Source organism: Mesotoga sp. UBA5847 (assembly GCF_002432735.1).
In the GTDB taxonomy this organism is placed as follows: domain Bacteria; phylum Thermotogota; class Thermotogae; order Petrotogales; family Kosmotogaceae; genus Mesotoga.
The window spans coordinates 34340-78339 of sequence record NZ_DJGL01000012.1 but is presented as its reverse complement, the minus strand read 5'-3'; the positions used below and the strand labels follow the sequence as shown (position 1 = coordinate 78339).

40 protein-coding genes and 2 tRNA genes are annotated in these 44000 nt (G+C 47.4%); 22 read left to right on the top strand and 20 right to left on the bottom strand.

Translation table 11 applies throughout. The features are described 5' to 3' along the window. Positions 1–323: 323 nt before the first annotated feature. The 4 genes from B3K91_RS01245 to B3K91_RS01230 all read right to left on the bottom strand — a co-directional run bounded on the left by B3K91_RS01245 (position 324) and on the right by B3K91_RS01230 (position 4825). Positions 324–1154, bottom strand: a complete 831-nt coding sequence (locus B3K91_RS01245; RefSeq protein ID WP_099829380.1) for a carbohydrate ABC transporter permease — start codon at positions 1152–1154, stop codon at positions 324–326. A 16-nt stretch (positions 1155–1170) separates the two neighbouring features. Then, positions 1171–2052 carry a carbohydrate ABC transporter permease gene (locus B3K91_RS01240; protein ID WP_099829379.1) on the bottom strand — a complete coding sequence of 294 codons (882 nt, stop codon included), beginning with the start codon at positions 2050–2052 and terminating at the stop codon, positions 1171–1173. A gap of 65 nt (positions 2053–2117) precedes the next feature. Continuing rightward, positions 2118–3413, bottom strand: coding sequence for an ABC transporter substrate-binding protein (locus tag B3K91_RS01235; protein ID WP_292593863.1), 1296 nt, complete (start codon positions 3411–3413; stop codon positions 2118–2120). A 281-nt stretch (positions 3414–3694) separates the two neighbouring features. Further along, positions 3695–4825, bottom strand: a complete 1131-nt coding sequence (locus tag B3K91_RS01230; RefSeq protein WP_292592266.1) for an MFS transporter — start codon at positions 4823–4825, stop codon at positions 3695–3697. Between the two features lie 72 nt (positions 4826–4897). On the opposite strand from B3K91_RS01230, the gene B3K91_RS01225 reads away from it, so the two are divergent. Next, positions 4898–5842: a glycerophosphodiester phosphodiesterase family protein gene (locus tag B3K91_RS01225; RefSeq protein ID WP_292592264.1), complete on the top strand. Its 945-nt coding sequence runs from the start codon at positions 4898–4900 to the stop codon at positions 5840–5842. A 108-nt stretch (positions 5843–5950) separates the two neighbouring features. Here B3K91_RS01225 and B3K91_RS01220 read toward each other — a convergent pair whose 3' ends face one another. After that, positions 5951–6847 (bottom strand): ABC transporter ATP-binding protein, encoded by an 897-nt coding sequence (locus B3K91_RS01220; protein ID WP_292593861.1) that lies wholly within the window; start codon positions 6845–6847, stop codon positions 5951–5953. 132 nt (positions 6848–6979) lie between these two features. On the opposite strand from B3K91_RS01220, the gene B3K91_RS01215 reads away from it, so the two are divergent. The 15 genes from B3K91_RS01215 to surE all read left to right on the top strand — a co-directional run bounded on the left by B3K91_RS01215 (position 6980) and on the right by surE (position 23729). After that, positions 6980–8179 (top strand): YgeY family selenium metabolism-linked hydrolase, encoded by a 1200-nt coding sequence (locus tag B3K91_RS01215; RefSeq protein WP_349682096.1) that lies wholly within the window; start codon positions 6980–6982, stop codon positions 8177–8179. Between the two features lie 16 nt (positions 8180–8195). Continuing rightward, positions 8196–9185: an ornithine carbamoyltransferase gene (locus B3K91_RS01210; RefSeq protein WP_103134160.1), complete on the top strand. Its 990-nt coding sequence runs from the start codon at positions 8196–8198 to the stop codon at positions 9183–9185. Beyond that, a complete protein-coding gene (locus tag B3K91_RS01205) occupies positions 9182–10564 on the top strand; it encodes a dihydroorotase (RefSeq protein WP_292592258.1) in 1383 nt (460 codons plus the stop codon). Before B3K91_RS01210 ends, B3K91_RS01205 begins: the two co-directional genes overlap by 4 nt. After that, positions 10555–11853, top strand: a complete 1299-nt coding sequence (locus B3K91_RS01200) for an amidohydrolase family protein (protein WP_214060459.1) — start codon at positions 10555–10557, stop codon at positions 11851–11853. Before B3K91_RS01205 ends, B3K91_RS01200 begins: the two co-directional genes overlap by 10 nt. A gap of 11 nt (positions 11854–11864) precedes the next feature. Beyond that, entirely contained in the window at positions 11865–12944 is a 1080-nt protein-coding gene (locus B3K91_RS01195) for a 4Fe-4S binding protein (RefSeq protein WP_292592255.1), read from the top strand. Beyond that, on the top strand, positions 12941–14173 hold the full coding sequence (gene thrC, locus B3K91_RS01190; protein ID WP_292592253.1) for a threonine synthase: 1233 nt from the start codon (positions 12941–12943) through the stop codon (positions 14171–14173). The genes B3K91_RS01195 and thrC overlap by 4 nt, the downstream gene beginning before the upstream one ends. After that, the gene (locus tag B3K91_RS01185) at positions 14170–14646 is read left to right on the top strand and encodes a (2Fe-2S)-binding protein (RefSeq protein ID WP_214078237.1); all 477 of its coding nucleotides are present in this window, start codon (positions 14170–14172) and stop codon (positions 14644–14646) included. Before thrC ends, B3K91_RS01185 begins: the two co-directional genes overlap by 4 nt. Continuing rightward, positions 14636–15253 (top strand): nucleotidyltransferase family protein, encoded by a 618-nt coding sequence (locus B3K91_RS01180; protein WP_214060091.1) that lies wholly within the window; start codon positions 14636–14638, stop codon positions 15251–15253. Before B3K91_RS01185 ends, B3K91_RS01180 begins: the two co-directional genes overlap by 11 nt. 5 nt (positions 15254–15258) lie before the next feature. Continuing rightward, a complete protein-coding gene (locus B3K91_RS01175) occupies positions 15259–16098 on the top strand; it encodes an FAD binding domain-containing protein (protein WP_214060092.1) in 840 nt (279 codons plus the stop codon). Beyond that, on the top strand, positions 16088–16924 hold the full coding sequence (locus tag B3K91_RS01170) for an FAD binding domain-containing protein (protein ID WP_099829366.1): 837 nt from the start codon (positions 16088–16090) through the stop codon (positions 16922–16924). The genes B3K91_RS01175 and B3K91_RS01170 overlap by 11 nt, the downstream gene beginning before the upstream one ends. After that, complete coding sequence (locus tag B3K91_RS01165) at positions 16921–17394, top strand: (2Fe-2S)-binding protein (protein WP_102819332.1); 474 nt, start codon at positions 16921–16923, stop codon at positions 17392–17394. The genes B3K91_RS01170 and B3K91_RS01165 overlap by 4 nt, the downstream gene beginning before the upstream one ends. Beyond that, positions 17387–19699, top strand: a complete 2313-nt coding sequence (locus tag B3K91_RS01160; protein WP_292592250.1) for a xanthine dehydrogenase family protein molybdopterin-binding subunit — start codon at positions 17387–17389, stop codon at positions 19697–19699. Before B3K91_RS01165 ends, B3K91_RS01160 begins: the two co-directional genes overlap by 8 nt. A 1-nt stretch (position 19700) precedes the next feature. After that, positions 19701–20804, top strand: a complete 1104-nt coding sequence (locus B3K91_RS01155) for a sugar ABC transporter substrate-binding protein (RefSeq protein WP_214060106.1) — start codon at positions 19701–19703, stop codon at positions 20802–20804. A 5-nt stretch (positions 20805–20809) separates the two neighbouring features. Beyond that, positions 20810–22843, top strand: coding sequence for an ABC transporter permease subunit (locus B3K91_RS01150; protein WP_214060105.1), 2034 nt, complete (start codon positions 20810–20812; stop codon positions 22841–22843). Positions 22844–22910: 67 nt separating this feature from the next. Further along, positions 22911–23729 (top strand): 5'/3'-nucleotidase SurE, encoded by an 819-nt coding sequence (gene surE / locus B3K91_RS01145; protein WP_214060104.1) that lies wholly within the window; start codon positions 22911–22913, stop codon positions 23727–23729. Positions 23730–23744: 15 nt separating this feature from the next. Here the strand turns inward: surE and B3K91_RS01140 are convergent, their stop codons facing one another. The 14 genes from B3K91_RS01140 to mnmA form a co-directional block, all read right to left on the bottom strand. Then, complete coding sequence (locus B3K91_RS01140; protein WP_214060103.1) at positions 23745–25133, bottom strand: hypothetical protein; 1389 nt, start codon at positions 25131–25133, stop codon at positions 23745–23747. A 143-nt stretch (positions 25134–25276) separates the two neighbouring features. After that, on the bottom strand, positions 25277–26566 hold the full coding sequence (locus B3K91_RS01135) for a hypothetical protein (RefSeq protein WP_214060102.1): 1290 nt from the start codon (positions 26564–26566) through the stop codon (positions 25277–25279). Positions 26567–26715: 149 nt separating this feature from the next. After that, complete coding sequence (locus B3K91_RS01130) at positions 26716–28032, bottom strand: hypothetical protein (RefSeq protein ID WP_214060101.1); 1317 nt, start codon at positions 28030–28032, stop codon at positions 26716–26718. A gap of 42 nt (positions 28033–28074) precedes the next feature. Continuing rightward, complete coding sequence (locus B3K91_RS01125) at positions 28075–29157, bottom strand: DUF362 domain-containing protein (RefSeq protein WP_292590197.1); 1083 nt, start codon at positions 29155–29157, stop codon at positions 28075–28077. A gap of 12 nt (positions 29158–29169) precedes the next feature. Next, a complete protein-coding gene (locus tag B3K91_RS01120; RefSeq protein WP_099829356.1) occupies positions 29170–29541 on the bottom strand; it encodes a DMT family transporter in 372 nt (123 codons plus the stop codon). Between the two features lie 13 nt (positions 29542–29554). Beyond that, positions 29555–30439, bottom strand: coding sequence for a decaprenyl-phosphate phosphoribosyltransferase (locus B3K91_RS01115; protein ID WP_214060649.1), 885 nt, complete (start codon positions 30437–30439; stop codon positions 29555–29557). 152 nt (positions 30440–30591) lie between these two features. Further along, positions 30592–32961 (bottom strand): HD domain-containing phosphohydrolase, encoded by a 2370-nt coding sequence (locus B3K91_RS01110; RefSeq protein ID WP_292590226.1) that lies wholly within the window; start codon positions 32959–32961, stop codon positions 30592–30594. A 118-nt stretch (positions 32962–33079) separates the two neighbouring features. Next, a complete protein-coding gene (locus B3K91_RS01105) occupies positions 33080–34057 on the bottom strand; it encodes a 2-hydroxyacid dehydrogenase (RefSeq protein WP_292590196.1) in 978 nt (325 codons plus the stop codon). Further along, positions 34054–34491 (bottom strand): GNAT family N-acetyltransferase, encoded by a 438-nt coding sequence (locus B3K91_RS01100; protein WP_292590194.1) that lies wholly within the window; start codon positions 34489–34491, stop codon positions 34054–34056. The genes B3K91_RS01105 and B3K91_RS01100 overlap by 4 nt, the downstream gene beginning before the upstream one ends. Continuing rightward, a complete protein-coding gene (locus tag B3K91_RS01095) occupies positions 34488–35120 on the bottom strand; it encodes a tetratricopeptide repeat protein (RefSeq protein ID WP_292590193.1) in 633 nt (210 codons plus the stop codon). The genes B3K91_RS01100 and B3K91_RS01095 overlap by 4 nt, the downstream gene beginning before the upstream one ends. Before the next feature lie 505 nt (positions 35121–35625). Next, positions 35626–36033, bottom strand: coding sequence for an IS200/IS605 family transposase (gene tnpA, locus B3K91_RS01090; protein WP_213918636.1), 408 nt, complete (start codon positions 36031–36033; stop codon positions 35626–35628). 86 nt (positions 36034–36119) lie between these two features. Continuing rightward, positions 36120–36818, bottom strand: coding sequence for a vWA domain-containing protein (locus B3K91_RS01085; RefSeq protein WP_292592245.1), 699 nt, complete (start codon positions 36816–36818; stop codon positions 36120–36122). A gap of 159 nt (positions 36819–36977) precedes the next feature. Further along, a tRNA-Pro gene (locus tag B3K91_RS01080) sits at positions 36978–37053 on the bottom strand. 14 nt (positions 37054–37067) lie between these two features. Further along, positions 37068–38123 (bottom strand): tRNA 2-thiouridine(34) synthase MnmA, encoded by a 1056-nt coding sequence (gene mnmA / locus B3K91_RS01075; protein WP_414674176.1) that lies wholly within the window; start codon positions 38121–38123, stop codon positions 37068–37070. 287 nt (positions 38124–38410) lie between these two features. Between mnmA and B3K91_RS01070 the strand changes: the two genes are divergently transcribed. The 5 genes from B3K91_RS01070 (at position 38411) to hutH (ending at position 42837) form a co-directional block, all read left to right on the top strand. After that, the gene (locus B3K91_RS01070) at positions 38411–39133 is read left to right on the top strand and encodes a basic amino acid ABC transporter substrate-binding protein (RefSeq protein WP_292590186.1); all 723 of its coding nucleotides are present in this window, start codon (positions 38411–38413) and stop codon (positions 39131–39133) included. Between the two features lie 49 nt (positions 39134–39182). Continuing rightward, positions 39183–39830, top strand: coding sequence for an amino acid ABC transporter permease (locus B3K91_RS01065; protein ID WP_099831112.1), 648 nt, complete (start codon positions 39183–39185; stop codon positions 39828–39830). Continuing rightward, positions 39827–40579, top strand: coding sequence for an amino acid ABC transporter ATP-binding protein (locus B3K91_RS01060; protein ID WP_099831111.1), 753 nt, complete (start codon positions 39827–39829; stop codon positions 40577–40579). The genes B3K91_RS01065 and B3K91_RS01060 overlap by 4 nt, the downstream gene beginning before the upstream one ends. A gap of 5 nt (positions 40580–40584) precedes the next feature. Beyond that, a complete protein-coding gene (locus tag B3K91_RS01055) occupies positions 40585–41256 on the top strand; it encodes an amino acid ABC transporter permease (protein WP_300980089.1) in 672 nt (223 codons plus the stop codon). A 96-nt stretch (positions 41257–41352) separates the two neighbouring features. Further along, positions 41353–42837 carry a histidine ammonia-lyase gene (hutH, locus tag B3K91_RS01050; protein WP_292590181.1) on the top strand — a complete coding sequence of 495 codons (1485 nt, stop codon included), beginning with the start codon at positions 41353–41355 and terminating at the stop codon, positions 42835–42837. A gap of 99 nt (positions 42838–42936) precedes the next feature. On the opposite strand, the gene B3K91_RS01045 is transcribed toward hutH, so the two are convergent. Then, positions 42937–43024 (bottom strand) — tRNA-Leu (locus B3K91_RS01045). A 49-nt stretch (positions 43025–43073) separates the two neighbouring features. On the opposite strand from B3K91_RS01045, the gene B3K91_RS01040 reads away from it, so the two are divergent. Beyond that, a complete protein-coding gene (locus tag B3K91_RS01040; protein WP_099831109.1) occupies positions 43074–43817 on the top strand; it encodes a type 1 glutamine amidotransferase in 744 nt (247 codons plus the stop codon). Positions 43818–44000 lie beyond the last annotated feature (183 nt).

The following is a 44000-nucleotide window of genomic DNA, read 5'->3' as shown; positions in this document are numbered from 1 at the left end:
TAAGATCAGGATCATCAGGAGCGAACCACAGTGTTTCCGCAAGAGCCAGTATATGAGTGCCGTTGACCTCCCTAACTTATGGGTAATGAAGAGATAGTAGGGGTGACAGTAATCGTCGTGGTCTCCGGACACGAAATCAAATCGACTGAAATAGTGAGACACAATCACGGCAGAGGAAAATTGGCAGAGACAATCATCGCCTCCTTAATAGAGAACCAATCTGTCGAGGTCTGTAATCTCGGGCGCCACTTACAGCAGCAAGGTTATTTTGAAAACCATAGAGAATGCCACAACATAAACAGATAGAAGACTTATCTGACGGTCTACTTCTCTTCTTTCAGACTGAACCCTTCCATGATAGTTCTCTGGAAAAGCAGCAGCATGATCAACGGAGGAATCATGGCGATTATGGCTCCGGCCATAATGATATTCCATTCGGCCGCTTGAGCTTCACTTGCAAGAAGCATCTTTATTCCTATCTGTACAACACGCATGTTATTGCTGTTGGTAACTATCATAGGCCACAGGTACTCGTTCCACATATATGTGAATTCAATCAGAAACAGCGCCCCGACATTAGTCTTTGAAAGCGGGATCAACACATTGAACAGAAATCTCATGGGTCCGGCTCCATCGATCCTTGCAGCGTCGGAAAGCGAAGGTGGAACAGTCATGAATAGCTGTCTGAAAAGCAGAGTTCCAGTCGCGCTGGCAAAAAACGGTATCGTGAGAGCTCTATATGAATTAATCCAGCCAAAAGTTCTCATCAGCTCATAAGTCGGTACAATTCTTATCGGTAGCGGAAGCATGTGAGTAATCAGAATTATCGCAAAGAAGAAATACTTTCCTTTGAAGTTCCCAAAATACGTGAAAGCAAAGGCAGCGAGCATCGAAAGAAATATCTTTGCAAATGCCACGGTAATCGAAATGAATGCGCTGTTGAAGATCAATCTTCCCATGTTAACGGTCTTCCAGGCCGTCGAATAGTTATCGAATGCGTGAATGCTTGGGATGAACTTAGGAGGGAATGAGTAGGCTTCCTTCTCGTTGAATGTGCTCATAGTGAAGGCATAGTAAATCGGAAACATTATTGCTATGAGCGCGATTGTCAGAAAAAGATAGCTCAGAAAGATCGATGATTTTCTCTGCTTCATCTAGTTCACCCCACGATCATCCATAGAAGACCTTTTGCTCGGCAAATCTGAACTGAAGAACAGTCAAGATGGCTACAAAAACGAAAAGCACTATTGATTGAGCGGATGCAAAGCCCGTATCAAGGTTTATGAATCCGTCTCTGTAAAGTTTGTATACAAGGACTTGCGTGGCATCTCCCGGCCCGCCCTTTGTCATTATGTCGATCAGTCCGAAGACCTGAAAGAAGGCGTACAGCATGTTCATTATCAGCAGGAAGAAAGTGGTCGGCGACAACAGCGGAATTGTGATCTTAAAGAATCTCCGAACGCTAGATGCGCCATCTATAGCAGAAGCCTCAATCAATTCTTGAGGAATCGTTTGGAGTCCTGACAAGAAGAAAATTATATTATAACCAAGCATTTTCCACGAAGCTGCAATGATTACTGCAACGAGGGCAACTTTCCCATCCATCATCCAGTTAACATTAGCTCCAAAGATCGCCTTCAGCAAGAATGTAATCGGGCCGCTCGAAGGGCTGAACATCAGTGCCCAAATCGTTCCTGCTATTGCCGGTGAAATCGCATAAGTCCAGATGAAAAGAGTTCGATATACTTGCAGCCCCTTCAGCTTCTGATTCAGAAGTACCGAAAGCAGCATTCCCAAAGTCAGACCGATCACTACGACGAAAACCGCAAAGATTAGCGTTATAACAAGGCTGTTGATGTAATCTGAAGATTTGAATAGCTTGGTGAAGTTGTACCATCCCACGAATATCAGTTTGTCGCCAAAAGGAGAGACCCTGAAAAAACTCAGGTACAGCGACTGAATAGTAGGAACAACCAAAAAGATGATGACCACGACCAATGAAGGCAGAAGTAGCAAGTATGGTAAGAGCTTGTTTGGAAAACGACTATGCATGCCTCATCACCGTCCGGAAAATACTAAAGATCCCCTGACATTTCTGTCAGGGGATCCAAAGAAAACTACTTGCCGTAGATCAATGTGTATTCTTCAAGTATCGTGTTCGACTTTTTTGCCGCATCGTCGAGAATTCTCTTCGCTTCTGCTTCGAAATTCGTTCCGGTGTACTGTATAGCCTTTTCAATAGCCCCATCAACGACATCTCTGATGGCGACGAAATTGCCGAGTCTCACTCCCTGGGCCTCGGGAATTCTCGTTCCCGAAAGTATCTGAAGGAAGGCGGTAAGGTGATTTGGATTTTCGGCAAACCAACCTTCGTCCATGAGTTTCTTGACTGCACTATTGGTGGTTGGGAAGTAACCCGTCGACTTATGCCACTCGGCAGTAACTTCAGTCTTCATAAGGTACTGGAAGAATTTCCAGATCGCCTCATATTCTTCGTCTGTATGACCCTTCATTACCCATAGCGTTGCACCGCCAATGACGGAATTTCCCTTCGGATAACCTGGCATAACCGGCAGGAAGGTTGTTCCCATCTCGAAATCGGCTTTCGACTCAATTGAGCTGACAGAAGATGTAGACTGAATCAACATTGCAACCTGCTTGGTAAGGAATGCCTGGTTTGCGTCATACTCTCTGCCGCCGTAAAGGAAGACTTTCGCCTGAGCCCATTTTATCCACTCCGCCAGGACCTTGACACCGAAGTCTCCGTTGAAGAAAACCTCCGTTGCCTTGCCCACTCTACCATTCTCATTGTTCGAGTAGAACTGGCCATGTACCGAGTGCATCTGCTCGAAGACCCATGCCGGCCAGCCAAAAGAGATTCCTCCCTGTGCCGCCCCTGATTCGACTATCTTCTTTCCCATCTCGTATAGTTCATCGAAGGTCGACGGCGGTTTGTTCGGATCGAGGCCAGCGGCTCTGAAAATGTCTTTGTTGTAGTATAGGATGGCACTTGACGAGTTGAAAGGCATTGAGTAAAGCTTGTCTCCAACTGTGTAATAGTCAAGAATTGGGCCGATCACGTCTCCCCAGTCGAAATCGGGACCCGCCAGCTCAAAAACCGGCTTGATCGCATTGCTGTCAAGCATAGTTTGAAGTCCAACCTCGTAAACCTGTACAACATGAGGTGCATCTCCTGCTCGATACGAAGCGATCGCCTTGGTTAGGGTCTCTGCGTATGAACCGGTGAACTGTGCTATTACTTCGATGTCAGGATTCTCCAAATTGAATCCTTCGATGATAGCATCGACCGCACCCAATCTGCTGCCACTCATTGCATGCCAGAAGTTGATAGTGGTCTTTCCGAAAGCAAAGATTGACAAGCACAGAAGAACCAGTACAAGAAGCTTTTTCATAAAGAACCCTCCCTTTTCAGAAATTGAAAACAGCAGAATACCAAACTAATTATAACACCAAGAGTTACCCCGCAAGAAGCTCGCTAAGAAGCTAGCAGAGTTGAATATCACACGTAAGACCCAGCATACCGCTTCGTTCTCGTTATTTGAAAAGAAAGAACCGCTCACAAACCCTTCCGAAAAACTGATCCACAATTCATCCCGGAGGTTATTTGAGACTCACATCAAGCAATGAAACATTATTTCGAGAGATACATCTCAGTTCTTGGATCCGGTGGGTTTCATCTGGAATTCGATCGCGATCTTAGAATCGCGAAGTAAACGCCCGTCATTAAGATTGCAGATAGAAGCCCGACAAATCCGAAGAGTCTGAATGCAAAGAAGACTGAGAATTTATCGATAATTATTCCTCCTCCGATTGACCCCACGATGAAAGTCAATCCCGACCTCACAATCCAGAAGACACTCTGAGCAGCAATCATCCGCCTACCCGAAAGACCGTAATGGATGAAGTGAAAAAGGGAGTAATACATTAGAATATACGTCAACCCGTGTAAAGACTCCACCAAATAGAGCGCATATACGTTTGTCGCAAAGGAGACAAGAATCATCCTGACTCCAATTACCGCCATGCCGAATAGCAGGATCTTCATACTGCCGATTTTCTCGATTATCCTGTCGGCAACCAACAAGAAAGGAATCTCTGAAAGAGCGGTAATTGCAAAGACAACCCCCACGACCGACGGATCCATACCGTTCTGTCTTGTGAAGACCGCAATGAAAGAATTATGGAAGGAGTTCAAAGTAATTCCGAAAAACATTCCGACAGTCATCAAAGAAAACTGAAGAAGAGAACCTGCACTGGCAGGGTTTTCCGGGGCTTCAGTTCTCGATTCACCGGGTCTTCTCTTGAGGAACATCGGTGAGAAGGCCAGAACAATGGAGGTGGCTGCAAATAACCAGAAGAAACTGATCCCGACGAGACTGCTTAACAAGAGAGAAGTAACTGCAAACCCTATCGTGCCAAAAAGCCTCACACGATCAAAACGACCTCCAGTAGTCTTAAGAATCGTCATAATAATCGAATCACCCAGTGGAACAACTGCCGAAAAAAAGAGAGAGAAGAGAATCATGAAGAGTAAGGATGTCAAGAAATCGCTGGTGGCAAAAATGGGCCAGATACATACGGCTGAAGAAAGAGATACGATATAATAGATTTTGTTCTGACCAAGTCTAGAGCTGATTTTAAACCACAAGGGGCTGGAAACTAGCGAGACGACAGGCAGTACCGCCATCAGTATTCCGATTTCGGTTGGTGAATAACCGGAGATGTCGAAATATTGACTAAGCAGATTCTTAGTCGCCAAGCTCGCATATATTAGAGCTTCAAAGAATAGTATATTAAGATTCAACGCAATCTCCCCCCACGCAACTAGTGGAAATTATACAACTTGCAATTCAAAAAGACTGAATGGAGTGTGACTATGAGACTTATCTTGAAATCAATGGCCATTATCGTCATTCTTCTTATTTCAACGGCACTTTCCGCGACCGCAGAGTTCGATGTACAGGGGCACCGCGGCTGCAGAGGTCTCATGCCCGAGAATACGATCGCCGCCTTCGGGTACGCACTAGAATTGGGCGTTGACACTATTGAACTTGACACTGTAATCACCAGTGACGGCGTTGTCGTCATTAACCATGAGCCGTATCTGAATACACAGCGAACGAGAAAGGACGGGGAATTCATAAAGGATCGGTTATTGATAAAAGACCTTACTTTCGAAGAGCTTAGAAAGTACGACATAGGAAGAACTGTCAATCCTGAAGATTGGCCCGAACAACTTCAAATGGATGGACAGGCTATACTCTCTCTCGAAGAGGTTCTTGACCTGGTCCGGCAACACAATGAGAAGTCTGCAAAGGAAGTGAGAGTTAACATAGAGATCAAGCACTTTCCTGAGAGACCTCAGGATACCGTCGATCTTAGAGAACACGTTAGAAAAGTTCTTGAAGTTGTTTCCAGATTCGGCTTCGAAGAACTGTCAACGATACAGTCTTTCAACTGGGAAGCTATCAAGATTTCTAGGGAGTTGGAACCATCCGTTGAAACGGTCGCCCTAATTTCAAGCACAAATCTCGATAAAACGATATGGACTGCCGGTCTGAGATTGAGGAACTTCGGATTCGACATAGGGAAGATGCTTGCCAGTATCGGCTGCAGTGTCATCTCTCCTAACTACACACTCATGACCGAGGGATGGATAGAGAGCGCTCACAGATACGGACTGAAGATCATCCCCTGGACCGTAAACGAGGTCCTGGAGATGGAGAGACTGATAGACCTTGGAGTAGATGGAATCATTACGGATTATCCCGACAGACTAATAGAACTTCTCTCGAGCAGACAGAAAAGCCTTTCTCATTAGAGAAAGGCCTCTCATAAGAACGTTTTACACATCACCAAGTAGATTATACCGCAACCAGAAGGTTTTTCGTCGCAATTTCAGCCAATAGAGATGGTAAAACACACTTGATTATAGACTGAAAGACCTGGTGATGCTTATGAAAACCGAATCAAGGTCTTTGCACTCCAGTGGAAGCAGTACTGTGACATTCTCCCCTCTGAGCTTTCCACTGCAGAGTATGCGTCTCGAATCAAAAGGACCGCAGTGTTCTGGTGAGAATTCCTCCCCTTCTTCGTCCAGTTGAACATCCTGGGGTCTGAAGGACGCATCACCCACCCTGTTGACTCCCATCGAAGAAAAGAGCTCCATCACAAAATGCGAAGTCGGATCTTCGTATATCTCTGTTGGCGGGCCATGCTGAACTATTGCTCCATCATACATGACGTACACTCTATCCGCAACTGCCATCGCATCTTCGGGATCGTTCAATACTATGAGCACAGACTCTCCAAGAGCAATCAGCAGCCTCTTGATCATCAGTCTCAGCTCGGTTCTGATCTTCTTGTCGAGTCTCTCGAACGGTTCATCAAGCATGATGATGTTGAATTTCTTTACCGTCTCTCTTGCGAATGCCGTCAACTTCTTCATTCCGGCCGGCAACTCTTTCGGCCAACGATCAAGGTAGTCAGAAAGGCCATCGAGTTCATCGGCTCTTCTACTTACCTTTTCGTTTGCCTCCTTGTCCTTCATTACTGTGAGAGGAAAGGCAATGTTGTCATGGGTATCCATGTGGGGAAACAAGGCATTGTCCTGAAAGACAAAAGCAAGGCCCCTGAGATGGGGCTCAAGGAAAGTAACGTCCTGCCCGTTGATCTCGACAGTACCCGAGAGCGTTTCGTGTAGCCCCGCAATAGATCTTAACAGGAGAGTCTTTCCACAGCCTGATGGTCCAATCAAACCTACGATTTCGCCCTTTTCAATTGATAGATCGACAGGCCCGAGGTCGAACTTNNTGAATACTTGCACTGACTTGATCGCCTTCCGTTGAGAACCGGAACGAGTCGAGCTATACTATTACCAAAGCCTCTGTCGGTTCTCTTGTTACTTTTTTTTGCAATGTATAAGAAGTTATAATAAAGAAAATACTCGTGTATAGGAGTGACAAACGTGTCAAGACATCTACTTACCAAGGCTGAATCACACCGTGAGGAACTTGCCGCTTTTCTAAGCGATCTCGTAAGCATCAAGAGCTTTTCTGCCGGTGAAAAGGAGGTTGTCCAGAGAATTCGCGAAGAGATGGACAAGGTGGGCTTCGACGAAGTCATAGTCGATGGTCTGGGAAACATCATGGGTAGAATCGGATCGGGCAAGAAAGTGATTGCCATGGACGCACATATCGATACCGTAGAAGTGGGAAATGAAAAGCTCTGGAAGGTAGATCCTTTCGGAGGAGTTGTTAGAGATGGCATAATCTACGGGAGAGGTGCTTCCGATCAAAAAGCTGGAATGGCTGCAATGGTCTACGGGGCAAAGATAATGAAAGAAGAGGGACTGCTGGGAGATTTCACTCTCTACGTTACAGGAACTGTGATGGAAGAGGATTGCGATGGCCTCTGCTGGAGGTACATAGTTCAGGAAGACGGCATTAGGCCTGACTTCGTGGTCATTACCGAACCGACGAATCTAAATATCTACAGGGGGCACAGGGGAAGAATGGAGCTTCAAATAAAAACCTCGGGGCTTTCCTGTCACGCGAGCGCACCCGAACGGGGAGTCAATGCTATCTACAAGATGGGCCGTATCATACAGGAGATAGAGAGGCTCAATGAGAGGATAAAGGATGACGCTTTCCTAGGGAAGGGGACGATAGCCGTTACTCAGATATTCTTCAAATCTCCCTCCCAAAACGCAGTGGCCGACGAATGCACCATCCAGCTAGACAGGAGGTTGACGGCGGGAGAGACAAAAGAGACGGTAGTAAAAGAACTGGAAGAGGCCATTCAAATGGCCGGAGAAGAGGCAGAAATCGTCGAGCTCTTCTATGAAAGGCCTTCCTATACGGGAACTGTGTATCCCGTCGAGAAGTACTTCCCAACATGGGTAATGGACGAGAAAAGTGAGATTGTCAAGAAGACTGTTGGCGCTTACAGAGAGGTATTCGGTGAAGAACCCTTCGTAGATAAATGGACATTCTCGACAAATGGAATAGCAACAGCAGGTGTCTTTTCGATACCGACGATCGGATTCGGGCCCGCTAACGAGATCTACGCGCACAGTCCCGATGATCAGTGCCCCGTCGACCATCTGGTTAAGGCAGCGGCTATGTACGCTCTTCTTCCTTTAAGGCTTTCACAATAGATTAGGAGGTAATAGGATGAGTAGCATTTTGAGAGGCAGAGACTTCATCACCACACAGGACTTTGACAGAACGGAGATTGATCTGATGCTCGATCTATCTTCCGATCTGAAAAGGAGATTTGCAACGAGCGAACCGACCCCTTTGCTTCCTTATCAAACGGTGTTCTTGATGTTCTTCGATCAATCAACTAGAACACGCAACTCGATGGAAGCGGGAATAACACAGCTGGGCGGACACGCTCACTATCTGGATCCTTCGACGATGCAGACTGCGCACGGAGAGGTTCCTAGAGATACCGCGATGATTCTTTCGAGATACGGCCACGCAATCGCTGTAAGGCACTGCAAGTTCAAGGCGGGAAATCCTTATCTGAGATCTCTTGCCGAACACGCGGATGTCCCAATTCTGAATCTGCAGGATGATGTCTATCATCCTATGCAGGTTATGGCCGATATGATGACGATTAGAGAGAGATTTGGAACGAATCTCAACGGCCTGAAGGTCGCGATAACATGGGCTTATGCCGAAAGCCATCTCAAGCCTCTTTCCGTTCCACAGTCCCAGATTCTTCTCTTCACGAGATACGGTATGGACGTTAAGCTGGCCTATCCGAAGGGCTTCGATTTGATGCCCGACATAGTTGATCAGGCAAAGCAAAACGCCGAGAACAGCGGGGCCAAGTTCGATATACTTCACGACATGGATGAGGCATTCAAAGATGCAGATATTGTGATTCCGAAGTCATGGGGTGGCTTCTACGTCTCAGAAGATCCTCAGGAAATCATGGAAGAAGTGAGAAAGAATAAAGACTGGATTTGCACCCCTGAGAGAATGAAGCTTGCAAACAGGAGAGCGGTCTACATGCATGCTCTTCCCGCGGATAGGGGCAGAGAGGTCGTCGACGAGGTAATAGACGGTCCTCAGTCAATCGTTATAGACGAGGCGGAGAACAGACTTCACACAGCTAAGGCTATAATGGCGCTTACTATGGGCGGAAGACCGTGAGTTTCGACCTCGCCCTGGAAAACGGTACGATTTGCGCAGGAAACAGTGTCTTTCCTGCCAATCTCTATGTTTCAGGCGAGGAAATCGCGGCGATATCTGCAACCCGGAGCAGTTTCCCGGCACGCGAGATCCTTGACTGCTCCGGATTGTTTCTCTTGCCGGGATTCATCGATCCTCACGTACACCTTTCGTTGAATCTGGGAAGATATACGTCCGTTGACGACTTCGATTCGGGATCTGCTCTTGCAATCAGCGGGGGAGTAACCACGCTGATAGATTTTCTCGATCCCGTTTCCAGTCTTTTAGACTTTGAGAAAGCAAAGAAGAGTCGAATGCAGACGGCAGCAGACAGCAGGATAGATTACGCTTTCCACGTAACGCTTGCAGGAAGTCCTGGATTTTCCGCCGAAGAGATAGCCAGAGCTGCAATAGCCGAGAAGATGCCTTCTATAAAAATCTTCACGACATATAGTTCTTCCGATCGCAGAACAAGCGACGGAATGATCCTCAACCTGCTCTCGCTCTCAAGTAAGCTTGGGTTCGTTCTGCTGGCCCATGCGGAAAACGATGAAATGATAACTGAGACCGTTTCCGGTTTCGTAAGTCCTACTTTCAAAGATCTCTCGGATCTGAGACCGACTATTAGCGAGATGACCGAAGTAGTCAAGCTCGCCTTGATGTCTATGGACAAACAGGGCCAGCTGTACATCGTACATCTTTCCAGCGGCGAAACCGCAAAGACTCTCGGCTTGATCAATGTCAACTGGAAAGACTCTACAAGACTTGAAACCTGTCCTCAGTACCTACTGCTGGACAATAGCCCGCTACTCGGCGAGCAAGGTTATCTTAATACTTACTGCCCACCTCCAAGGAGCGCACAGGAGCGACTGCTTCTTGTCTCTTCGTTGAGAGAGGGGGAGATCTCATCGATGGGCACGGATCACTGTCCATTCCTTAGGCAAGAGAAACTCGAGAATCGAGATGACTATTTGTCGATGCCGAACGGCTCTGGATCGCTAGGCCTATCCTTTTCCACCGCAAACACTTTGCTTGAAGGCGACCTCACAAGAGTCTCTTCTCTGCTTTCAACAAACGCGGCCAAGACATTCGGATTGTTTCCAAAGAGAGGGCTGCTGGCTCCCGGATCTATCGCAGATATCGCCGTTGTCGATAAGGATGCAGAGATTACCGTCTCAAGATCGCCTTTCACAAGATCCGACCACTCTCTTTTCGATGGCATGAAGCTAAAGGGAAGGGTGGAAGCGGTAGTTCAAAGAGGCAGAGTCGCCTACAAAGACGGTGAAGTTCTGCTTCCCAGGGCTTCGGGACGCTTCATCGAACGCGAATCAATTCGTTGGGAGGATGCTTCATGCAAATAAATGGAGTTTCTATTTTCACAAATGATGGAGAATTCATAGAAAAGGGATACGTGAGGGTAGAGAACGGGGAGATTGTGAAGGTCTCTTCAGGCGAAAGCAGCTATGATGGCGAGAATCTGCACTTAGACGGAAAGCTCTTGATGCCTTCGCTGGTAAATGCCCATACGCATATTTACTCAACTTTCTCTCGCGGATTGGGGGTCTCTCCCTTCAATCCATCCTCGTTCACAAAACTGCTGGAAGAGTTGTGGTGGAGACTGGATAAAGCCCTTACTCTTGAAGATCTTGAGATCTCGGCTTATGTGGCTTCAATCGAGTCGCTTAAGGCAGGCGTTACATCTCTCTTCGACCACAACTCTTCGCCAAACGCGATAGATGGTTCTCTGAAGAGAATCGCCGCTTCCGTCAACGATGTCGGTTTGAGGTACTGTGGAGCTTATGAGGTCTCGGACAGAGACGGATTGGAAAAACGCGACAGGGGAATAAGAGAGAATCTCGAGTTCAGCAGGGAGTCGACGCAGTACAAGAAAGGGGTTTTCGGTTTCCACGCTTCCTTCACTCTCTCAAAAGAGACACTGTCGCTGGCTTCAAAAGAGATAGCTGGTAAGCTTCCCATACACGTTCATGTTGCAGAGGGCCCCGAGGACCAGGAGCACACGATTGGCGTATATGACCAGAGAGTACTGGAGCGCTTCCATAGAGCCGGGCTCATGACAGAGAACTCAATCTACGCCCACTGCATTCACACTACACCATCTGAGAGGGGCCTGATAAAGAACACAAAGGGCTACATCGTGGTAAATTGCCAGTCGAATATCAACAATGGTGTTGGATTTCCTGAATGGAAACGCTTTAGAGAAGAGGGAGCTGCAGTGCTGGTAGGAAACGATGGTTACGGATTCAATCTCAGCAACGATGTAAGGTTCATGATTCTCGGTCCTCACTACATCCAACGCGATCCGAAAGCCAGCTATTCAGGAGATCTAAACCCTTCTCTCTTTGGAGCGAACTACGAACTTGCAACCAGAACGTTTGGAGCAAACATTGGAACGATTCGCGAGGGAAGCTCCGCAGATCTGATCGTACTCAACTACCGAAGTCCGACCGAAATCACGGCAGAGAATTTCGTGGATCATTTCTTCTTTGGAATCTGCGACAACATTTCGGTAAGCGATGTGTTCGTCGGTGGCGAGAGGGTCCTAGCGCAAGGAGTACCGACAAAAGTCGACGAAGAGATTATTTATAGAGAGGCAAGAAGGTTGTACAAAGCATTTGAGAAGAGATTCTAGGAGGTGCTTTCGTGAATCTTTCGACAGAAGTGGCGGGTATTTCCCTTAAGAATCCATTGATGCCTGCCTCCGGTCCTCTTACAGGGGATCATAGGAAGATGCTCGCACTGGAAGCCATGGGAGTCGGAGCTATGGTTACGAAGACGATATCTACAGTAGCAGCTAAGGTCCCGAGACCTTGCATAGTAGCGGATAAGGACTTCGTAATCAATACTGAGCTTTGGAGCGAGTTCCCTCCTGACATGTGGTTTGAGGAGTTTCTACCGCAATACAAGAAATCATCAAGTCTTCCTCTGATAGTCAGTCTAGGTTACTCACCTGAAGATCTTCGAAAGCTGGTCCCGTTATTCTCAAGGTTTGCAGATGCTTTCGAGCTGTCTACTCATTACGTCGCCGATGACCCTTCGCTTATGAAGGAGTTGGTCTCTGCCGTTAAGGAAGGCACGGACAAGCCGGTCTTTCTGAAGTTCGACCCATCTGTGCCTGATCCGGCTGAAATGGCAAAGGCCGTCCAGGACTCCGGTGGCGACGGAATCGTTGCAATAAACTCGCTTGGACCGGTCTATCCGCTGGACAGGAGGGTGAATCGTTCGTTTTTGGGAAGCAGTGATGGGTTTGGCTGGATAAGCGGTCCCGTAATCAAGAAGCTTTCCCTCTCATCAGTAAGGAGAATACGCGAGGGCTGTTCTCTGCCGATTATAGGTGTCGGTGGCATTCAAAGCGCAGATGATGTAATTGACTTTCTCTCTTGCGGCGCATCCGCGGTGCAGATGCTTTCTGGAGCTCTGATAAAAGGCAAAGACCTCTTCAAAAGGATAGTAGACACTCTTCCGTTGGCTCTCGAGAAGAGAGGGTTCGATAGTGTAATAGATGCGATCGACTCTGCTGAAATACAGAAAGAGTCCTTTGAGGTGAGAAATCCGCTTATCGATCACGAGAAATGTACCAGATGTGGATTGTGTGTTGCGGTTTGCCCTTACTTTGCACTGAGGTTGGATGACAAAGTGGAAGTGGATCCGTCTGAGTGTTTCGGTTGCGGGCTTTGCGAATCTCGCTGTCCCGTTAGCGCCATCGGGGGTGTACTGGTTTGAGCAAATATCTTCTGAAGTGCATCACTTGTGGTAAGGAATTCGCAAAAGACGAAGTAGACTACTACTGCCCCGATTGCGATGATCGTAAGGGGACCCTCGAAGTCGTTTACGATTTTGCGCTTGTGAGGAAGGAATTTGAGTTCAGTTTGACTTCTCTTCAAAAGAGGGGAATCTGGGCCTTTGACTTCCTTCTGCCGTTTGAAGGGAAAATCGATTTCCCTGAGCTGCTTGTTGGCAATACACCGCTCTACAAGAGTCCTTCTCTTTCGAGGAAATACGGAATTCGGGAAGTCTTGATAAAAGACGACGGAAGAAACCCGACAGCATCTTTCAAAGACAGGGCAAGCGCCATTGCTGTAGCAAAGGCAATGGAAAAGGGGTTCGACACCATCTTCTGTGCCTCGACGGGAAATGCAGCCAGTTCTCTATCGGGACTTTCGGCCGTATCTGGCTTGAAGAGCGTTATCTTCGTGCCTTCAACCGCCCCTGTGGCGAAAATCACACAACTGCAGGTGTATGGTTCAAAGATTCTTGCGATAGAAGCAAGTTATGACAGAGTATTCGATCTCTCTATGGAGATAGGGATGTCTATGGGTTGGTATTGTAGAAACAGCGCGATCAATCCCTATCTACTGGAAGGGAAGAAAACCTGCGCGTTGGAACTCGCTTTCGAGATGGAGGACGATCTCCCTGATTTCATATTCGTTTCGGCCGGCGACGGGACTGTTCTCTCAAGTTTCTACAAGGGCTTTGAGGATATGAAGGAGTTGGGTCTCATCGAGAAAGTTCCGAAGATAGCCGGAATCCAGGCCGAAGGCTCTGCTGCGATCAAGAAGACCTATGAAGCGGGCTTCCCTTTCGAACCGATCGATCTTGAAGCAACCACAGTAGCCGACAGCATATGTGTTGGAAAACCAAGAGACGTCATAAAGGCCTGTCACTACACAGAAGCGCATGACGGTCTCCTTCTCTCGGTTTCGGACAACGAAATCCTTAAGAGTATAATAGAACTTGCGAGGGAAACCGGAGTGTTCGCCGAACCGGCCGGTGCAACTGCATTTGCGGGCTTCAAGAAGGCTAGGAAGCTTGGACTCGTAGGTGAAAAGGACCGAGTAGTGATAGTTGTCACCGGCAACGGACTTAAGGACCTCAAGAACGTTTCTGCGGTTCTTCCCGAAGTACGGATTCTGCCGCCGGATAGAGATGCAATCGAGGAGGCACTGAAATGAAGATCAGCTTCATTCTAAACAATGAGAAGCATACACAGGAAGTAAGAGAAGATATGCGATTACTCGATTTTCTGCGTGATGAAATGGGGCTTACCGGAACAAAGGAAGGCTGCGGTGAGGGAGAGTGTGGAGCATGCACGGTCATTATTGATGGCAAAGCAGTCAACTCCTGCCTGGTTCTTGTTCCCGAAATCGACGGTTCTGAAGTGGTTACAATCGAAGGTCTTTCCAGGAGCGGCGAACTCGACCCGATTCAGCAGACTTTCATTGATGAAGGGGCCGTCCAATGTGGATTCTGTACGCCGGGGATGATAATGTCGGCGAAAGCCCTTCTGGACAGAAATTCAGCCCCAAGTGATGAAGAGATTATGGAAGCCATAGAGGGAAATCTCTGCAGATGCACTGGTTACTACAAAATTATCCAAGCAATCCGCAAAGCGACAGAGAGCCTCGCTAAGACAGATGAAAAGTGATTCCATAGTACTGCTACTTCTGGCTGCGGGAGAGTCGAGACGCTTTGGCAGTGAGAAGCTTCTTGCGGACTTCGCAGGCAAGCCGATTCTGCAGTGGTCGCTGGACAGTTTTGGAACCATCGACGCAATGGGCAAGATTCTTGTGGTCAATCCTGATTTTGAACCGGAGATGTTTGAGATCGGATCGTTCCAGACGGTGATAAACGAGAACTACAAAGATGGGATTTCAACCAGCATCGTCAGGGGACTCAGAGAGTGCCCCGACAGCTGCGAAGGAATCGTTCTGGCCCTTGCAGACATGCCATTGATTACCAAAGAGGATGTGGAACGCCTGGTAGGTTCGGTAACCACTGAAGACGAGATGGTCTCCTACGTCTTTGAGGGAAAGAAAGGCTTTCCGACATATATTTCTAGAAAGGTCTTTTCCCGACTATCCAGAATAACCGGCGATAGAGGTGCCTATCAACTGGTGAAAAGCGGGCTCGCCAAGATGCGCGAGATCGAAGGCCGAAGTCACAATGTCTTCGATATTGATATTCCGGAGAGTATGAATTGTACAGACCATGGTTTAGGTATTACTGATAGCAATGGAGGATTCCGGAGGTGAAAGAGATGTCATTCAGTGTCCTTATGCCGACAAGTGAAGAAGAACTCATGTCGATTCTCTCCAGAAGCGACTGCAATATTCTCGCAGGCGGAACCGACCTACTTGTAAAAATCAGGTTGAAACGCATAGCGCCAAAAAATGTCGTGAGCCTGAGACATTTGAGGAGTTTCGGCAAGATAGAAGATCTCGGCGACTCAATAAGGGTCGGATGCAAAGTAACGATGTCCGAGCTTTTGAGCAACGAGACAATTGGAGAAGATAGCAAAATATTGAAGATGGCTTTGAGAGAAGTAGGCAGCCCACAGATCCGAAACAGAGCAACTCTCGTAGGGAACGTTGTCAATGCATCTCCTGCAGGCGATTCAATCGTTGCTCTCTTGCTCTCAAACGCGACTTTGCAGATTGTGGGCCAGTACGGGGAGAGAATTCAGAGTCTAGCCGACTTCATCAAAGGTCCAGGAGTGACATCTCTTTCAAAAGGCGAGTTTGTAAGATCCATAACTTTCGAGAAAACCGGGGGGTTCTTTCCTCAGTTCTACAAAGTTGGTCAGCGAAGTTCTATGGCCATAGCAATAGCTTCGGTAGGCTCCTTGATATCTGAATCGGAAATCAGACTCGCATTCGGCTCCGTAGCTCCCATTGTAGTTGTTCCGAAAGAGGCGTGCGAATATTATTCGAGTGAAAGGAGCTCGTTCGATGAATCGAAATTCGTCGAACTGGCCATGAAGCGCGTCTCTCCCATAGATGATGTTCGAGCAAGTCACTGGTACAGAACTACCGTTATCAGAAATCTAGTTTTCAGAACCCTAAAAGTCTGGAGAAAGAGGGGATATAATGCTGTCTAACGTGAATGAGTACTTCAGACCGGAAACCGTCGAGGAGGCATTTGAACTCATGCAACGCGACAGAGATCATTCGATATTTCTTTCCGGAGGTACGATTGTAGCTCTTATGGAGTCTTCAAGAATCGAGAAGATCATCGATCTGAAATCTCTAAGGCTTGACACGGTATCGATCACCGAAGATGAAATAGTAGTCGGCGCCTCAACGACAGTCGAGTCTTTCAGAAAGGACCCACTGATAAGAAGGGAATTCGGAGATTTCTTTTACGACGCCTTCTCTTTAGTAGGCTCATGGCAGATTAGAAATATGGCGACTATCGGCGGCTCAATCGCCCCAAAACTTGGATGGTCGGACGTAAGCACCTGTCTTCTCGCTGCTGGCTCAAGTCTCATGATCTACGGGGTCGATGGTTACCAGCGAATGCTGATCTCTGATTACTTCTCGCTACCGGCAGGTGAAAAACCTCTGATCACTCACGCGATTCTTAAGAAAGACGGCTGGTTCACGGCCTTCGAGAAGTTCTCGAAGACTACTTTCGATATTGCGACGGTCAATGTAGGCCTTTCGATCAGACCGGAGCACGGGAGAATAAGAGCGGCCAGAGTTGTTTGCGGATCTAGACCGCAGTATCCGGCAAGGTTTGAAAGTGTCGAAGCGGCAATGGTGGATCTAGAGATAAACGATGTGATGCCTTCAATAGTAAGAAGTCTCGTTTATGAGAGCTTTATTGGGGGCTCGAATATGACCGCCTCCTTCGAGTACAGAAAGCACCTTGCTTCAGTGCTGGCCCAGAGAGCTGCTGAAAAACTGAAGGGGATGATTTTATGAGAATTGCCTTTACTGTGAACGGAAGACTTCATGAACTCGATATTGACCCCGGTGAGTATCTGCTTGAAGTACTAAGGAGGATAGGCTATAAGAGCGTCAGAAGAAGCTGCAATTCTGCAAGTTGCGGAACTTGTACCGTTCTCCTGAATGGAAAGCCGATACTTTCATGTTCAACTTTTGCGGTTTCTATTGATGGTCAGAACATTGAGACCGTCGAAGGCATGGCCGATGGAGACAAGTTGCACCCAATCCAGGAGGCCATTCTCGAAGAGGGCGGAGCTCAGTGCGGATACTGTATCCCCGGGGTAGTAATGACGGGAGAAGCTCTGCTAAGAGAAAACCCGGATCCTTCCGACGAAGAGATAAGGCTCGCGCTCAACGGGAACATCTGTAGATGCACGGGATATGAGCCTCAGAATCGAGCCATAAAAAAGGCGGCCCAAGTGATGCGAGGTGAAATCGATGAATGATTCCTTCGTGACGATCGGAAAATCAATGAAGAAAGTAGACGGTCTCGCAATAGTGAGGGGAAAGCCGGCATATACACCAGACTATGATATGCCGGATGCTCTAGTTGTCAAACTTCTCAGGTCTCCTCATGCCCACGCAATTATTAGGAGTATCGACAGCTCTCAGGCTTTGAGCATACCGGGTGTAGTCGGCATCTTCACCTACCAAGATGTGGAGAGAGTTCCTTATACCAGAGCAGGTCAGGGATACCCAGAACCCTCTCCTTACGATACTTATCTCTTGGACAGAAAGGTTAGGTACGTTGGCGACCCTGTGGCAGTCGTAGCAGCAACTACCGAAAAAGCGGCTCTCAAGGCACTAAGAAAGATCAAGGTCGAATACGAGACCCTGGATGCGGTTTTTGATATGAAGGAAGCCTCAAAAGAGGGCTCTCCGATAATTCATGATGAAAGCGACTGCTCGGGTGTCTACGACAACTCCAGAAATATCGCCGCTCACTTCGTGATGGATATCGGAGACGTTGAGAAGACCCTCGAAGAATGCGAATTCGTTATCAGAAGAACATATCATGTGGACACTCAGCTCCATGCTGCACTGGAACCACACAACGCTCTCACTTATCTTGATCCTGTCGGAAGACTAGTAGTTATCTCGTCCACTCAAGTGCCTTTTCACTGCCGAAGAATTCTCTCTCGAATACTGAAGAAGCCAATTGCAGAAATCAGAGTCATAAAGCCGCGAATCGGCGGAGGATTTGGAGGTAAGCAATCGGTTATCGCAGAGCCTTACGCCGCTCTCGTTACTCTCAAGACCGGTAAACCCGCAAGAATTGCTTATACAAGAGAGGAAGTCTCGATGGCAACGAATATTCGCCACGAGATGAGCTACGATGTTATCGTCGGAGCAGCTGGAGATGGAAAGATCAAGGCCATTTCACTTCACGGAATCTCAAATACGGGGGCCTATGGAGAACACTGCCTTACAACTTTCATGGTCTCGGGATCAAAAACGTTGCCTCTGTACAACAAGGTCGACGCTGTACACTTCGGCGGAGACATAGTTTATACGAACCTCCCTCCTGCAGGAGCTTATAGAGGTTATGGAGCGCCTCAAGGGCTCTTTCCTCTCGACTGTGCTATCGATGAACTTGCCTATGAGATGAAGATGGATCCGCTGAAGCTCAAAGAGATGAACTCCATAAGAGAGGGCGAAACCTCTCCAATATTTGAAATCATGGGTGAGGGAAGGGAAGGCGTCCCTCAAATAATGAGGAGTTGCAAGCTTCAGGAGTGCATCGATCTTGGAAGAAAGGCAATTGGCTGGGACAGTAAGTGGGGAAAGAAGAAGAGAAATGGAAACAAGGTTCTCGGGGTTGGCTGTGCTCTTGCAATGCAGGGTTCGGGTATCCCGAAAATCGATATGGGCGCTGCCACAATCAAGATGAATGAAGACGGCTCATTCAATCTACTTGTGGGAGCTACGGACCTCGGCACTGGAAGCGACACAATCCTTGCTCAGATTGCCGCCGAGGTTCTAACGGTGCCTCTGGAGAAGATCATCGTCTATTCATCAGACACGGATCTGACTCCCTTTGACGTTGGCGCTTACGCGTCAAGTACAACTTATGTCTCCGGAAATGCCGTTAGGCTTGCTGCCGAGAAGGTAAAAGAAAAGGTCCTTGATCTTGCGGCCGAGTATCTGGAAAAGGATCGATCGGAACTTACGCTTGAATCCGGAGTGATCCGCGGGAAAGACGGTTCTTCCGTATCGCTATCGGAACTCTGTACGATGCATATGTACACCTTCAATCAGCAGCAGATTTCCGAGTCGGCCTCCTATGTTGGTGAAGAGTCCCCGCCACCGTTCGCCGCAAGCTTCGCTGAAGTTGAGATTGACACAGATACCGGAAAAATCACACTGGTCAACTTCGTTTCATATGCCGACTGCGGTCTCGCACTGAATCCAGTACAGGCAATGGGTCAACTTGAAGGCGGTTCGATGCAAGGCATCGGCTGGGCGCTGTACGAAGACATCATCTACGGCAAGGACGGAAGAATGTTGACTAATGATTTCTTCACCTACAAGGTTCCCTCAAGAATGGACTACGGGAAGCTTACATGCGGTCTCGTCGATAGTTACGAGCCGACGGGTCCGTTTGGAGCAAAGAGCATAGGAGAAATAGGTATCGACACACCGATTCCAGCAATCTCCAATGCAATCTTTGATGCTGCGGGCATCCGACTGAGACACGCGCCATTCAAGAGCGAAAGAGTTCTTTTCGAGATACTGAATATGGAGGTGTGAAATGAAAAAAACGGCAACATTCTTATTTGTGATACTGCTCTGCTCGTTTACATTTGGAATCACCTTCTGGGTGAGCTGGGAAGGAGAGGATTTCTACAGGGCAGCGGCCAGTAGATTTTCAGAAAAGACGGGTATTCCGGTGGAGATTGTCTACTTCCCGAAGATCGAGGAGAAACTCAATGTGAGCTTGAAGACAGGCGACTTGCCTGATGCTGTGATGATAAAGGATACTTATGTCGGCGACGTGGCAGCCTCGAAAAGGAATCTGCCTATCCCGGAATCTGTGCTGAGAGACTACCCCGAGAGATATCTGAGTGCCTTCACCTGGAACGGTGAAGTCAGCGCTGTTCCCTACTATGCAGACAGTCAAGTCGCCTTCATCAATCTGGATGCCTTTGAAGAAGCAGGCTTGAATCTCGAAGACGACTTCGACTTCGTACAGTTCGAGATAATAAAGGAGAAGCTCACAGGGATAGTCGACTATCCTATTGCATTCGATTTCACGTCACCCTACATAATGTTTCCCTATGTCTCGGCACTTCTGAGCGGAGAGGAGAGGGCTGCTCTGAAGATCGGAAGTCCCGAGAGCAAGGAGACTGTATCGATCGTGAAGAGCTATTTCGATTCAGGTGTGATCTCCAGACTTGAAAGGGCAGCCATGAATGGGCTTTTCAGACAGGGAAAGATTGGCGTGATGCTTCAAGGCAGCTATATGGCGGAGAAGTTCAGAGAGAAGGGCCCTAGATTCGCAATGCTTCCCTTTCCCAATCTACAGGGGATAGAGGTAAGAGGAGTTATCGATTCAAAAGGTTTTGCTCTCTTCAACAGCGATACTTATGAACAGTGCATGAGCTTCATAGCCTTCCTTGGGGAGCAGAGCGAAGAGTTCTTCATACAATGCGACAAGTACCCGCTTTTTGGGTCAGGCTGGCTTCCAGAGCTTGGAGAAATCGTCAATAAAGGAGAATTCATGCCAAATATTCCAGGATATCAGACACTGTTGTTTGAGGCTCTGGAACCCGCTTTACAGGCAATATTCAGTGGAGCTATGACCGTCGATCAGGCCTTAACGGGCGCACAATCCTACATTGACTCTGTCCGGTAGTTAGTATGTCGGTCGTGATACCGATCTTCTTTACCCTTGGACTGCTTCCTCTTATAGTGAGAAGGAAGTGGTCTATGGGTTTGTCTATTACCTTCATTCTAGCAATCGTGACTATCGCTCCTACGGTTTGGGCTCTGTATGTCTCATTGACTGAATTTGGCATCTTTCAGACGGAACCTGTCTTTTCCGGTCTGAAAAACTACGAGATTGTGCTAAGAGATTCCGGTTTCAAACTCTCGCTGAAACTGACGGCCCTCTGGTCGACACTGAAATCGGCAATTGAGGTCTCAATCTCCTTCTTAATCGCGCTCAGGTTGAGAAAAGCTACCAGGTACAGCAAGTCTGCTCTTCTGCTCTTGGGTATAGGCTGGTTTATACCATCATTCATAACGGTGTCCGGATGGAGGGTCTTTGTTCAGGGATACGGAGGGTACTCTTTGTTGAATACCCTTCTTGGCACAAGTATTGACGTGACTCTCAACCCCCTTCACGCATTTCTTTCTTCCCTACTTGTAAGCGTCTGGCTTTCGATACCTCTCTCGACCATGATAATTCTCGGGATGCTAGGGAGAGTTTCAAAGGAACTGGATGATGTAATGAAAATAGACGGTGCGGGAGATCTCACAACCGCCTCTATTCTGTTTGGAGAGATAAGATATCTATTGATTCCGTACTTCTTGTTTCAACTTGCCAGATCGATGAAGGAGTTCACATCTGTCTTTCTTATGACCGGAAACGGTCCGTTGCTGCCTGAGGGATTCACTCCGCATACCTTGACCGGTTCAACTTCATTTCTCGGAATCGTTCTCTTCAGGAAATTCAATACGGCAAAGGATTACGGACTTCTCTCCGCTTACGCGGTATTCGTAGGAGTATTCGCACTCATATGGATCCTGGGCGCGCTCTTTTCTCGAGGAGAAGTGCCGAAGAGACACAGGCGGGTTCTCTATCTCAGCAGCGCGGCACACATTCTTCTGGGGCTTTTCGCAGGCTGGAACTGGCTCGTTTTTCCCGTTGTTGCCGGATATTCGATACTCCCGCTAATAATACCCCGCTTCAGGAAGCCGTTCAGACGGCTAGTGGGAGTTCTGTTGATATACGAAGTCGTCATATTCATTCTGAGCGTTGCTCAAAATGGTATCAGTGGCGTCATTCCGGCCACCCTTCTAAGCGTGCCTATGATCCTTCTGTCTATAAGATACAGATTTCCTCACTTCGATTTTTCCATTCCCGGATGGCTTAAGAGAGCGCTTCTTATTGTCTGTCTGGTTCCCACCGCAGTGATAGTGATCTACATACTCTTTCTCTCCTTCGCTTCCGATTCGGACATTGTGCCTTCAATCTCCGAACTGACACTGGCAAACTACGGCAAAGTGATCTCCGACGGACTCCCGGGCAACATATTCAATACTCTGAAGATCGCTTTTTGGGCCTTTGTGATCGTTCTTCTGGCTGGAGTTCCCTTTTCCTATCTCTTCTCTTTGAAGAGAAACATATTTGTGAGGATTGTAGCTTCAGTGATTCTCTTCGGAAGCCTCTACAACGGAATGCATACGTTACTCCCTATGTACTTTGTATTCGACAAGTTGGCCCTCGTGAACAGCTTGTTCGGAGTTGGGATGGTTGTATGTATTCAGGCAATGCCGCTAACTATTTTGCTGCTGGGCGGCTTTTTTTCTTCTGTCCCGAGAGAGCTCCGGGAAGTCTCTCTCCTCGAGGGATTATCGGAAACCGGCTACTTATTGAGAGTTCTTATTCCTCTTTCAATGCCCATAATCGGCGGACTACTCATGTACACTCTAGTCTCAGCATTCAATTCCTTCTCCATGCCGCTAATCCTTCTAAACAGTCAGGAACTCATGCCTTTCTCTCTCAAGATCTACAGTTACGTGGGTGAAGTAAGGAGCTTCTACACCTCCTGGAATTTATTCGGAGCGGCCTCGGTAATCGGGGTTATTCCTCTCCTTCTTTTCTTCAGAAGCTCACTGAAGCTCATTTACAGCTCGAATCTACGTGATCAGGGAATAGAATATGACTGAGCTTCACTCGCGGCTTTCAGGAAAGAATCCTTCATTTACGATACAATATAGATGGTGGTGAATTCTTTTGAAAATACTTTTGACTAACGATGATGGAATCCAGGCGACTGGAATAAGGTCACTCGCGAAGAGACTCTCAAGGTCTCACGAAGTGATAATAGTTGCCCCCGAAAGCAACCGGAGCGGCGTAAGTCACTCAATTACATGGTTGACGCCGGTACGGATAAGAGAGAGGGAAACAATAGAGAACGTCTCCTCCTTCTGCACGAGCGGAACTCCAGCAGACTGTGTGGTTGCTGCTGCAACGATCAGCGGCATTGACAGGTTTGATCTTGTGCTAAGCGGCATAAACCATGGCCAGAATCTTGGGGTTGACATCAGGTACTCGGGAACATTATCTGCAGCACTGGAAGCCAGGGTACATGGGATACCTGCCATGGCAATCTCCGTGGTTAGCGAGGAGAATCCAGATTTTCTGGCAGCTGTGGACTTCTCTGAAAGTTTCGTAAGAGAGTATGACTGGAAGAAGCTTCCGAAGCATACCGTTCTTAACGTTAACGTGCCTGCGATACCTAGAGACAAGATCCGGGGAATCAGTTGCACAAGACCTGGTGGTCTCATAAAGAGACGCTGGTTTGAGAAAAAAGTAAATGAATGGGGTGAGGAGGAGTTCTGGATGCGAAAGGAGATCCTCCACGATTCTCACGATGAAGACCTTGACTTTGTAAATGTCGACAAAGGGTTCATCTCGGTAAGCCCCATCGATTTCTTTGGCTCCTGTGACGAAGCCTTCAGATCTTCTCTATGTGACGACCTGAGGATCTTCGAAGAACACTGGTTTGCAAAAGACAACGAGAAGCTCTCAGTTGCTTCTTGCAGAGAATGAGCCTCTCCGAATTAACTAGAATCTAAGGAAGCGCAAAACTCTTCCGTAGCCGATCTTGAAGCAAAACTCATTCTTGTTACCTATTAGAGCCGACGCTGAGAGGAATATCTCCTGATTCTCATCCGGGCTGTAATGAAAGTCAAGACTTACTTTGGCACTTCTGGTAATCGGTTCGGCAAGTCTATACCAATCAAATTCAAATGGTTCGCCGTAATAATCGTCGATTCGGTAAGAACCTTGTCTTATGTACTCAAGACGAAGCTCTGAGAGCACTCTGCGAGTTTCGAAAGTCACAGCTATAAGGTCCAGAGATACGTCAGGTCCGTATGGGAAACCGAAGAACCCATTAATCACAAGATAACCCCCGCCCTCAATATCATCAGCGTTGAAACGGATTGGGTTGATGTGCTTTCCTTCCTCGAAGCTCCTATTGTACAAATAAGGCGTGCTATGGTAGTGCTCATACCTTATCTTCATACCCCCAGACTCTTCAAAGAGAGTCTGTTCTCTGAGAGCATACTGATTGTCCCATAGCATAGGTCCCTTATAGTTTTCTCCACCGGTTATGCCATACTCTCCACCAAGAAACCAGCCTAAAGAAGTCGGATTGCTGGTTCTATCTCCCGGAATAAGGATGTCGTCTGTGTAGAGCATTCCGTACAAGCCCAGATCTCCAATGCCCTTCTCGAAGAATAACCCTGCATTAACGTTTGAGTTCTTGGCATAGTTGTTGTGGAATATGACGAAAGGGCTCATGTCTTTAAGGTCTGGATAGGTGTTGCTGATGAGGTTCGTTTCGACAAAACCGACTCTTGTAGACTCACCATGATACCCTATGCTGTGGCCGATAAGAGTCCGGGGACTGTCGAATATCGAACGATCCGAAGAGATTACGAAGAAGCTGTAGAAGTATTTCCCTGACAGTACGTCCGATGAGAAGTCAATCCAAATGTGCTCGAAAAAGGGCACCGCATCGGAGAGTACGAAGTTGTACGCAGCGGGACCAATATGAAGGCTTCTCTTGCCGGCAGAAAACCTCAAGAGATCGTTTTGAAACTCGGCGAAACCAACTCTAGGCAGATCGGTATCTATATACAGGGTATTCGAATTGTATCTGATGGGGAAATTCGACCAACTCCTGCCGCGAAGAAACGACGTTATATCTTGCCTGAAATCAAGCCTGAATAGCGCGCGATATGAATCACCGGAAAACTCAATGCCCGCAAGGGCAAACGGAGGATAAGAAAAGTTGTTCCGCAGATCTTCAAAGGTAGGTTTGTAGTCCCTGTCGTGCACAGCAAAGTTGTTGAGAGAAAGGGAGGGAAAGAAACCAAGGAAAAGACCGCTATTCGCAGAAAGCAAAACCGAAACCACTATCATGAGGCAAAGCAGAAGTCGTTTCATCCAGACAAACCTCCTTTTGTTCATATATGAATTATGCCATGACTGAATAGGAATTCACTCTCCGAAAAGCAATTGAAACACAAAGCCTTTACGGCAGCCAAGCGAAGTACCCGCGGAGATCGTCCCGGCCAAGACTGAATACCTCATTCGGTTTCAACGGAACCTCTGGTCTCAGAAGCAAGAAGTCTGAGCAACCCAACACCTACAAGAGGGGTCATGAACGCCAGTACTGGTGTGAATAGCCTAACTTCAGCGGTTCTTGCCACCACGAAATTCATAGCGACAAACGGGAGTACCCAGAACCACGTTCTCTTGAAGAAATCGATATCTCTTATCTCTCTCACGAATAGCAGTGGAATGAAGAGAAACACAAGAGGATAGATCCATGACCAGAAGTAACCAATGTTATAGCCAAGTTGTATCAGATCGACCGAGTATTTGGCATCAGGAAAGAGAACAGTGCTGAATATATACATAAGCAGTACAGGAATCGAGCCGGCAATGAAGCTTTTCAACATAAGCCTCAATTTAATCTTGCCTGAGATGTCGCCTCTGAAATTGTACAGAAGATATATCAAGGGGAGGAATACCATATGGTCAGCTCTGAAAAGAGAACCCAGCGTAATCAACAAACACAAATGAAAGAATCTGCCGTTTCTGGCAATTACGAGCAACCCGCCTACAAAAAGAGCAAGGCCGTGAAAAGTCTCCCATCCAAAGTACATCGTAGTGAGCGGCATTATGGCCTGAAATGATACCACAGACAGTAACGATGCTACAGGTGAAGAGAAGATTCGGCAGAACGCATAAAGAAGCAGCAACGTTAACAGGTTGAAAAAGAATCTCGCCGTGATGTGCCCATTAAGAATACGATTCGCTTCGCTAGACGGATCTAGTGCAGCTTTGACATCTTCGGGCAGTCTCTCTCCAATTAGAAGCGCCGCGGTTGCAGGATCGGTAATGTACTCCTGCCACTTCAGCCCGGCAACCATTGCTTTGAGTGCATTGCTCAGGAGAATGCTGTTCCCTGCAACGGAGTCAACGAACTCGGCAATAGCCTTTTCAGCGTCAGAGACAAGGCTCTCCCTTTCATCCAGTGGAAAATAGGCATCAACCATGCTCTTCTTTTCAGACGTCCAATAATCGGCCGACAACAACATACTCGAAAGCTCTTCGCTGTTTTCATCCAGCCACTTGATCGGAAAGTATTTGAAGAAATTCTCGACAAGGTAGTAGCTGCCAAATCTATACTGATCAGGCGCGAAATTCTCTCCGGAAACCACTCTGTCATGCTGGTTAATTCTTAAGTACCTGGATACGAGCAAATACTTCCCGTCGGTTGTCCAGACGGTCATTGATGTGAAAATGTAGGAGAGTAACGCGAAGATAATTAACAGAAAAATCCCTCGCTGTATGGTTCTCTTGTCTTTCACACTTAATCCCCCCGACGGCGTTTCCAAAAGGAGATCGCCAATGTCAAAATCATATCATCGATCGTAAGAAACATTGCTTGTCCTTCTCAGTTATCTGCTCAAACCTGTATCAAGAGTTCCATTAATCAAGCGCGTTGTTGTCCAGATCCCTAAGACTCTCTAGAATCCGAAAAGCCAACCGAATCAACGCCGATTGCCAGCATTGCACCCCTAACTATAAGAGGAATGGAGTAGATTATCACCGGAAGAAAAAGCCTCACTTCCGCAGTCTTTCCAACAACAAAGTTCATTCCGATAAACAGTGGCATCCAGAACCACGTTCTCCTGTAGAACGTCAACTCTTTGATCTGATAGATGAAAGCAAAAGGCAGCAAAAGAAAGACAAGAGGAAAAACCAGGTTCCAAACATGCGTCAAATTGAACTCAAGCTGAAAGACATCCACATAGTACTCTGCCTCGGGAAAGAGAAGCCCGCTAATCAGAATTGTCGCAACAAGCGGGATGAAGAGAAGCAGAGCGGCGTAGACAGCCTTCGACCACTCCCTCCTTCTTAACGAATCTATTCCTCTTAACGAAGCGTATATTAGAGCGCCAAACAGCGCATGATCCGTTCTTGCGGTACAGCACAATACTGTTATCAGAATTAGAATGAGCCTGCTGCCGTCTCTCTTTGTTATTAGAATCATCGCTGTAAACAGCAACAGTGAAAGCAGAGTCTCCGCCTGCAAAAAGTCCTGAAGAGCAAACGGCGTAAGAGCAGTGAAGAGAACAACCCCAAAGAGCGCTTGGCCGGGGTTCAGGAACTCTCTGCACAGGAAGTAGATGATCGTCAGAAGGATCATGAAGAGGAAGAATCTCGACGTGAAATATCCGTTCACGAGTCTTGTTTCTTCGCTGTCCTCAAGCAAATGATTCCTGATATTTTCCGGTATCATCTCTCCGAGAGTGAGCAGGGTCTCTTCGACATTCGTCAAATAGCTCTGCCATTGCAGACCGTCTATCATACCCCGCAGAAGATTTTGAACAAAAGCATTGCCCGGGAAGAAGGATTCTAGAGTCTCGTCAATCACCCTCTGAATCTCGCCAATCATCTCTTCCCTGTCATCCTGGGGGAAGAATTTGTCCACGGTTTTCTGCATCTCTTCTGTCCAGGTCTCTTCGCTCGTAAGCAAATCGGAGAGACTGCTGTTATATACGTCATACCATTTCAGAGGAATGTATTTGAAGAAGTATTCCACAAGATAAAATCCACCAAAGCGATATTGCTCCGGAGCGTAACCCGTTCCCCTGATTAGATTTTCGTGACCGTATACCCTGATGAATCTCGACACTGTTATGAATCTGCTGTCTGTCGTCCAGACACTGACAGAGGTGAAAACGTATGACAGAACAAAGACAAACAGAAAAACCACTGCGCCTCGTCTTGCTTTCGAACTCAGGGCGAATTTCAAGTGATAATCGGCCATGATTCCCCCACTCAAGCTTTCATTCCCATAGTGAATTCTCTATCAATAGCTCTCCCACAGACGGCCCCAGGGGCTCTCTTTCTTCCACTCCTCGAAAATCCGAACACCGTGCTTCTTCCACCAGTGCTTATCGTGATAGGTATCTGAAGCGGCCACAAAGACTTTTACAAGCGGCGTGTGGAAGAAGAGTTTCTGAAAGACCTTCAATGGGCTGAACCAGAGCAGATCACCGACTCTGCTGGCAAAATTGTCTCCCACATGGAATTGCAGGTTCACTCCAGACACATCGTCCCCGACCAACTCTATGTTCTCAGGCCTGCCGTTCCCAAGGCCCTCTTCATCGGCCAGCCTTATGTATTTCAAGTCCATCGGATTGAAGCCCATCATCTTCGCCGCAACCGCGTCAATAGCGACCTGGTCTTCACTGGCGAGTATGTAGTCTGCCTTCACCGGGATCAGTGTTCTGGGACCGGGTCCGTTTCCCGCAGTCGTTCCATCCATTAAGGCAAACAACCCTGTGTGAATCTCCTTCTGTATCTTCAGCAAGTCAACCAGAGTTTCATGTATCCATGAATGAGTGTAATGCCTCTTCACGTTCAAGAGACCGCCGAATGCGTTTTTCATCGCGCCTGTGGTCGTCGTATAGATGTGGCACTTCATCGTCGGAAGCTGAATTATGTTTTTGCCGAAGAAGTAGTCAGGAAGCTTCACTCCCTCGGGAAAGATCTTAGGCAGAACCGTCAGTTTGCTTTTTGGCGTATATTCAATCCATGACATGTCTTTCGGTTCGAAGTTATACAGGACGGGGATATTGTATTTTTCATAGACGATGTCATACTTGTTCTGTTTCTCTCCGTACTTCGGCCTCGTAACCACAGTCTTATTCTCTACCGAAACGATGTCGTTCATGCCTTCATCCTTCAGTGCGAGCACCACGCCTTCTAGCTGCCACGGCGTGCTATTGGCGCCTGGCATTGGAAGATGCCAGGAAATGTTGTCCTTCAAGATTGTCGTGGCACTTACGTCCAAAGCCTCTTTCATACCGGCAAGTTTTGCAAGCCTTCTATAGTCATCCAGGACAGTCTCCGGTCTAGTCTTTAAAATCGCAACTTTCGTCTTTTTCATCTTCTACCTCCGCTATTTCGCTATCGCAACCAACCAAATCCCTACCGCAATGACGGCTATTCCCATGAGCTTCATTGCGCTGAGTCTTTCGTCAAACAGGAAAACCGCCGCAACGGTAACGATCGCGAACCCGGCACTCGTCATTATCGGATAGGCAACTCCCAGTTTCATCTTCGTCAGAACTACGCTGTAGAAAATGAAGGCAACTCCGAATGAGAAAAGTCCCAGCCAGACGCTGATGTTTGTGATTGAATTTATAAGCATCCCCTTAAGTCCAACGGTGTTTATGTCAGGCGCATTTTGCATCCCGTATTTCAACAGGACATTTGCTCCGGCGTTGAAGACTATTGCAACGACAAGTATCATGGCCTCAGTAAAACTCATAATTCGTCCCTCTTTACAACCAGATTGGCAGATAGATTGCCAGCATAACAGATACTAACCACAAAACAACGGTAACCGCTATTCCTCTGTCTCTTGTTACGACTTCCGTCGGGTCGCCCTCTCCATTCTTGAAAAGGAGAAGGAGGTATCTAAACATCCCATAGGTTACGAAAGGCACAGTGTAGACAAGCTTATCAGTACTGAATTTCACAATCGTCGCCGGATCAAGACAGTAGAGAGTATAGGCGATGATAGTAACAGAGGCCGTAGCAACCATAAGGTAGTCTAGATATCTGTCGTCGTAAACGCTCAAAACCTTTCGGTGATTGTTGCTTTCTTCTTTAAGTGAAAGCAGCTCGTTTCTCCTCTTTCCAAAACCCAAAAAGAGCGAGAGAAAGAAGGTTGTAACCACTATCCATCCTGTAGGAGTTGCATCGATAGCGTAAGCCCCTGCCATTACTCTTATCACGAATCCCGCAGATATGCAGAAGGCGTCAATCAATACGATCTCCTTGCCCTTCAGAGTATAAAAGATATTCTCAACAACATAGAGAAGTAGGAAAACAAGAGCAAGGTATGGAAGAAAGAGAGCAATCAGGACCGCAACAACACTCATCACTGCTGCGACTGTTGCTGCATCTCTCACACTGATCTCACCGGAAGCAATCGGCCTATTCTTCTTTCTGGCATGATGCATGTCGCTTTCACGGTCTTTGATGTCGTTGAAAATATAGACGCTGCTTGAAACGAGGCAAAATGCAACGAAGATCAGCGTAGCTCTCAGAAGAGAGTTTGGGTCGACAAGACTCGAAGAGAATATCAGCGGAGCAAAAACGAACAGGTTCTTTATCCAGTGTCTTATTCTTATCACTCTGAGCGCGATAGCTAGATCTACCATCTTTTTCTCCTGAAGAAGCTTGTGATTATTTAAGAGTCGAGTATCTCATAAGTGCCAAGCTCTCATATATTAACATACAGGCTTGAAAAGTCGATACCACTCTCTCTTGAGTAGATTTAATTATGATGCATTACACCAATGCGGAGTTGAAATCATTCAGTGAAGTTAAACCCTTCATCGAACAGCTCGAGACAGGCATCTACGACTCTTGCATCATAGAGCTTTCCCTTACCGCTTCTGATCTCATCAAGCGCCGCCTGAAGACCGAGTGAAGACCTATACGGTCTGTGAGACGCCATCGCTTCCACAACATCGGCAACGGCTATTATTCTAGCCTCGAGAATAATCTGATCCCCCGAGATTCCTTCGGGATAACCGCTTCCGTCAAGTCTCTCGTGATGCTGCAAGATTGCGTCTGCCACCGGCCAGGGGAATTCGATATCTTTGAAAAGCTCACATCCCGCCGTCGGGTGAAGTTTGATCAAATCGAACTCGAGATTGGTCAGCTTTCTTGGTGTGTTGAGTATCTCCGCGGGAACCTGTATCTTTCCCACATCATGAATCATCGCCGAAAGCCTCAGTCCCGTAAGCCTGTTCTCTTCGAATCCCAGCTTTTTGCCGATTGCAACAGAAAGCTCTGCGACTCTCCTTTGATGACCTGAGGTATAAGGGTCCCTGAGATCTACGACCGAAGCGAGAACGTTCACCGATGCCTCCATCGTTTTTGAAACAGTCTCCAGACTCTCTCTTAGCTCTTCGGTACGTTTTCCGACTTCTCTTTCAAGATGGAAGCTTCTATTACCCAGTGACCCGATCAGAACCGCAAGCGACAGAGTTACAGTCAGTCCGATCGCGAGGATGAAGATCCAGTAGTTCATGGGGTACACGACGCTGAAATCCGGCCCTGGATGGGCAACAATAACGAAAAGCCGCCCGAACAGCATTACCGGAAGGGCGATGTTTTGTTCATTTTCCGGATAGTGCCATATGGAAGCCTCCGCAGACTCATGTACATGTAAACCAGATTCCTGCGCCGAGGAAAACAGCAGTACTGGATTTCCGTCCGAGTCGATCTGATAAAGCCCCAAAATAACTGTTGGATCTCCATTACTGGGGAGAATCGGAACGGCACTGTGAAACGCTTGTGAATGAAAGATAGCCCCTACGAATCCAGTTTGACCCTGCGGTCTCTCCTCGACAATCGGTCTGAAGACAAAGAAGTGGAGACCTTTCTCTTCGTCCGTCGGAACGACGACAGGATCGCTTGCCCACATCAGTTTTGAAGCAGCTGCCTTTTCAATTGCTTCCCCGACCAACTCGAGAGATCCCAGGTCTAACCCCAGCAGATTTCTGTTGCTCTCTAGAGGCTCAATGTACTGTATCGGGTAATATGACTCGCGATCCAGAACTCTTTCCTTTGCGCCAGATTCACCGGGTTCCCAGACGAAGAAGTCCGGAAAGCCTTCACTTCTGATACTTTCTTCGAACGACTCTATCTCGCCCGGCGAAACCCTCTCAATCCAGAACCATGAAATCAGTTCGTTGTTTTTCGAGAGTGAACCTACGTAGTTCAAGAACTCCTGCCTGTAAACAAAGCTGCTTGACTCAAAGAACCTGGCAAGAGCCTCGACCTGAAAGTCTTCAATATTCTTCATCGCCCTGGAAAGCGAAGTTACATGAGTCGCGGCCAGATCTGCAAAGGCGTCATTTCGCGCTGCCTCCTGTCTGTCATGAACTAGAGATGAGACCATGATGGTGACAGCGACTCCAAATGCGGCAAAGGCGATAGCCTCAAGGTACCTCTGAACTCTCTTTTCCTTCTTCTCTTGTGGCAGCTTGTCCTTGCGGATGATGAAGAATCCCGAAAGTATCGCCATCAATATCAGAACCAGAGAGAAAACTACGGGCTTAATCGCATATGATAAAATCCCTTTCCGGAAGTCGTTGGCTTCAACGTCTATCCCGAGTACGGCAAGGAGTCTGCCTGAATTTTCATCAATTACGGGAACCATTACCGATACCCATGTTCCCCAGCTGTCAGTAATTACTGGCAGCACTCTGGCCTTCTTCTCCCTGAAGACTTCAAAATCGTACTCAGTAGCATCGGCGTATATATCTCCCGGAAGAGATTCGTCACCTAAACCGGGAGGCTCGGAATCAATGAAAAAGAACAATTCTCCAGATTCCTTCTGTCCCATTAGGTAGATGAAGCGGTATTGAGGAAATAGCGCACTTACTTGCTCCAGCTGGCTCTTGAGTCTCCAGTATTCAGGCCTGTCCAGATCATCTATGCTCCCTGAAAGCCTCGAAAGCTCGTCCAAATTGAGACCGCTGTGGACAAATCTTGCCTGTCTCAAAAGCATGTCCGAAAACTCCCTTCTTCCCCTGGCTATCTCGGCAAATGAAAGCAGAACACCCATAAGAAGAATCAGAACGACAGAAATAACAACGACGGCAAGACCGGATAGTTTAGCAGCAAAGCCAACCAATCTTTTGGAAAGACCAAAGCTGGGACCTCTCATCAAAGGCACTTATGGACACCCCTCTTCGAAAAACTTTCTCAACCAGATTTTAACACAGGATTTCTCTTCAGCCACAACGTGCTCTTTGAAGAGACCGCGACTTCACTTCTTCAAGCGGCTAATACAATTCGTCAAGATCGATCTCTTCCTCCGGCTTTCCTTTAAGAAGAAAACTCTCGATGTTCTTTAACGCGCCATTCACCATTGACTGCATACTCTCCACCGACCAGCTTCCGACGTGCGGTGACATGACGACATTGGAAAATCTATGAATTGGATATCTCGATGGAAGTGTTGCGGGCCGATCACTTGAGGGATACTCGTACCAGGCATCTATTGCCGCGCCGGCGAGAGTTCCGCTTTTCAGAGCATCATACAGAGCCTGCTCCTCAATTACTCTTCCCCTGCTCACATTGACCAGGTACTTGTCCTTCATCTGACTTAGCAGATCGGAACCGATGATCCCTGCCGTCTTTTTCGTCAGCGGAAGAGCAACGAATACAAGATCTCCGGCTCGAACGGCATCGTAAATATCGTCTGTTATTCTCTTCACGTAAGGGAACCCGCTGCCAGGCGTTCTCTTGAATCCCGTTATTTCGCATTCAAAGCCGCTGATCAGTTTTGCTATCGCCTGCCCAATTCTGCCTAGGCCGAGAATAGAGCACCGCTTCCCGATGATGGAGTACCAGGTCGCCTCCTTATTGGATGGCCGACCCAACCACACTCCCTGAGCAAGATCGTTATGAAGTTCGACCACTCTTCCCGTAACAGCTAAGGCCAGAGCTACGGCTCTTTCAGCAACGACCTCGGCATTCTCATGGGTGTTTGAAACAATGACACCACGTTCTCTTAACCGCTCGAGAGGCAGACCATCAACGCCTGTCCAAGGGACCACAACCATTCTGAGATTTCTAGCCTTATCAAGGTCGGCTTGCGAAAGATTCCCTTTTACTATTACCTCGGCATCGGAAATATGGGATTTCGGATCACTGTTGCTGGAGTACGAGATGAAAGAATGTTCGGGAAATGCTCTCGCAAGCTCATCTACTTTTCCTTCCCAGTATCTGTCAAGTCTATTTAGGAATAGGATCTTCACGTTTCTTGCCTCCCACGGGATTTAGCGCGAGAAAATCGGAGTTTGTAGCGAACCAGTCCATTCAGAGTCTGGATTTCATTCACAATATTGAATCCTATCTTCTCATAAAAACCGACGGCATCCTCGTCTGTCCACACTGCAAGAGTATCTATGATAAAGGCATCTATCATTGTCTTTCTGAGAGTGCGGCCGAAGCCTCTCCTTCGCTTGTCTTTCCTGACAGCAAGATGTAGAAGCTCGGGCTCTTCAAGCTCATGGAGCTTCAAACCGGCTACAGCAACTATGCTTTCTCCCTGCCTCATAGCAAAGAGTCTTCTCTCTGGAGCCCGATACATCTTCAATACTTCTTCGGACTGCTCCGGTCTTCCCAGACATTCGGAGAAGATCTCCGCAAATCTTGAAGGCAGGTTCTTGATTTCTACTTCCCTAATCATCTTTCCAACTCCTCACCAGCCATAATCGTTGCTTGAGAATCATGCGCGTTTTCCTTCAACCACTCGTAATGAGTTGCAGCTTTATCGTTCATGCCATTGCGCATATAAAGCTGAACAAGCTTAAGCCTCGCGTTCAGCTGTATCTCTATACTCAAGCCTTCCTCAGCTAAAACCTGAACTATGATCTCAAAATCAGAAATGGCTACATCTAGCTTTCCGAAAAAAGCCGGTATATTCGCGTAAGCGTTAGCCCTTATGACTCTTATTAAGATATCGTCAGGATTCCCTTCCACTGCCCTATCCAGGTGATCGATCCCCTGGTTCAGATTCAACAGCTTTCCAAAGGGGTTCCAGTCATCTCTCGCTCTGAGGAGGAATGAGGACCCAAGATAAGCTCTGGCCAGTCCCAGGTCTCTTCTTTTGAGAACATCTTCGAGGATTCTGATAGCCTTCGTGACGGAATCTTTGTCACCTTCCAGACCGGCATCGTGGTAAGCAATTCCCAGCTCGATGGCAAGATCGATGTTTTGTGGGTCTTCTTTGTGAAATCTCTCCAATTCGGAAATCGAATAACTTGCACATACAAACACTCCGGCAAGCAAGACAATCAAAATTAAGGTCCTTCTCATTTTCTCCCTCCTCTGTAAATATTAGCATATGAAAAGACCTCCGAATCGAGTCACTGTCACAAAGCACCGCTTCCATTGACTTCGATCGGAGTAATTCCGCCGGCATGAACCAATAGTCTGAGCTCAGAACCTTCCTCGAAAACAGTAAGCTGCCTTTGGCGTGTTCATTTGCTCAGACGAACACTAGGACTGCCAAGAAACTTTAAGGACCTCGATATAAGCCTGTTTTCGAAAGCTCCACATAACGCGGGCCTCCATCGAATCGATGCGAACCTCTCCACGGCACTTTGGAGGAAACAAAAAAAAGCAAAGCGAGAGGCCACATAACTTCAGTTGTTCACTTGCCTCGTCTGGAAGCGGATTGAGACGATCTGAAATTTAGCCAGGAGAGTTCGTTGCCAAAAGGGGGAACTCCAGGATAGGAGTTTCTTGAGTTGTTGCTTGAAGAAGAGTATCCTGTTCTCTAGTCGGCTCTAATTTAATTTTGACGGTGATTTGCACTTTTTCACCCCCTTTGCGAAGTTTTTTGGCTTTCGATATACTGTTTAATTGCGGAAAGTGGCGCACCGCCTACTGTAGCAGCAAAATAACTGTTTGTCCAAAGTGTAGGCAATTTCGTCGTCAGGTGTTTAAATTCTTGCCTGAGTATCCGTGAAGTATGTCCTTTAATTGCTTTAATAAGTTTATGGACTCCATATTGCGGGTCTACTTCGACAAGCAAGTGAACATGGTCAGGCATGATTTCCATTTCGATGATTTCTGCTTGACGTTCGGCACAGATACTTACAATCAACTCCTCTAATCGTAGTTCTACATCACCAACCAAAACTTTCCTACGATATTTAGGGCACCAGACTATATGGTACTTGCAAGAGTGTACAACATTGTTGTTCGACTTAAATTTAGTGTTCATACATGTACTAGACCATATTACACTATCTAATACCAATAGAAGAATTAAGCCGATTGAAAAACTTCAGTTTTCTAATCGGTTGTGCCTTATATCCCCATAGCTGAAGCAAGGGGCTTTACGGCACTTCCGGTAATCACAACGATAACTGCCCTTGAATCTTCTCTGAAGTCAAGCTGACTGCCAAAGAGTATTGCGTCATAACTCCAGGTGTTTATGTGCCATTCGCCGGCCGTTTCGATTTCCTCGATAGCGAGAAGGAGTTCGTCCCTTTCCATAACTCCATGGAACGGATGGTCCGGTGATTTTCTTCCAGGCTCTTCCAGTGACGATGCTTCAAAGAGCAAAACCGCCACCCTGAAATCACATGAATCGTCTTCGAGTCGATTCACGAATTCCTTCAGTTCTGACTTGATCGACTCGATTTGACCCGCCATTGAGCCCGTCTTATCGATCAGGAAGACCAGGTCGATTTTCGAGGAAGATACTGATCTTTCCCAGAATCCGATGCCACCAAACTGGTCTTCTCTCTGATACGGAGCAATTTCGGCTTTTGACAAGACATTCCCAAACTCGTCAACGAGAGTCTCGGTTATTGCGAAGTCTTCGATTGAGAGTCCCGTAACCGGAACATCGCCGTCTTTGGCGCTGACAGAGCAACAAACCTGATGAATGCCGTTGTAGCTGAAATCCCATATTTGCCAGCTTTTGAATTCAAGTGTTCTCGAATAAGCAGTTGGGGTTAAGAGAAGAGAGAATAACAGAAATAGGAACACTATCCTTTTCATTTGTTCCACCTCCAGATCGATCGATCAGAGGAGAAGACAAAGAGAACTACTCTCTGTAAGAACATTCTAGCAGATCAACTCAAACAAACGATCATCTGGAGAGTAAGGAGATTGCCCCTGGTCCTCACAAAAAAGAAACAGACCCCGATGGGCCTGCTCTGGTCAGGAAGCGGGGACTTGAACCCCGGACCTCTGGTTCCCGAAACCAGCGTTCTACCAACTGAACTACTTCCTGTCTCGAGAATTCTATCACGTGTCGTCTTCACTTTCAAGAACGCTATTTCCTTCAATAAAGGCGCTGCCGGCTACTAAATCATCGACATAGAATACCGCAAGCTGTCCCGGTGTAACCGCCCAAACTCCTTCGGGGAAGTCTACCCTGACTCTATCGTCACCGATTAAGAATACTCTTGCAGAAACGGACCTCATCGAGCTCCGAATCTTGCACTCGCAATCAAACGCTTCAGCCGGATCAACAAACCAATTAAGATCTCTTCCCGTGAGAGAGTAGGACACTAATCTCTCCCTCTGTGAGAGGACAAGCCTGTTCTTATCAGTATCGAGCCTCTTCACGTAATAGCGTCCCTCGCTCGAAATGCCGATCCCCTTTCGCTGCCCAATCGTATAGCCGAAAAGCCCGGTGTGTCTTCCCAGAAGATTACCCATTTCATCCTCAATAGGCCCCGGTTCATCCTTCACGCCACGAGACTTGAGAAAGCTTCTGTAATCCCCGTGAGGTATGAAACAAATCTCCTGAGAGTCCTTCTTTGAATGAACGGGAAGAGAAAGCCGACTGGCTTCTTGCCTCACTTCCACTTTTGTCGTGTCGCCTAGAGGGAAGAGAATTCTCCCGAGCTTGCTCTTCCTGATTCGCGAGAGGAAATACGACTGATCCTTTGAATTATCAAGAGCTCTCGCAATGAATAACTCATTATCGTGCGCGACCAATCTCGCGTAATGGCCGGTCGCTATCTTTTCAACTCCAAACGAGCTCATTTTCTCCAGCAGCAACCCGAATTTTATCGAATCGTTGCAAACCACGCACGGATTGGGCGTCTCTCCCCTCATATACGAACAAACAAAGTATTCGAGAATCGATTCGAATTCTTCTCTTAGATCCACGATCACCAGCTCTATTCCGAGGTGTTCGGCAACGCCTTTTGCCTCTTGTACAGCCGGGTTATCGAGTGAACTGCCCGGAATAACGATCATGTGATAACCAATTACATCGTTTCCCTGTCTAATTAACCGAGCGGCCGCGACGGCACTGTCGACACCCCCGCTCAATGCTATACCTAATTTCATGATAATCACCATCTCTATATTAACAGCTGTTTTTTGGCTCAAGTGTTGCTAAAGAGTATAATATCAATGAGCGATCCGCTGCGCACTCTGATTTTCGGCACCGTTTCGGTACCCGTTGATGACAACAGTCGAGCTCGAAAACGGATTTTGAAAGCCCGGGCGATCGATTTTCAACTGCGGTGGTTCTATTTCGTATTGAACCCATAGCGCAAGAAGAAAGTCAGGTTCTCAGTATTGAAAGCTAATGGATATACAATCAATTCATCTTCAGTTTAAGGAGGGGTATCATGAAGAAAACATTGCTAGTAATGCTTGCTCTGGTGATTTTGGGAGGCTTTGCCTTTGGAGCAAAATACGTTGTCGGAACGAGCGCTGACTTTCCGCCTTTCGAGTCTGTGGAAAACGGGGTGTTTGTAGGCTTCGACATCGACCTAATCAACGCTATTGCAGAGGAGATGGGCTTTGAAGTCGAGATCAGAGATATGAGCTTTGATTCACTTATTGCCGCGCTCGTGTCGGGAAACCTCGATATCGTTATCTCCGGAATGACTATTACAGATGAAAGAGAAGAGGTTGTCTCTTTCTCGAAGCCATACTGGACAGCAGATCAGAGCGTAGTCGTTCGAGAAGACAGCGAAATGAGCGTCACTGTGTTGTTTGGCAAACATAACATAGGGGTACAGACAGGTACGACCGGAGACATCTGGGTAGAGGAAAATCTTGTTGAAACGAAGATCCTCACAGGCGATTTCAAGAGGTACGACACTTACGTTCTCGCCATGACTGACCTTGTAAACAGGAATGTAGATGCGATAGTTCTGGACGCACCGGTTGCTGAAAGCTTCGCTGAGGTCAGACCAGTGAAAATCGTGGCTATAATCAAGACTTACGAGGATTACGGAATAGCAGTAAACAAGGCTAACAAGGAGCTTCTTGAGCTTATCAACGAAGGGATTTCCAGGCTCGAAGAATCCGGAAAACTGAACGAACTTAATCTAAAGCACTTCTGATTGAAGGGCGGAGGTAGCCATAGATAAACTCGGATTAATAGTCGATTCTTTGCCCGCACTTCTGAGAGGATTGTGGGTAACACTTCAAATAACGTTTCTAACTCTGGGGTTGGGCCTGATTCTGGCCCTCCCCATTTCTTTTGGTCAAGTGTACGGCAATAAATGGCTTAAGGTATTCATCGCGGTCTACGAAAAGGTTCTGCGGAGCATCCCTGAACTTGTGATCCTCTTTCTCATATTCTACGGATTTCCTAGAATTGGAATAAGATTCTCTCCCTTTGCCGCGGTCGTAATCGGGCTTGGCTTCCGATCATCTGCCTATCAGTCCCAGATCTTCAGGGGAGCTATAAACTCCGTAAGTTCTACTCAGATGAGAGCTGCGAGATCATTGGGAATGACCAATTTTAATGGATTCATCAATGTCGTACTTCCCCAGGCTGTGAGGATCGCTCTTCCACCCTGGACAAACGAGTTCACCATCGTACTGAAGGACTCCTCGCTGGCATACGCTCTAGGAGTTACAGAGCTTCTCCGTCAGGGAGGATACATTATTGCCACGAAGTATGAGCCCATGTTGATCTACCTCACAGTGGCCGCAATGTACTTCGTCGTTACGATCGTTATTAACAAGAGTTTGGGAAGCGTGGAAAAACGCCTTGCAGTACCCGGATTCGATATAAAGGAGACGGTAAGATGACCAACGATAAAGTCGTGCTAAGAGTCGAGAACCTGAAGAAATCCTTTGGCGATAATGAAGTCCTTAAGGGTGTATCTTTCGAAATGAAAGAGGGAGAGACCAAAGTGATAATCGGCCCGAGCGGAACCGGAAAGAGCACTCTCCTGGCCTGTATCAACATGCTAGTCTCTCCAAACGACGGCAGAATTTGGCTTGAAAATGAAGAGATCACTTCTGCAAAGAACATAAACAAGATTCGTCAGGAGATAGGGTTTGTGTTCCAGGATTTCGGCTTGTTCAATCATCTTACAGCTCTCAGAAACGTTATGGTCGGCCTGACAAAAGTCAAGAAGATGGAAAAGAGCGCAGCAAAGGACCTTGCAATGGAGGAGCTGAAAAGAGTTGGGCTCGAGAAGGAAGCGAAGTTGTATCCTGCTCAGCTCTCTGGCGGTCAGAAGCAGAGAGTCGGGATAGCACGTGCGCTTGCCATGCAACCGAAGATTATCCTCTTCGACGAACCGACTTCTGCACTCGATCCAGAACTGATCGGCGAGGTCCTCTCAGTCATGAAGAATCTGGCTGAAAGCGGCATGACGATGCTGGTAGTCACTCACGAAATGGGATTTGCCAGAACCGTTTCGGACGAGATCATCTTCATGGAGCACGGTCACATAGTCGAGCAGAGTTCTCCGGAAGAGATGTTCAAGAACCCCAAGAACCCTCGCACAAAGGAATTCCTCTTTAAGCTCAACGAGCTGTACGGGGAGTGAATGAATTGGAGAGAATCTGGAAGATCGTTGTCAACCACTGGCCAAAACTCCTTGAAGGGCTCGGCGTAACGCTGGAAATGACTCTTATAGCCGTGGTCATAGGCTTTGTAATTGGGGTGATTCTTGCAATCGCAAGAGTATATGGAAACAAGTTCTTCTATGCTATTTCTACGGCGATTATTGAAGTGATCAGGGGAACTCCGCTGCTTGTTCAGCTGTTTATTCTGTACTACGGCCTTCCGCCCCTTGGAATGAACCTAACGCCTTTCACCGCGGCGATAATCGGTTTCGCAATAAACAGCGGATGTTATCAAGCAGAGTATTTGCGAGGCTCTATTCAGTCCATTGCGGGGAACCAGATGAAAGCCGCAAGATCCCTTGGAATGACAAAGTGGCAGGCGATAATGCAGATTATTATGCCCCAAGCGTTTAGAAGAGTTATCCCGGCGTGGACAAATGAGTTCATATACCTCCTGAAATACACCTCTCTAGCCTATATAGTTGGAGCACCGGAACTTATGGCCCAGGCAAAGTTCATAGCTTCTAGAAACTTCCAGTTTTTCGAAGTCTATCTCGTGGTTGGCGTTATTTATCTCGTTGTGGTTCTCTTCTTCACAAAGCTTTTCAGCATACTCGAGAAGAAGGTCGAAATTCCGGGCCTCGAGTGGGTTAGATAGAGCGATTGTGGTAAGTCTTTTTCTGATGGAGACTGCCTGATGATGAAAGATCGAACATACTCTTCAATTTTGATAACTCTCTCTGGAGGTGGGTAGGTGCAAATCGATGGAGAACATTTGACACTCTCTGGTCTCTACAATGTAGCATTCGGAAATGAGTTCTGCTCAATCAATGAACTCTCTGCCAAACTCCTCGATGAAAGAAGAGAATCTCTGGAAACGAATAGCATGAAGAAGACGATTTACGGCGTGAATACGGGATTTGGAGTTATGGCCGATCATCGGATCTCCCCGGAAGACCTGGACGCACTGCAGAGAAATATCGTTCTCTCTCACGCGGCCGGAGTGGGCGAACCACTGAAAGAAGAACATGTCAGAGCGATAATGTTGGTTAGAGCCAATTCACTCCTGAAGGGCTATTCAGGAGTTAGAAAGTGTGTGGTTCAGAGAATTCTCGATCTGCTAAATAATGGAATCGTACCGATTGTCCCGGCAAAGGGTTCCGTTGGAGCGAGCGGCGATCTTGCCCCTTTGGCACATATAGCGATGACGCTTATTGGTGAGGGGGACTGCCTCGTTGACGGAAAGCTCGTTTCTTCCTCGCAGGCTCTTGCCAGCAAATGCCTTGAACCGCTTGTTTTGAAGGCCAAAGAAGGCCTCAGCCTTCTGAATGGAACCGCCCTGATGGCCGGATTGGCCGGGTGCTCAACCTATACTGCGTCGAGGCTACTCGATCAAGCTATCCTTGTAGCTGCGATGTCCGTCGATGCGCTGATGGGCAGTACCTCTCCATTTGACGAGAGAGTTCACAAAGCAAGACCTCATCGCGGTCAGACATATGTTGCGAAAAAGCTTAGAGAGTCTCTCGAGGGAAGTGAGATAAGGACTTCTCATCTCGATTGCGATAGAGTTCAGGACGCATACACGCTCAGGACTATCCCTCAGGTTTACGGAGCGGTGAAGGATACCATCGAATACGCAGAAACCGTCCTTGAGACCGAGATCAACTCGGCGACCGATAATCCTTTGATATTCGAAAACGGGGACGCGATTTCCGGAGGCAACTTCCACGGGGAGCCCGTAGCTCTAGTGGCAGACTTCCTCTCAATAGCTCTTACAGACCTCGGTAATATGATTGAGAGAAGAATAGACAGACTCGTAAATCCAAAGCTAAATGATCTGCCCGCCTTTCTGACAAACGGAGAAGAAGGTCTCAATTCCGGATACATGATCTGGCAGTACACGGCTGCCGCACTGGCTTCAGAGAACAAGACCCTTGCGCATCCGGCCTCTGCCGACTCGATTCCCACATCCGGGTTTCAGGAAGACCATGTGAGCATGGGAGCCTGGGGAGCAAGAAAACTCTGGTCGATACTGGACAACGTTGCGACCCTTATCTCTATTGAGGCGCTTCTCGCATTCAGAGCTCTGTCGTTTCGACATCCCAGGAAGTCCGGTTCTGTTATAGAGCAGCTGTTTGAAGAGATTGCAGGCATCGTTCCCGATCACAGAGAGGATCGCTATTTTGGAACGGAGTTTTCAAGTGTAAGAGAACTTCTATTTAAGAGGGCCGGTCTATAAGTAGATTGGTTTTCATAGAAGGAACTATCGATGAAAAGTTCTAATTGCACGGTAATTCCAGAAAAAAGAGGACGATTATTCGTCCTCTCGTGGAATTCTTGGTGCCGGGGGCGGGACTTGAACCCGCACAGGCGGTATGCCCACATGAACCTGAATCATGCGTGTCTGCCAATTTCACCACCCCGGCATCGCACAAATAGTAGTTTATCATTCGCTGTGAGAGGTGTCAAGAGTCAATGAAGGAAGAGACTGCACAGTCAATTATACGTTTGTTTGCACTGGTTATCTTTGCATGTTCCTTTCCAACTATGCTTACTGCTTCGTACGATAATAGAGGAGTCGTTGCCCTCTTTCTGAACGACCCGGCATATGAAGCCAAGCTATCACCGATAGAGCGTTCGCTTGCGGAACAGGGTATCAGGTACAGGATCTTCAAGATATTCAACGATGAGCTTCCCGAAGATGAAAACGAATACGCAGGCGTTATTATTGCAGGCGGCGATTCAATGAGGAACTACATCGACTGGAACAATAAGGTCTATCAGGGCGGAGAAATAATACTGAGGGGCGAAGTCCCGATACTTGGTATTTGTCTGGGTCATCAGATAGTCTCGAGAGTGTACGGTTCCGTTCTATATTACAGTGAGGAGCGCCGCTGGCACGAAGTAAGTTTTGTGAAAGAGGACAGGGTTCTCGAGGGCTTTGACGGAAGCCTTCTCGTATGGGAGAATCATGCCTACGCCGTCGCCTCGATTCCAGATCAATTCGAACTCTTTGCTAGGGGGAACGTAACCCCTATTCAAATGATCAAACACAAAGAAAAGGAGATCTACAGCGTTCAATTTCATCCGGAAACCCAGGCAGGTTTCCTCGGTAACCCGCCAGGCTGGAAGCTCATAAAGAACTTTGCAGAACTGGCAAAGGCCACTATCGAAGACCCGCCGCTGCCGACGGATAGAAGAAGAGTATTCCCCTACTGACCTTTCGACGATTGGCAAGTCCTTAATGGTCAAATGAATTCCGTTTTGTCCGGCCAGAGATTTTGCAAATGGGGAGGAGTGCGGAGAGATGGAAATAAGAGAAGTCAATCCCTAATCACTCTCCGGGAGAGTTGTAAGGTATGAGTATTCAAGTGATAGATACTTTGACCTTTCAATAGAACG

What these genes read in the sequence shown, in the direction of transcription:
- B3K91_RS01245 (WP_099829380.1), bottom strand. Translation starts at nt 1,154, where the DNA reads ATGAAGCAGAGAAAATCATCGATCTTTCTGAGCTATCTTTTTCTGACA.
- B3K91_RS01240 (WP_099829379.1), bottom strand. Translation starts at nt 2,052, where the DNA reads ATGCATAGTCGTTTTCCAAACAAGCTCTTACCATACTTGCTACTTCTG.
- B3K91_RS01235 (WP_292593863.1), bottom strand. Translation starts at nt 3,413, where the DNA reads ATGAAAAAGCTTCTTGTACTGGTTCTTCTGTGCTTGTCAATCTTTGCT.
- B3K91_RS01225 (WP_292592264.1), top strand. Translation starts at nt 4,898, where the DNA reads ATGAGACTTATCTTGAAATCAATGGCCATTATCGTCATTCTTCTTATT.
- B3K91_RS01210 (WP_103134160.1), top strand. Translation starts at nt 8,196, where the DNA reads ATGAGTAGCATTTTGAGAGGCAGAGACTTCATCACCACACAGGACTTT.
- B3K91_RS01200 (WP_214060459.1), top strand. Translation starts at nt 10,555, where the DNA reads ATGCAAATAAATGGAGTTTCTATTTTCACAAATGATGGAGAATTCATA.
- B3K91_RS01185 (WP_214078237.1), top strand. Translation starts at nt 14,170, where the DNA reads ATGAAGATCAGCTTCATTCTAAACAATGAGAAGCATACACAGGAAGTA.
- B3K91_RS01180 (WP_214060091.1), top strand. Translation starts at nt 14,636, where the DNA reads ATGAAAAGTGATTCCATAGTACTGCTACTTCTGGCTGCGGGAGAGTCG.
- B3K91_RS01175 (WP_214060092.1), top strand. Translation starts at nt 15,259, where the DNA reads ATGTCATTCAGTGTCCTTATGCCGACAAGTGAAGAAGAACTCATGTCG.
- B3K91_RS01170 (WP_099829366.1), top strand. Translation starts at nt 16,088, where the DNA reads ATGCTGTCTAACGTGAATGAGTACTTCAGACCGGAAACCGTCGAGGAG.
- B3K91_RS01165 (WP_102819332.1), top strand. Translation starts at nt 16,921, where the DNA reads ATGAGAATTGCCTTTACTGTGAACGGAAGACTTCATGAACTCGATATT.
- B3K91_RS01160 (WP_292592250.1), top strand. Translation starts at nt 17,387, where the DNA reads ATGAATGATTCCTTCGTGACGATCGGAAAATCAATGAAGAAAGTAGAC.
- B3K91_RS01155 (WP_214060106.1), top strand. Translation starts at nt 19,701, where the DNA reads ATGAAAAAAACGGCAACATTCTTATTTGTGATACTGCTCTGCTCGTTT.
- B3K91_RS01150 (WP_214060105.1), top strand. Translation starts at nt 20,810, where the DNA reads ATGTCGGTCGTGATACCGATCTTCTTTACCCTTGGACTGCTTCCTCTT.
- B3K91_RS01140 (WP_214060103.1), bottom strand. Translation starts at nt 25,133, where the DNA reads ATGAAACGACTTCTGCTTTGCCTCATGATAGTGGTTTCGGTTTTGCTT.
- B3K91_RS01130 (WP_214060101.1), bottom strand. Translation starts at nt 28,032, where the DNA reads ATGGCCGATTATCACTTGAAATTCGCCCTGAGTTCGAAAGCAAGACGA.
- B3K91_RS01125 (WP_292590197.1), bottom strand. Translation starts at nt 29,157, where the DNA reads ATGAAAAAGACGAAAGTTGCGATTTTAAAGACTAGACCGGAGACTGTC.
- B3K91_RS01120 (WP_099829356.1), bottom strand. Translation starts at nt 29,541, where the DNA reads ATGAGTTTTACTGAGGCCATGATACTTGTCGTTGCAATAGTCTTCAAC.
- B3K91_RS01115 (WP_214060649.1), bottom strand. Translation starts at nt 30,439, where the DNA reads ATGGTAGATCTAGCTATCGCGCTCAGAGTGATAAGAATAAGACACTGG.
- B3K91_RS01110 (WP_292590226.1), bottom strand. Translation starts at nt 32,961, where the DNA reads ATGAGAGGTCCCAGCTTTGGTCTTTCCAAAAGATTGGTTGGCTTTGCT.
- B3K91_RS01100 (WP_292590194.1), bottom strand. Translation starts at nt 34,491, where the DNA reads ATGATTAGGGAAGTAGAAATCAAGAACCTGCCTTCAAGATTTGCGGAG.
- B3K91_RS01095 (WP_292590193.1), bottom strand. Translation starts at nt 35,120, where the DNA reads ATGAGAAGGACCTTAATTTTGATTGTCTTGCTTGCCGGAGTGTTTGTA.
- tnpA (WP_213918636.1), bottom strand. Translation starts at nt 36,033, where the DNA reads ATGAACACTAAATTTAAGTCGAACAACAATGTTGTACACTCTTGCAAG.
- B3K91_RS01085 (WP_292592245.1), bottom strand. Translation starts at nt 36,818, where the DNA reads ATGAAAAGGATAGTGTTCCTATTTCTGTTATTCTCTCTTCTCTTAACC.
- mnmA (WP_414674176.1), bottom strand. Translation starts at nt 38,123, where the DNA reads ATGAAATTAGGTATAGCATTGAGCGGGGGTGTCGACAGTGCCGTCGCG.
- B3K91_RS01070 (WP_292590186.1), top strand. Translation starts at nt 38,411, where the DNA reads ATGAAGAAAACATTGCTAGTAATGCTTGCTCTGGTGATTTTGGGAGGC.
- B3K91_RS01060 (WP_099831111.1), top strand. Translation starts at nt 39,827, where the DNA reads ATGACCAACGATAAAGTCGTGCTAAGAGTCGAGAACCTGAAGAAATCC.
- B3K91_RS01040 (WP_099831109.1), top strand. Translation starts at nt 43,074, where the DNA reads ATGAAGGAAGAGACTGCACAGTCAATTATACGTTTGTTTGCACTGGTT.